The following is a 57671-nucleotide window of genomic DNA, read 5'->3' as shown; positions in this document are numbered from 1 at the left end:
CGGGCTGGTTAAAGAAGGTAAAGTAGGTTATATTGGTCTGTCGGAAGTATCGTCTGAAACGGTCAAGCGGGCGCATGCAGTACACCCGGTCACCGCGGTACAAAGCGAGTATTCCTTATTTGAACGAACAGTAGAAGAACGCGGCGTGTTAGCCACCTTAAATGAACTTGGTATTGGGTTTGTAGCTTACTCACCATTAGGCCGTGGGTTTTTATCGGGGCAGATCAAAAGCATTGATGACCTGCCGGAGAACGATTTCCGCAGGGCAATCCCGCGTTTCCAGGGTGAAATGTTTAATAAGAATATTGAATTGGTTAAGGCAATTGAGGCCATGGCGGAAGCAAAGAACGTCACTTCTTCGCAGCTGGCTTTGGCCTGGATCATGAACAAGGGCATTTTGCCGATCCCGGGAACGAAACGCAGAAAGTACCTGGAGCAAAACCTTGCGGCAACAACCATTGAGTTGACGGAGGCGGACCTTTCACAACTGGAAAGCATCGTGCCATTGGGTACAGACACGGGCGCCCCATATGATGAATTTAGTATGGGCTTAATTGATTAACTTTTGTTTATGAATGCCATTAACTCCATATCAGAATTTCACCGGTTGCTGTCATTGCCCGAACCCCGCCATCCGCTGGTGAGCGTGATCAATCTGGCTGAAAGTGTTTTTTTGGAACACGAGATCTGGAAAGGTTTCGTGAACCGCTTCTATTGCGTGGCGCTCAAACGCGAAGCCAAAGGCAAGGTCAGGTACGGACAGCAGCATTATGATTATGATAAAGGAGTATTGAGCTTTACGGCGCCTAACCAGGTGCAACAACTGGACCTGCAAAATATGGAATGCGGGTCCGGTTATCTCCTGATCTTTCATCCGGACTTCCTCTTGCAGCATACGCTGGCGAACAGCATTCATCACTATAGTTTTTTCGATTACGCGGTGAACGAAGCGCTGCACCTGTCTGCTGAGGAAGAAGATGACCTCATCACGATCCTCCATAAAATTGATAAAGAGTGCCAGCATATCGATAAGCATACCCAGGAGATCATCCTGACGCAGATCGAGACCCTGCTAAAATATTCCAACCGTTTTTATGAGCGGCAGTTTTTGACCCGCAAGAATAATGGTTCCGCGCTGCTGACCAGGTTTGAGCAGCTGATCGATGACTACTTTAACAGCGACATACAAGGTTTACTCACAGTACAATATATTGCTGCACAGATGAACCTGTCGCCGAACTATCTGAGCGACCTGCTTCGGGTTCATACCGGGCAGAACACACAGCAACATATTCATGAAAAACTGATCGCGAAAGCCAAAGAAAAGCTTTCCACGACCCGTCTCTCGGTCGGCGAGATCGCCTATGCCTTAGGCTTTGAGCACGCGCAATCCTTTAGCACACTTTTCAAAAAGAAAACGAATTTATCGCCGCTGGAATTTCGCCAGACTTTTAACTGATCACTACAGGCGAACCGGGTCCTGGAACATTCCTTTGATCCATGCAGTATTCCCGCATAGGCTCGTTGTAAAAGAACTGGCACCGCCGGCATCCAGCCATCTTCCAGGAGTGCACAGACAACGCTGCATCGAAGACCCTCAATCTCCCCGAAACCGCCTCAACAGATAAAATCTCCCACATCCATCGATCGTCCTGGTTACAAAAACCGGGAGGCATCACCGTGTTCCAAAACAACTGCCAAAGCAGCCGGGTGCTTCACCGGGGCCTGCTTTCCACCGCCGGAACATGCAAGGCATGCCTCGCATAACAGACATCAACATAAGCAGTGTCAGCGCAGGTTGTGACGCAGGTCATCGGCAGGTCCGCGCCAGCCTCCTACCTTCATTACTTCTTATTCTCATTATATGATAAAATATCCTGCCACAGTCGTCTACAAAGACATCATAGGCCTTGAGCCGGTTCCTCCTGCCGTTTCCATCCTGCTGCCGTGCCATCCCACGTTCTCCTCCCGCGCGGAGTTGAAACATCGCCTAAAGATCGCCCTGGAAAATACAAGGCGTTTATTGTTCAAGAACTACACGGCAGAAATGGCGCTTGCCGTGATGGGCAGGCTGGAGAAACTGCAGCTACGGGTGAATTATAATATCCGCCAGCAAAGCTTAGCCCTTTTTGCCTCGCCGCATAAAAGCAAACTATTCTACCTCGATCAGCTGGTAGAAGAAAGAATTGTCATTGGTGATTACTTCGCCATCCGGGACCTAGTGGCTGACAGTAAGCAACTCCGCCAATACCTGGTGCTCATCCTCAGCGAACAGCACTGCCAGTTTTACCTGGCCGGCGAAACGCAGTTCACCCCTTTAAAAACGGAGATCCCTACCGATGTATATGCCTATGTGAACGAAAAGCCCGAACAGGTGGCCAACTTCAGCGATGCCGGCACCCGCAGGGAAATAGTGATGGATAAGTTCTTGGAGCACATGGACCAGGAACTCTCCCATATCCTGGCCAGGTATCCCCTGCCTGTATTCATTCTGGGCCCGGAGAAAGTGGTAGGGCATTTCAAAGTGCATTCCCGGCATCTCACACAGATCGCGGGCTATATCCATGGTAATTATGAAGATGCCGGCGAACAAACGTTACGGACGCTGATACAACCTTGCCTCGAAACCTGGTACCAGCATAATAACAAGCTATTGCTCACCAACCTGGAGACAGCTGCCGACGAGAAAAAACTCAGCGTTGGCATCCTGGAAGCCTGGACCGCGGCCTGGGAAAACAATGCTCATCTCCTTGTAGTCGAAAGGAATTTCCATTTTCCCGCCCGCCGCGCAGATACTCCTTACCACATCTTCCGGGAAGACTCTCCTGAAGACAATCCTTTCTGCATCCAGGATGCTGTGGATGTGCTCATCGGCCAGGTCATCAGCCAGGGTGGCGAGGTGGAATTCCTGGATGATGGGGCGCTGGCACAATATGACCACGTCGCCCTGATCCGCCATTACTAAAAATCACCACCGCTTTTCCAAATTCCTTATAAGCTTACCGGCCCCCGGCGAGCTCTGCAAGCAACAGAGTAAATAAGCATTATAAAAAACCGTGAAGTTCACCATGATATAATTCATAAAGTAATCGAGTTTTGCCGTAACAATTATCCATCAAAAAATAATGTTATGGCAAGAAATGATATAAAAGGCAAAGTTGTCTTAATAGCAGGTGGCGGTAAAAACTTAGGCGGCTTACTTAGCAGAGATTTCGCTGCAAAAGGAGCGAAACTAGCCATTCACTACAATAGCGAGGGCTCAAAAGCTGAAAGTGAAAAAACATTAGCGGAGGTAAAGGCGTTGGGAGCAGATGCGTTTTTATTTCAGGGCGACCTTACCAAAGTAGAAAACGTAACTAAACTTTTCGACGAAACAGTGGCAAAATTTGGTGGTATCGATATAGCCATCAATACGGTAGGCATGGTATTGAAGAAGCCATTTACCGATACTACCGAAAAGGAATACGATACCATGATGGACGTAAATGCCAAATCTGCCTATTTCTTCCTGCAGGAAGCAGGAAAGAAATTAAATGACAATGGCAAGATCTGTACAATTGTCACTTCATTGTTAGCCGCCTTCACAGGATACTACTCAACCTATGCGGGAGCCAAAGCACCTGTTGAACATTTTACAAGAGCAGCTTCCAAAGAGTTTGGCCCAAGGGGTATCTCCGTAACAGCAGTAGCGCCTGGCCCAATGGACACTCCATTCTTTTATGGCCAGGAAACAGCCGAAGCTGTTGCCTATCATAAATCTGCATCTGCCCTGGGAGGGTTAACTAACATCAAAGACATTGCCTTCCTGGTTGAATTTTTAGTAACTGATGGTTGGTGGATAACCGGGCAAACCATCTTTGCAAATGGAGGCTACACCACCAGATAAAAAAGAAGTACTTAAAAGACCAGCAGCAAAAACTGCTGGTCTTTGCTTTTATTCATCTATAACTTATATGTATGAACGCCTATCAGCCAATCTTTCAAAAACAAAAAGATTTCTTTTATTCGGAATCAACCAAAACCTATGATTGGCGTATTGACCAGCTTAACCGGATGGAAAAAATGTTACGCGAAAACCAGGAAATATTCTGCGAAGCACTTCATAAAGATTTTGGCAAACCACCATTTGAACAACTATTTGAAATAACAGTGCCCCTCGGCGTAATAAAATACTATAAAGAGAATTTGAGGACATTAATGCAGCCGCAGCAAGTGCCCATCCCCAAAGGGCTGGAGGCAACTGGCAATAAAGGCGTCATTTACAAAGAGCCTTTTGGTGTTACGCTCGTAATTGGTCCTTTCAATGCCCCCATACTGCTATTGCTTGATCCGGCTATTGCAGCGTTAGCTGCTGGCAACACGGTCATATTAAAGCCAGCTAACACGACACCCAATACGGCTCATCTATTTCAGCAATTAATTCCAAAATACTTTGAGCCCGAGGCAGTAAATGTTGTATTGGGAGGAAGGGAAGAAATCACTGAATTATTACAATTGCCTTTTGATTTTATTTTCTTTACAGGAAGCGCTGCTGTTGGGAAGATCATCATGAAAGCCGCTGCCGAAAACCTCACTCCTATTGTCTTGGAACTGGGCGGACAGAACCCCACCATTGTAGATGAAACTGCTAATATTGACATTGCTGCAGACAGAATTTCATGGGGACACAATGCCATATCCGGGCAATGGTGCATTGCTCCTGGTTATGTGTACGTCCATGAAAATATTGCCAGCGAATTTATAGAAAAACTGAAAGCTGCAGTAACCAAAATGTATGGCAGCGACCCAAGCCAAAGCCCCGATTTTGCAAGAATGATCAGTGAGCATGATGCTGAAAGAGTGGCTTCCTATATTGTGCCTGAAAAGGTTGTTTTGGGTGGACGTTTCAATATAAAGGAACGATATGTTGAGCCAACGATCCTTTACCCGAGCACCTGGGACGACCCGGCATTGCAGCAGGAAATTTTTGGTCCGGTATTGCCGGTGATGCCATACAACGATTTAAAAGACATCATAAATATTATCAAACGCAAACCAAAATCCCTGTCGGCATATATATTCAGCAAGAACCAGGCAAACATTGACTACTTTTTAAATGCCGTCTCTTTTGGCGGTGGATGCGTTAATCAAACTAACCTGCATTGCTGGATAGATAGCCTGCCATTTGGCGGCGTTGGCATGAGTGGCATGGGAAAATATTACGGAAAAGCTGGCTTTGATGCCTTGAGTAATACCAAAGCAATGTTGATGGGAAATCCCGATTGGGAACTGGATGTATTCCCACCGTATGCCGGTAAGGATATTGCAAGTAATTTAAGCGTATTTTCGTAATTAAAAAACCATCATGGTGTTAAAGATCATCAACGCCGTACTGATCCTTTTTGCGGCCTATATGGCGATTAAACAAGGCTGGGCAATGCTTACGGGTAAAAATGAAATGCTCGAAATGTTCGGAAAATGGAGTATCGGCAAGCAAGGTGTATTGGTTTTGGGCTTCTTTACACTGTTAAGTGTTGTATTGATGCTGATACCAAAAACTTTTGTCTGGGGTAACTTTTTAATGGCCGCTGGCATCCTTTTAATTATCTGCTTTCACTTGTTAGATAAAGATTTTAAAGGAGTGCTGATTGAGTTGCCCTTCTTTTTACTGTCATTAGTAATTATCTACCTGCAGCATCCGCTCTCTCATACACACTAAGATGAAAATAAATATCGCCATCCTGCTTGCTGCCCTCTTGTGTGCAACACAGCAGGTTTGCGGACAAGCAACGAAGAAAGCAACACAAAAACAAATGGTGATGGATACAAGTAAACTAACAAATACAACCGTAAAAGCGGCTTTTGATGCCTGGCAAAATGGGGATGCAAAAACGTTTCTGGCTTACTTTACAGCTGATGCAAAACTTTTTGACGATGACAATCCCCGCAATTTTCAAAGCTTTGTAAAAGAGGCTTGCGGCCATGAAAAGTTTACAAGCATTGATAAGGTTGAGAACAATGGGTTAGCTATTTTCGGGAACTTTCATACTGAAAGATGGGGAGATTTTAAAACCTACTTTAAATTTCATATAAGTGCAGGAGGCAAAATAGAAAGATTGGACATCGGGCAAGCAAAATGATCTATGTCAGTAAGAGAATTTTTACATAAACGTAAGTATGAGTTATTGCTGTTAGCTTTAATTCAACATCTCTTTATTGGCATTTTTTTGAAAGACTTACTTTTTTACAGGAACGTCATCTGGCCAATAAACATGGTGATATTGGGCGTTGCCAGTGTCGGTGTATTTATTGGAAAAGGTAAATGGAAAAATATCATACGCAATATTCTATTTATTTGTGTGGTAGCTTTGCCAATAGGCTTGATCGTTTGGGCCAATTTACCACATTACTTTACAGTTCTGAATATTGTATATGTAATATTTTTCACATTTATCTTTGGAGAAATTCTAAGGTTTCTTATTAAGCCTGGTTACATCAATGCAGATATTATTTCGGCTGCCGCCTGTGGGTACTTTTTGCTGATAGAAATTGCCACATTTCTACTGCAGTTCCTATTTTACGACAATCCTGGTTCCTTTAAGGGCATCGGCACAGCAAGTAATGCCGAAACGTTTATGGACCTGGTCTATTTCAGTTCTATAACGCTTACAAGTATTGGTTTTGGCGATATTACCCCGAATTCACATCATACTAAACTGATAACATCCTTTTTTGGAATTGCGGGACAATTTTATTCGGTTGTTTTGGTTGGCATCCTCATTAGCAAATTCGTTTCAAAAACAGAAAAGTAATGCATTCAGGAAAATCATATAACCTTTCAGAATTTCTTATTTGGACAAGGAGGAATATTTACATAACGCTTATTATCGGGATCGTACCGGTGGTTTTGTATCAACTGGCAGGCTTAAAATGGCTGGCAATTCCATGGACAGTGGTGGCTCTTTTGGGAACTGCAACAGCCTTCATCGTTGGATTTAAAAACACCCAGACCTACAACAGGACCTGGGAAGCCCGGCAGATCTGGGGAGCGATTTTAAACAGCAGCAGGGCCTGGGGCACCATGAGCAGGGATTTTATACCCGATAAGGGAAAATCCAAAGAATTGATTTATCGTCATTTTGCCTGGCTTACGGCGTTGCGTTATGCCATGAGAGACAGCCGGGCCTGGGAAACCGCAGGAAAAGCTTATAATGAAGAATACAAAGCCTACTATTCTATCCCCGAAAAGGAAACCTCGTTGGAAGATGAATTGAAAAAATATCTTTCGGAAAATGAATTAAAATACATTCTTACCACCAGAAATAAAGCCGTACAACTTTTGAGTTTGCAAAGCAAAGCCACCAAGCAATTATTTGACGACAAACAAATCGAAGATTATCGTTTCGTGGAAATGCAGAAAGCCATCAAAGATTTTTTTGACCAACAGGGACGAAGTGAACGGATCAAGAACTTTCCTTACCCACGACAATTTGCCAGCATCAATTCATTCTTCATAAAACTATTTTGTATCCTTTTGCCATTCGGTATGCTCAAAGAATTTGACAAGCTCAATGAGAGCTTGGATGGCTTTATGAAAGGGAATATGGTTTGGCTGGTTATTCCTTTCAGCGTTTTAATATCCTGGGTCTATACATCTTTGGAACAAGTTGGCGAAAGCACCGAAAATCCATTTGAAGGCTCTGCAAACGATGTTCCTATTTCGCAGATGAGCCGAACTATTGAAATTGATATGAGGGAAATGCTCGGCGAAACCGATTTACCACCTGCATTACAACCAAAAAATAATATTATTTTATAATCAACAGCACAATGAGCGTTCAACATCTACAAACAGTAAAAAACTGGTATGCAAATGCCAATACAACGGCAGACACTGTAAATGGATTACTGGATGTAATTGAATATAAATTAGGTTTAAAACCTAATCAATTAATGCATGCCGATAGTATGTGTTGCGACGATGTAAATGCCATTCAGTATCCGCCAAGAGCCTATGAAATGCTGGGACCGTTTCACATGGGAGGCTTAAACGGCTTTCCATTTGCAGGCGTCACCGGCATGAATGCCTTTGCTCATCATGTACCTGAAGATGGCGCAGTGGTTGTGTTCTATGCTCCGCATATTGGCATTACCAAAGATGGAACTATCGGTGAAATCCACCGCATTGGGCAAAGCGAAAATTCGGCTTGTTGCGGCGCTGCAAAGGGCGCATTAAGCAAATTGCTGAACAACCAGATTGCAGCTGGCAATGTTACGGACCTGGACTACCAGATGAATACCATTGAGCAAATATTTTTAAAGCAGGCTGACAGAATAAAAACGGCCAGCAGCCAGATATTTGAAGCAACGGAGGTAATGTATGAGGCTATTAATGAAAGAATGGAAATACTGGTAAGCAAAACAAACTACCCTTGCAAGTATGTAATTTTAATTGGTGCGATTTTCATCAATGGAGATAAAGACATGGGATCATTCTGCTCCTACAAACGCTTTGACTGTATCAACCTCGCCACCAACGGGAGAATTAGTTTGATGAACGATTTTTATAATATAGTTGCAAAATCCTAACAAACTGGTCACGATGGAAGTGTAATCGGGCAGCGTATGAAAGTTGGATAAAAAAGGTCACTTGAAAAGGCAGACCAATTTATGACCGGCTGTATTGTTTCGGTTTCATCCCATGATGCTTAGCAAAGACCCTCGAAAAATGGCTCAGGTTCGTAAAGCCCACCTGGTAACCTGCTTCTGATACAGTAAGTTTTTTGTCCTTCAATAACCTGGCGGCCATTTCCATCCGTAAAAACTGATAGAATTCAAAAACTCCCCTCCCAAAAATTTGCTTAAATAACTTGCGCAATTTCGGCTCACTCATTTTTGCCTGTTTAGCCAAACCAGCAATATGGGGTGCTTCATTAAGGTGCGCTTGCAGGTGTGCTTTGATGGCATAGATGGCTTTGATGTCATCGATGTGGATGCCAACTGCTGGCATTTCCTCCCGTTTCAAAAGCAGGGCGAAGGTGTAGCAAAGCAGTTCCTCGCACTTCAGTTTGTAATAATGCCTTTCTAAACTTTCAGGCACGGGTTGCCCCAGCATTTCGCTGGCGGTTGCAATAATTTCCGGCGACACGTCCATCTCCACCACAAAATTTTCCTTTGCTTCTAGGACATTTGCTACGACCGGATGACTTATATGCCCAAAAAGCTGGTGAAGATACTTGCGTGAAATAACAATTGTGACACTTCCAAAACTGGTATTCGACGGCATTTCCATAATGGTAGACACCAGATGCCTGCAAATCATGATTCTAGCTCTTTCAGGTAATAGCTGCTCCTGGCCATGTACCAACGGCGGAAATATTCCACTCAACAGCACTACGATGTTTTCCTGCCCCTCAGCCAATTCGTTTGTGCGCTCTACAAAAACAGCCTCAAGCAAATAATAATTCCGTATCATCATCCGCAGATCACCTCCCCACGAAAAACCGGTGATATAACCGCTGCCTTTATTTATAGGAATATTTATAAATCGCCCGCTCGTCTTCGCACCGATTGCCTGAGCAAATTGGGCCGCAATACCTAATCCTTTGTCAATGACCGAAATTTTCATTTCAGACTATTTTAATACCAAAAGCAACTATTTTATCCATAAATGTAACACTAATTTTGTGTTTGGAAAACGAATAACATGATCGACAAAAAAAAGGTTGCCATTATTGGAGGTGGCCCTGGCGGGCTGACATTAGCGCGATTACTGCTACAAAAAGGAATTGACGTAAAGGTCTATGAAAGAGATTTTAACAGGGATGTACGAAGTCAGGGTGCAACACTTGACCTGCACGAAAATTCGGGCTTAAAAGCTATTAAAGCGGCGGATTTATTCCATGAATTTAAAAGGGCATACCGGCCAGGTGCAGAAAAAGGGCGTGTGGTGGATAAGATGGGCAACATCCTTTTTGACGAACACGAAAAAGAAACGACTGAAATTGATTTTGACAGTCCTAATGCCAGACCAGAAATCGACAGAAGCGATTTACGTAACCTTTTACTGAATTCCCTTTCGCCGGATATAGTGGTGTGGAACAGTCAATTCGTGCATATGACACCAGCCGGTGCGCAATGGGCAATTGAGTTCAGGAACGGCGCAACAGTTTTGGCAGACATTGTCATTGGAGCCGATGGAGGCAACTCTAAAGTTCGTCCGTTTGTCACACCAATCCAACCATACTATGCCGGCATTACCATTCTGCAAGGAAATGTTGGGAACGCAAAAATGAAGGCGCCCCGCATCAATGAGTTGTTGCAAGGCGGTAAAATATATGTACACAACGCAGGAAAATATCTGCACATCTCGGCGAAAGGAGACAGCAGCATAGACTTCTACATCAGTATTAAAATTGACGGAGCCCGGGCAAACAACAGTGGAATCAATTTTTCAGACAGCACACAAATGAGGCAATGGTTCAAAACAGCATTTGCGGACTGGGGCGGTATATGGTTTGAGCTTTTCGAAAATACTGATCTCCCGGTATTGATACGACCGCAATATTCCATTCCTTTAGACCAAACCTGGGAGGCAAAATCCAACCTGACTTTACTTGGAGATGCGGCTCACATCATGGCGCCTTCCGGTGAAGGGGTAAATCTGGCGATGCTTGATGCGCTTGAATTAAGTGAATGTCTCACTAATGAATATTTTAAAGACACACAAACAGCCATTGCAGCTTATGAAACAGTCATGCGTGAACGCGCCGCACAAGAGGCGGCGACATCATTTGAAATGGTGGAATGGATGCACGCCGACGATGCGCAGGACAGGATAGTTGAATTTTTCAAAAGGACAACGGCGTAAAAAATGAGTCGCCGGGAGTAAACGAACTAAAAGGAAACGACCACCACCTAAGACAGACCGAATCAACAGAAAAAAAGTATGCCAGACAAAGCCACTGAACTCACGAATCTACATCCGGATATCATTAAATTTCAACATGATATTTTAACCAGCTATGCTGTAGAAAATCAAACCGCAAAAAAAGGTCAGATCCTTTTTGTTGGTTCGTCATCGATGGAAATCTTCCCCATTGATCAGCTGCAACAAGATCTTAATTTGGATAAAGTAATTTATAACCGGGGCGTGCGGGCGACGACAACTGCAGACCTGCTTAATCATATAGACACGCTGATATTTGACCTGGCGCCAAGCAAAATTTTCATCAATATCGGTTCAAACGATATCGGTTTTAATATCCGGGAAGATATTTTCCTTGCAAACTACGACAAGATCTTACACCAGATCAAAGCGAAACTACCAGGCACCGCTGTCTACGTGATGAAGTATTTTCCGATCAATACGGTGGACGGTTTCGGCAGCGAAGAAAAGCAAGAAAATGACCAGTTTTATGCGCACCGCTCCAACGGGCTACTGAAAGCAGCAAATATCAAAGTTGAACAAGTAGCAAAACGGAACGGTTACCAATTCATAGACGTCAATGCCGGCCTAGCCGGTGCTGACGGGAATGTGAGAAAAGAACTCACATTTGATGGAGCTCATTTACTTCCCGCCGGATATGAAATTGTACTTGGGAATATGAAGAAATATTTGATATAAATTCACAGTTCATGAAAAGTTTTAGTAATGCTCATCGATCGAGGCTTTTTTCAACAGTGGGAGCGCTATCGTTGGGCAGGAATTATTGTGAACGGCTGTAGGCAAATCATTACCTGTTACAGTACAAAAAATTGTGAAGGTTGTCCGCTGGTTCATATGTGGGGGATTTTGGCAGCTACCTCTATTAAGTGTGCTTTGAAAAACTAAAGACTGTTTTGCAGCCCCATCTCCCATATTGGGCTGCGTAGCCTGATCTACGAAAATCTAAAACACCTGGATTTGGGTGTAAAAATGTATATTAATGCCAAAAGGAAAAATTTAAATGTCTGCTTCCGGTGTTCAAATATTTCGCATGCGAAAGCTGCTAAGTCATCCGTTTGATGCTCCATCCTGGCCGGCAGATATCCACCTTACCGGACTGGTGCCGGGTATAGCAAAGGAGGTACATGACCTCCTTATCCTGGGGTATCAAAATGGTGGTGGATCGGTACCAGCATTTGCAGACTGGTGGCCGGCTCTTCTATCTGATCCCGAATTCGATGCTTCGCTCTGCTTCCTGGCAAAGGATAAAGAAGGCATTGTCGCAGTTGCGCAATGCTGGACCAGTGCATTTGTGAAAGACCTGGTCGTTCACCCCCGCAGGCGCAACCAAGGAATCGGTGCATCGCTACTTTTACATGTCTATGCAATGTTTCATGACCGGGGAGCTAAAACGGTCGACCTGAAAGTGGAGGAAGGGAACATAGCTGCTATCAGGCTTTATCTGAAATCAGGAATGCAAATCGTTGAGTGATCAGGAGCGGTCCACCCTCCGTTTACCGGCATAGCATGCCCGGTTACAAAAGAGGCTCATCGGAACACAACCATACCACGGGTTCGGCAGGCCGGTTCGGTGAACCGGCCTGCCGAAGATCTTTTCCAGGTGCGTGGTTTATTCGATGAACAACACGTTATTACTGATCCGCTCATGCACCACGGGCGATTCGTCACCATAACCCAGTATAATGGCCAGCTGCACTTTTTCGGATGCGGGAACATGCAGTTTGGAAAATATTTTCGTCTTTTCCACATATCTCCCGAAGCCTACCGGGCAGCTGTCAATCCCTATGGCCTTTGCTGCGAGCATGATGTTCTGGGCGCACATGCCGGTATCTAAAGCAGCCCATTCATCATCCCGGTTAGTAGTCAGAAAGATCACTGCCGGGGCGCCATAGAAAACAGGGTCTTCTATAATATGGTAATTGAATTTTTTGGAAAACTGAAAAAGACCAGCAGCGGCCTTTATGGCTGGCTTTACACCGGATTCAAGTACGTCCTTCAGTGCTACCTTGGCTATTTCCCTTGAGAAAGATTTTATAATGTCGCTATCTGTGAGCACATAAAAGTGCCACGGTTGTTTATTCATGGCGGAAGGTGCCATACATCCCGCCTGCAACAGTTGTTCAATTAAGTTCTTGCTGAGGGCTTTGTGTTTGTATTTTCTGACAGCGCGCCTGTCGTAAATGACCTTTCCGGTTGCTGTAGCCTTCACGATTTCGGTATCAACTGTAAATTCCATGATCGGTTGATTTAAGTAAAAAAATCACTATTGAAGCTATTCATAAATCCTTTGACCCAAGATGATCATCATCAATCGTAGTATTGATAAAAATCAATGAGGATCTCGATCATTCCCCGCTTTGATAATGCTCACTGTAAAATGGAAATACATGTTTTAATTTGAACAAAGACATTCAGCACCGCCCGGTAAGAAAAAACAGCGGCCTCCTGGTCGGAAATGCTTCCTGCGGACGACGTCCCACTCCCAAAATCATCTGATTATGAGACACTATTTCAACAAACAGGTATCCTTCGATGAAACAGAAGCAATCACAGCCATCCGGCAATCGCATTATCCGCTGCACAGCAAGGCAGACCTGGGTCCCTTGATGGACAGGATAGGGGATGCGCGCGTCGTTATGCTGGGCGAAGCCAGCCATGGGACACATGAATACTATATGTGGCGGGCACATATTTCCAAACGCCTCATTGAAGAAAAGGGATTCAATTTTATTGCCGTGGAGGGGGACTGGCCGGAATGCTACCGCCTCAACCGGTTTATAAAAGGATACAACCAGGAGAGCAAGAGCGCTTTCAAGGAATTGCAGACGTTCCGGCGCTGGCCCACCTGGATGTGGGCTAACTGGGAAATAGTAGCGTTGGCCGACTGGATGCTGGAGCATAATACCGGTCTTGCTGCCAATAGCAAAGTTGGCTTCTATGGACTGGATGTGTACAGTCTTTGGGAGAGCATTGAGAATATCATGCAGTACCTTAAAAGGGTCGATCCTGCTGCGCTTAAAGTTGCCCAAAATGCCATTCGCTGCTTTGAACCGTATCGAAAAGAAGAAGGTAGCTCCTACGCAAGGGCCGCGCAATTTGTTCCCGACCTTTGTCAGAAGGAAGTGGTCGAATTATTGAGTGAAATTCAGCGGCGGCTTCCAACGTACAATACGGATCATGAAAATGTGTTCAGCACAGAACAGAATGCCCTGGTGGCTGTCAATGCGGAAAAATATTACCGGGCCATGGTCACCGGCGGCCCCCACAGCTGGAATGTCCGGGACCGCCACATGGCTGATACACTGGAACGGCTGCTGACCTTTCATGGAAAGGATGCCAAAGCCATTGTGTGGGCTCATAATACACACGTAGGGGATGCCAGGGCAACGGACATGACCAATGAAGGAATGTACAATATCGGGGAACTGGCCCGGTTGGAGCATCACGACAAAGGGGTGGTGCTGGTCGGGTTTGGCAGCTGGAGGGGCTCAGTAACCGCCGCCAGGGCCTGGGGTGCCCCAATGAAAGAGATGGAGCTGCCACAGGCACAAAAAGGAACCTGGGAATACCTGCTGCATGCAGCCGGAGAGAACAACAAGTTATTAATCATGAACGACCTGGTACGCAATGACATGCTGATGGAGCATCACCTTGGCCATCGTGCCGTAGGGGTGATATACAATCCCATCTATGAGCAATATAGCAACTATGTTCCCTCTGTCATCCCCATGCGTTACGACGCATTCATTTACCTCGATAACACTAAAGCATTACACCCGTTGCACCTGGAACCGCACGGCCACGAGACCCCGCAGACATATCCTTTTGGGGTATGAGTGGTGTTTCGAAAAATAAACCTGAATGCCATGATCATTATTGTTACAGGTTTGCCATCTTCCGGCAAAAGCTATTTTGCATCACACTTGTCAGCACTGATCAACGCTGTTTACATCAACAGCGACCAGGTCAGGAAGAGACTGTTTATCAGGCGGACTTACTCAGAAGCTGAGAAGCTATCTGTTTACGCACACATGCTCAGGGAAATGAAAGATGCGGTACGCCAGCATAAGGATGTAGTAATGGACGCTACATTTTACAAAAAAAGTATACGGGAGAACTTTCTCAGGCAGGCCGGTGGTACGGAAACAGTAGCATTTATAGAGATCAAAGCGGACGAAGCCCTGATAAAAGACCGCTTGAAACAGGCAAGGACAGACAGCGAAGCTGATTTTGAGGTCTACCAAAAAATAAAAGAACAATGGGAACCATTGGAGGAACCGCATTTGACCCTGCAATCAACGAACAAAAACATCGACAGCATGTTGGCCCAGGCAGGGGACTATTTAAACATAACGATAAATGACCAGGGAACAGATCGATAAATTAGTAACCAAAGGGCAGTTTCCCGGCCAGTACGGTATACCGGAACTGATCGAGACGCATATTTCATGGGTGATCCTATGTGGCGACTTCGCCTATAAAATCAAGAAACCCCTTCATTATTCCTTCCTCGATTTTTCTACCCCGGACAAGCGAAAATATTATTGTGAAAAGGAAATCCAGTTAAACAAAAGACTCACTGAGAATATCTATCTCGACGTGATCCCGGTCCGGGAAAACACTGGATATTATTCGATCACCCTTACAGAAGCACCCACGCACGAAACAATAATCGATTACGCGGTCAGAATGAAAAGACTGGATCGGCAACTGCAAATGGACGTCCTGTTACGACACAACAAAGTAACCGGCACACATATTACCAACCTGGCAAAAAAAATAGCAGCGTTTCACAAACGAGCAGCCATTATTTATAACAAAGACTGTTGGGACCTCCATGTCAAATTCAATGACCTGGCTGAAGAGCTGCCGTACCTGCCGGCATATGCAGGGGAAGCAGGAAGAAACTGGGCCACTATGATCAACCAGGCCATAGATTGTTCCAGCGCCTTTATGGAAGACAATCGAAAATTGCTGACAGGGCGGCTCAGATCGGGCTTTTTCAGGGACTGCCATGGCGACCTTCATTCCAGGAATATCTTCCTGCTCCCTTCACCGGAACCCTTTGACTGCATAGAATTCAATGATGACTACCGGCAGATCGATGTACTGAATGAGATCGCCTTCCTCTGTATGGACCTGGAAGAATTAGGAAGGCCAGACCTGTCCCGGTTGTTCCTCAGCGACTACAATCGTTTTTTCCCCACCATACGATCCGGTCAGGAACAATACCTCTTCCTGTATTACAAAGCATACCGGGCCAATATCAGGGCCAAGGTAAATCTGCTCGGTGCCCGTAACGCGGGCGATGACACAGGCAAAACCGCATTGCTCACCGAAGCTGGTAACTACCTGCACCTGATGAACAGCTATATAGACCATCTTAACGCCAGGTGATCCTCTTCCTGTGCCAGCAGCATGGCGGCACTACCCTTCGGGTCAAAGGAATGACACAGCCTCTGTCAGCTCTTCAAAATAAGTAACGCCCGCCTTTCGGAGAATGCAACGCGCCGCTTCCATTTTTACGCCCCCTAAAAGAACGGGAAATAGCTGCGTATGGAACGCATGGTCCACAAAAATGCGGCTAATATCTTCCGTATCGGTCATGAACTGGGGGGTTACAAGCACATAGATGGCATCGGCCCCAAACCTGTCTGCTATTTCAAGCACCTTCAGGTACCGCTCATGTGTGGCGTCCCCGATAATATCGATGGGATTATTCTTCGACCAGTGATGGGGCAATACCTTGCCCAGCTCATCGACCTGTTCCCCGCTCAGTGTAAGAAGCTTGTCGCTGATAAGGTCGCTCATCACGGTACCTGCGCCGCCCGCATTAGTGACGATAAGCACCTTTTTGAGATCATAAGGGTATAATAATCCATTGATGTCCCGGAGTATTTGCGCACCGGCGCTCTCCATGAGCCCTGTGAATAGCTCATAATTGCCCGCAAGGTTGCCCGTATGGGAAAATGCCGCCTTCTTGGCGGCTTCTGTCCGGCCGGCCTTAAACACCCTGACAGGAACTTTACGTTGCCTGATTGCGCGGAGAAGGTTTTTCCCATTGGACACCCCTTCAATATAAAGATTGATGGCATGCATTCCCTGGTAAGAATAGACGAGATTTCCAAAATCCACGTCGGCCATATTTCCGGTTGATACGATGTTTTCAAATCCGATATTCCTGTATAAGGCTTTATCCATTAGTTCGGCTACGATGGCCCCGGACTGCGAGAATAAATTGACTTCGCCATTCTTCATACTTTCCGGTCCGAACGTCAGGTTTTTTCCTTTCATGTAGATGCCGAGACAGTTAGGTCCGATGATATTCACACCATACCTATCGGCCAGTTCCTGCAGGAAACGTTCATCACGTCCTGCTTCGCGGAACCCGGCCGTGATGATTACAATATTCTTAACCTTTTTGGGGATCAGCCGTTCAATGCTGTCCTGTAATGCACCTGGTGGTATACAGAGGACAGCGGTATCAATTTCCGGAAGGTCTTCTATGCGGGCAAAAACCTTTTTATTGAACAGGGTATCCAGGTGGGGGTTTACATAGCAGCAGTCTGGATCGCCCGCATTGTTCTTCGCCAGCGCATAGCCCACCTTCTCTGTATGACCGCTGACACCTATTATAGCCGTATGAACAGGCTGAAACAATGCTGGTATGTGTTTCAGGGGCCTGCCTGGTAATGGAAGATCCCCTACTCTTGCCCTGGCATCCACTACCACAAGTCCATTTTCAGTTAACATCACCGGGTTGCAATCCAGTTCACTCACCTCCAACCGCTGTAATTTCTGCACCAGGTCCACCACCAGCCGGATATCATACTTTTTACCCCTGAACCCATCCGTGAAGATCCGCCCGATCCGGGTTCGGCTGATGGCATGTTTTATTTCTTCCTCCCCCGCCTCACTGTCTATGTAACAAATGTCCCTGTCTATCTCCACCCTCGTGCCGCCCGCCCCAAATAAGATCACCTTTTCAAACGCCGGGTCCCATGTAACGCCAAAGAAAAGCTCTATACCTTCGTACATTCTGGTAACGATCCATCCATCTCCCTCTCCCGGGATAATGCCGTGCGAATGCAGGTTTGCAAGTATCCTTTCGCGTGCTTTTTCCAACTCCTGCGGGCTATCCAAATTAAGGGCGACACCGCCTACCTCCGTCTTGTGAACGATTCCAGGCGACACGATCTTCAGCGCAACCGGATAGGGTTCCGAAATAAGTTCTCCGTGTAAAGGGAAGAACTTATAATCTGGCACAGGGATTCCATATCCTGCTAACCATTGATATAATTCATTTTCCTGCATTAGCTAAAATTGGTAGCTCAATATCACCATTTCTATTCCCAGATTTAAGCGCCCAGCTACTATACCGGGATGATGTATATCACCAAAAACGTTAATGACCATCAGGAAACGGGCAGCCTTCACCGGCGGATATGGAACATTGTACATTGTGTATAGTTACATGTAAAAAACTACGCCATCACTAAAAATTGTCACAGTACCGGCAGGATATCCTGCATTGAACACATATAATTCGTCATTATCAACGAAGATGTAAGGCATTTCGGCCGGAATGGAAGGCATGTGAATGTCTTCCCGCTTTCTCTTTGTTTAATGCCGGAATGAGCAAAGTAACCCGGCAGCCCTTTATTTTTCGGTGTTCAGCACCCGCTGTATATTTTTCCCCAGCACTTCATACCCCCTTTCGTTAGGATGTAATCCATCAGCAATAAATAAGCTATCGTTCAGTAGTTCCCCTTTCATAAATTCCCTGGAAAGATCAAAGAACCGGCAGCCATTAGCGGCAGCCATCTTTCTGATCTTTGAATTGAGCTGCAGCACACGCTTCAGCATATTCCTGCGGGGCAAAATAGCCCCTACAAAAACAGTGGCCCCGGGTTTCCTGGCTTTGATCTGCTGCAGCAGGAAGGCCAGCCCTTCCACGATCTCGTCATCGGTGTTGCCCATCAGGTTGTTGGTGCCAATGGTAAGGACAATCTTACTCCCATTGAAATGGTCCAGCTCTCCATGATACACCCTCCACAATACGTTTTCAATCCTGTCATTACCAAAACCTGCATTCTGTACATGTGCCGGGGCCATATATTGCTGCCAGGATGCTGCTCCGCGGACAGCTGCCTTTTCAGGAGCCGGCTCTCCGCCCCAATAGTTAATGATAGAATTGCCGAAAATGATGGAGGCCGGATTGCTTTGTATCGTGTTTTCAATGATCTGTTCATGTCTTTTCTGCCAGTCAAATCCATCCCGGTATTGATCCGTTGGCTGTTGTGTAGTGAATGTACCGGCAGGTTCATGCAATATCTCCCGGATTTTCTTTTCATACGCTGTTGCATATTGCATCATGCCGATATCATTCGGATGTGTGCCTTCTACGGTACTGTTAATGTCAAACGCAATCTCCTTTTCAGACAGCAGGAAGATGTTTTCTATTCCCGCTGCTTTTAATTTTTGAAAGACACCGGCGATCAGTACGCTGGCGGCATGATATTCGTTCACGACACCCGTATCCATTTCAAAAAAGGGATGGCCTCCTGCATGTTCAGCAAGCAGGATTGGCACCCCGGGATGTTGCGCCCGCAGCTTTGCAATACCATACCGTAAACGTTTCTCCACTGTATCTGGTGGGAAAGCCTGGCGATGGGAAAGGTTTGGCATGCAGTCTATAATGTAAAGCTTTGCATCCACTTTGGCCATCAGGTCAAAGACCGGCGCGTCCATACGCCCATTGCCGGAAAATCCAAGATTGATCACCATGCGGTCCAGGTTCCTCTCCAGGATATTTGTCCATGCCATCCCCGGCCGGGAGGCCACGGCGCCCTGCATGATGGATGTACCATAAGCAACAATAGGTTGCTCTTTTGCGGCTGGCCTGTATTCAAATGCCTCCCCTTCGGGTACTCCAACCGTGATGTACTCCAGGGTACTGTATAGAGGCAGATACAGGTAAAATTCTGCATTACCCCTGGCAGCCACTTTTAGTGGCCGGTATTCATACACACAGGTATCGCCAAAGCTGTATTTGACACACGGCGCCCAGTTCCAGGCGCCGTTGGCATCCTTGGCATAAAGGTCTATTCCACTCACACCGGTTGCCGGCATATGCGGCAGGGCGTAAGTTTTTCCGGATACGACGTATTTTATTTTAAAAGAACGGCCGGTGGTGCTGAAGTGCAGGAACTCCCCAGCGGCCTTCACCGACTGGTTCCATACCCCCTTGTACACAAGCGGCTCTACATAAGCAGGCATGCGGTTAAAAACATGTGCCGGATCTGTTTCGCAAATACCATTGGCACCTTTGGCATCATGCCATTCATAACGTTGCTGTGCAATGGCGGCAGGCAATACAACCTGTAATACCGCTGCGAGCAGCCACCAGCGTACACTTTTTCCTGTCATCAGCTTACCACTTTGGATTTTCAATACGATACGAACTCTCTTGTACAAAGGTGCGCCCGAATACATCGGTTGCCCTTACCTGGATCTTATGTTCTCCCAGTCCTGGCTTTTCAGACAGTGGTGCCGTCCACAAGTGAGTACTGTTCCCCGGCTCTGTGGGCCTGCGGCCGCGCATCAGGGTGTCAGCATTGTCCCATTTGTACAGTTCACTTACAAATGCAGGATCTGCACCACCTACAAATTTCATCGGTTTCCAGGGACTGTCATCTATGCGCCATTCCACTTTGCTTCCCGGATGCCCCATGAAAAAGTTAGCATAGATAAAGGTGCGTCCTTCCCACCAGATGGTGTTCATCACCTTGCGGTGGAACAGGTTTATCTGGTAACTGGCCGGCATGCCAGACACTTTGTAGTCTGCCGTATACTGGTTGCCATTCACATTCAGATAGGCATACCCCCTTGGCGTTCCATCACTCATCTTCGAATCCACCACGCCCTGCTCCGTTACCCGCCCGGAATACCAGTTCCCGCAGGTAGTACCCACGTTATATTCATACAAGGGTTGTGCGTTCCGCCATCCAAAATCACTGCCATAAAAGCTTTGCCGCTGGTTATGTGTATGGGCAGACAATACCAGGGTATGCGGATAGTGCTCCAGGATGCGAAACAAGCGGTCCCGGTCTTCCTTCCGGTAAGAACCCGGGTTTTCATTATATAAAGGCACATGAAAAGCGATCACGAGTAATTTACTGGTATCTACCAGCTTCAGATCGTTCTCAATAAATGAAAATTCTTTGTCGGTAATGCCTCCCCTGAATCCTTTAAAACCGGGATCAGGATGCCGGTTGTCGTTGATCACCAGGAAGTGCGCCTTGCCATAATTGTAGGAATAAGTGGCCGGGCCGAAATTGGACTCAAAGGTTTCATCCGTGAGCGTATCTGCTTTTGCATCGGAGTTCATATCGTGATTACCCATTACATTGTACCAGGGAATCCCTACTTTACTCACAGTCTTTATATAGGACTTATGCATTCCCAGGTCTTCCCCGGCAATATCTCCCATACTGAGGCCAAATGCCACACCTTTCACACCTTCCACCTCATCCACGATGCCCTTTTTGAAATAACCTACTTCCCGCTCGTCGTACACCTGCGGGTCGCCAAAGATCAGGGCCCTGAAGCTGTCCTTCTCCACAGAACGTTTCAGGGCAAAGTCAACAGACGCCGGCAGGGGGCCGGTTGGATCTACCCCCTTGTATTTAGCGGCCGGTGATCCTTTAGGTTTATGGATATAGTAAAACGCAGGTTGATTATATGCATTCACCGGCACCTGGTAATTAGAAGGTTTGATCACAAAAATGATATCATCTTCCCACACCGGTAGAATGTATTTTCCTTTACTGTCTGTCGTTGTTACCTCTATCCCGTTGCTCACCGGGATGTTGGCAATGCCCTTTTCGCGGCCATCCTTCTTGCCATTGCCATTATTGTCTTCAAAAACATACCCGGTTACCTGTTGTTGGGCAAACACCGCCCCGGCACTCATCACCGTAAGGCACAGGCCATAAAAAAACGACTTCATAAACTAGCTGTTATAATGATTTATAATCCGTGTAGAAAGTATCGATCGCATGTTGATCCGGCACATACAGGGAGCGGTAGGATACCGGCTTCGTAAGATCGCAACCGTCTATAAAAGTAGTATCGGCCTGCGGTGCAAAATAGTCATGCTCCCGTTGGTCTGTTCCCGTAAAATGCCACTCCGTTCCCAGGCACTTTGCATCCTTTCCCACCCAGATTACCCGGATGGAATTGTCGGCCGCATTTTTCGTTGCAGTACGGAAAGGTTTTCCAGCAAGGGTAGACTGGAAGATATCGCCATAGGCCTGGCCAATTGCATTGGTGCCTACAGAATGATGCCCCGCCGCATCGTAGGTATAAACCGTAAAACTGTAAGTACCTTCTGCGAGGTTGTTGACATACGCTTTCACCGTATCGGTGCCGGCTGTCTTCATCACCGGCACACGGAGAGAGTCCTGCCCAAAGTTCCAGAACACTTTACAGGAGCGGATAGTCTGGTCGGAAGAGATCCACCAGTTTACCAACACCCTGTTATGCCCTCCAAATACCTGTACGGAGTCTGCTTTACCGGTGTAAGTAACCGGGCCATCCTTAATAAACTTATCGTAAGTAGCATCCATTTTATTGCAGGCTCCCAGCAGCAGGCAGCCCCAGCTCATTAAAAAGACCAGCTTTTTCATCATTTGTGATTTAATATGCTCCCCAGAGCGTTATTTCAGAAAATGTGACCCCACCGGAATTACCCCAGGTGTTCAGGATCTTAAAACGCAAGTAGCGGTAGGCACCCGCATCGATGGGAAAATTATAATCTTCCCCGGCAGCAGCATACGAGATGTCATCGTTCGAGAGCGTACCCAGTGGCAATCCCGAAGGCTTCACAGAAGTACAGGTTTGCAGCAGCGTCCAGCTATCCCAGTTTCCATCCGCGGCAGGACTATTGGAGCCATAGATCTGGAACACCCTTGGTGAACCGGAGGCAAAATAGAAGGCCGTACTCTGGCGCTGATTGAACTTTATACGGCTAAACTTGGCCGTCACGCCGAGGTTGATCGTAAAACTCTCGGGCAGCACCAGTGTGGATGCCGTTACATAAATGGTACCGGTGTTACCATCCCATATTTTGGACATGGGATACGCAGTAGAATAAAGATTGTTGTTGATATCACCCGGGTAGGGGTTCACTTCTTTAAACAAGCTTTTATTCAACTGTAGTTCAAAGAGCGGTTTCTGTGTAGTAAAAAGCGTGTCTGAATGATTGTTCCAGCGGTCTTTTACAAACAGGCCGAAAACCCGCGCTGTGGAATCATAGCCGCGGGTGGAAAAGGAATCGCGTTGCAGCCTTGTGTACAGGGCATTGGCCACGCCAAGTTTACCAATAGAGTCATTGGTAAGCACCGAGATCACGATGTCCGCATGCGTATCGTTCTCAAAGCCCACGTTGATGCCCCCAAAATCCGGCCGTACGGTCAATGTTTTAAAGACTTCCCAAACCGGCGGTGTGAGAGGCTTGATGCTGATGGTCTGCGCGGCAGATTTCTGATCATTCTTGTTTACAGAATAAATGGTCACCGTGTGCATGGAAGTGTCACCAAAGCCCTCCAGGTGCAGGGTATCCGAATAGTAAGAAGCTTTGGTGTTGCGATTCACACCCTTATCAGTCCACTCTGCCTCCACATATAGCAGATTGGGGTCCTCAGGTACCACATAGGTGATGTTAGCCCCTCCATGTATATTTTCTACCTGCAGGTGATCCACCTGCAGGGGTATACCGGAGCCCGTATGTGGCAGTGGGCCTATTTTTTCTTCCTTACAGGCAGCCAGCAGCAGGCCAAGCGCCGCAAAGATCATATGCAGTTGTCTTTTATGTAAGAACATATCTGTAGCTTTTTCAGAGGTTACCACCCTGGATTTTGAACAAGATTTTTATTAACAAGCAGGTCCGACTCTGCAATAGGCCAAAAATAATCCCGCAGCTGGAAGGTGCGGTTGTACAGGGTTGTCATCTGGTAATAAGCAGCAATGTCCGATTGGCCAATGTTCCAGCCCTGTATAGGTTCCTGCCATGTTTTATCGGCTTCTTTCCATCTCCTCAGGTCCCAGAAACGTTGTCCCTCAAATGCAAACTCAATTTCCCTTTCCTGGTGGATGATCTGCCGGAGGCCCGCCTGGCTGGCAAAAGCACCGGGATTATTGGCATAGTTGGTCCAGGCATCCTGCACAGATGGAATACCAGCCCTTGCGCGCACGGAGTCTATCCATCTAAATGCATCGGGAACAGGGCCGCTCACTTCATTGATCGTTTCTGCGTACATCAGGTAAAGGTCTGCAAGCCGCATTACCGGCCAGGCATAGGAAGTGCTGGAATAGGTAGTCGTGGTGGGAAAAGTGTTCAGATAGTTCACCAGTTTCACCGGCCAGTAACCGGTAATGTTATAATGGGAAGGATCCCCGCTCCAGCCGGCATATTGTCCCTGCCGGGCTTCCAGGTGGTTCAGGGCCGTCAGCGTCTGGTTACCATTCCCAAAAAGAATGGAACCATCAAAGCCGAGGTCTGCATAGAAACGCGGCTCCCGGTCAAAGTTGATCGCGGCAGAAGTATAGTTTGGCTGGATATGATACATGTCAGCACTGGTGGCCACGCGGGTCTGTGCGCCCCGGGTAATGAAGTCCAGTGTTTTATCCTGGTTCACCGGCACACCATTCTTGCTGTAGAAGGTGTTCACAATGTTGAGCGGCACAGATGAGATACTCCAGGGGCTCACGTTGGCCGCGTTCGTGGCATTGATCCTGGGCTGGGCCATGCTTTGTATCAGGCTGGCCAAACTGTTTGTATTAGCCCAGATCACTTCGGGATTAAAGTTATCAGTAACCGCCGTTCTCACATCCATTTCCACCTGCAGGTCCACAGGAAGATTCACGGCAAGGGCAGGGTTAAAGTGATTCAGCCTGTAGCCCTGGCTGGTGGCCAGTTCTATGGCTTCACGGCAGGCATTCATTGCTTTTACCCACTTCTGGGGGTCTATGGCAGCATTGAAAAAAGGCACACCGGATTTGCTTTTAAAGCTGGTATAAGAAGTATTACCATTGAACAATGGGCTGGCTGCAGTCACCAGTACCTCTGCCTTCACGGCCTTTGCAATGGTCTTTGTGATACGGCCCGCCTGGGTAGCTGCGTCCTGGATCTGGTCCGGCAGGTTCATGATGGCGCCATCCAGGGTATGCACCACATAGTTAAAGCAGGAATCAACCGTTTGCCGCTCCACCTGCACCTGGTCCTGTGTAGCGTTGATAGGCAGGTTCTTGTCCACGATGGGAATGGGACCATACAACCGCAGCAACCAGTAATGATAATAAGCCTTCAGGAAAACAGCCTCTGCTGCCCATTGGTCTTTTTCATATTGCTCCATGCCCGGCACACTGTTAATGTTTTCCAGGAAGATGTTACAGTCACGGATGCCCGCAAAAAGCGACCTGGCGCCGTTCGTCCCATCCCAATAGCTCACCAGCGGAGCAGTAACACTCTGGTTACCACGGGCAATTTCATGGGAAGACATGTCGAGGGTAAAACCACGCACTGCATAAGGATAATAGAACCACATTTCATCACCCGCAAGGAATGCCGGGTTAGAAAGCACATCACCATGTTTAGGCATATAGGAATAACAGGTGAAAAGGTATTGTTCTGCAGTAGATCGCTGCCGGAAAGCATAATCGATCGTAGCCACATCATCTGGTATAACATTGAGGTATTTCCTGCAGGACACAAAAAAAAGACAGGGGATAGCCAGTAAAACAAGAAAACGTTGCATAAAGTGTATAAATGATGTTGAATAGTATTAGAACGATGTCTGCAGCCCGAGGTTCACCACTCGTTGCAGGGGATATCCCAGGCCATTCCCAGCCATTTCTATATCCCATAATTTGAAAGTGGAGAGATTGAAAAGGTTGCTGCCGTTCAGGTAAAAACGGAATGATTTCATATGGAACCGGTCCATCAGGCTTTTGGGCAGGGAATAACCGATCTCCAGCTGTTTCAGGCGAAGGAACTTGCCATTGCGTACCCACCATGTGCTGGGTTGTGCATCGTTTACATTTACATCCGGGCTAAGCCTTGGCCACAATGCATAGATATCACGGTTATCTTCGGACCAGTGATGATCCGCATACGCCTTCAACAAGGCATTATCGCCCGCAAAAGGTGCGGTGGTGGTGGAGTTCAGGATAAAGGAAGACCTGGATTGCCCCTGGAAAAAAGCAGAAACGTCAAAGGATCTGTACCCTACGGACACTCCAAAACCATACACCATTTCCGGGTCGGTTGGAAAGCCAATGGGCACTTTGTCCAGTGCGGTGATCTGCCCATCCCCGTTGATGTCACGGTATTTGATATCACCGGCGCCATAAGTACCAAAAGTTTGCATGGGTGAGTTTGCCACATCTTTATCATCTATGAACAGACGCTCCGCCACATAACCCCAGGTTTGCGACAAAGAATAGCCCTTCCTGGAAAGCCAGGGCTCATCCGTATAAGCCGGTTCTTCATATTTATCGTACCTGCTCTGCGCCAGGGTAAAATTAGCCCGGCCCTGTATCCACCAGTTCTTATTAACGGTAACATTATAATCCACCGATGCATCTATGCCTTTGGAAGTAGCGGCACCAATATTGGCACTGGGTATGTCAGACAGCCCCATTGTAGTAGGAATGGAAGCGCGTACCATCAGGATATTGGAGCGGTAGGTGCGGTAAGCGTCCAGTGTTACATTCAATTTATTCCAGAGGCTCATGTCAAAACCTACATTGGTCTCATGCGCCACTTCCCAGGTAATATCGGGATTGGCATAACGCAGCACCGTAATACCGTTCCGGGTGTACATGGAGCCCACATTGGAGCCAAAAGAAGCCGCTTTACTGCCATCCGTCATGTTTACCTGCGACATGTAAAAGAAGCGATCCTGGGCGCTGCCAATAGCGTCATTTCCTACCAGGCCATAAGTAGCCCTGAGTTTCAGGTTGGTAATGGTATTGCGCAGGCCATTATCCCAGAACTTTTCATTTGATACATTCCAGGCGATACCCGCGGAAGGGAAAAAACCAAAACGGTGTTTTATATCAAACCGTTCGGAGCCGTTATAACCAAAGTTAAATTCTGCGTAGTAGCGTTGATCATAGTTATATGTAGCCCTGCCGGAAAGCCCCAGGTTACGCGAAGGCAACGAGGTTTCCAGGCTGGTAAAATCACCCGATACACTGTTCTGCGCCTGGTACACCAGGCTTCCGCTTATCCCATGTTTCTTGAATGCGCGGTTATAATTCAGGATACCCTGGAAGTATACGGAAGTAGTGATCAGCCTTGTACCACCATTGGCCGGATAGCTTAGGTATTCCGTGCCGGCATCAGGATTCAGCGCATTCAACGTATAATCGCCGGTGGCCTTATCATAACTCCCAAGGCTGTAATAGAAGGGGGTATAAGAACGGGAAATATCGTAGTAGGCATAGCGGCTGGTATTAGCCATGGCATTGAATGACAGCCCCTGTGTAAGAAAATCGAGTTGCTGGCGCAACTCAGCCTGGGCATTCACTGTAGATGTATTGTACTGCTTATAGCCTTTTACCATGTCTGCATAGGGATTTGCATAAGTACCCGCACCCGCATTCCCAAAGAGAATATGATGGGTAAATGCATTGGCTGCATCCGGTTCGTAATAAGCAGGAAACATTACCGGGTTGGAATGCATGATCTCGTTGTACACCGCAGTGCCGCCGGCTATAGGCCCTGTATAGTCAGAAAAAGAACCGGATACCCGGGTGGTAAGTAAAGTGGTACGGGTAAGATTTACATCCACATTGGAACGGATGGAGTAAGTCTTAAGATCGATATTGTTATTGAAGTTATTCAGCCTGGGTACTTTCAGCACCCCATTGTCCTGCGAAAATGAAGCAGATACATAATATCTTGCTACAGAAGCGCCGCCACTCACGTTAGCGTCTGCGCGCTGGTTCATTGTATAATCTTTGAATAGCATCTTCATCCAGTCTGTAGCCGGGTAGGCATACTTGTTGGTACCGGCAATGGTGTTGTCTATTTTTTCCTGGCTGTAGGGCGTAATGCCAAGGGGATTGCGGGTGAGCGTAGCCTCATCCGCCAGTTTCATGTAAGTAACCGGGTCTGCCAGCTTAATATTCTGTGTGGGCTCCGACAGGGAATTTTCAAACCTCACGGAATAGGTAGGGCGGCCTTCCTTCCCTTGTTTCGTAGCGATCAGGATCACCCCATTGGCACCGCGCGCACCATATAGCGCGGTAGCAGTAGCATCTTTCAGAATGGAAAAATTGGCAATATCATCCACCTGCAAACGGGCCAGGTCTGTGGTGGTTACCTCTACCCCGTCTATAAGGATGAGCGGGTCTTTTTTATACCCGAAAGTGGTGACCCCCCTGATAAAAAAACTGGCATTGTCTGCGCCAGGTTCGCCGGAACGTTGATAAGCTATTAGTCCGCTTACACGGCCCGCCAGCGCCGTGGTTAAGTTACTGGAAGGCACCTTCAATTCAGAAGGATTGATAGTCGTTACGGATCCCACCACATCCGCCTTTTTCTGTTTGCCAAAAGCTACCACTACCGCTTCATCGAGGTGATAGGGTGATACCATCAACCGGATATCGATAGCGCTCTGGTCTGCCAATACCTGCTCACGCGGTGTATAGCCCACCATACTAAAAACCAGCACGGCATCCTTACCGGGCGTCTCCAGGAAGAAACCACCATTCATATCCGTAGTGGTACCGATGTTAGGCTTCCCTTTAACAGTAACGGATACACCAGGCAATGGCATACCACTGCTATCTCTTACAACGCCACTGAGCTTGCCAACTACCTTTTGTACGGCCACAGCCTGCTTTAGCACTACGGTACCATTATCCTTTTCTTCGAAAATGAGCCCGGTGTTTTTCAGTATGATGTCCATGAGTTGCTTTAGCGTGGCATTCTTCAGATGCACAGTGATCACACGCTTGTCATCCAGCAGATCATTGTTATAAATAAAACGGAAGTGCCCTTGTTGCTGCACCTGCTGCAATACAGTTACGATAGCCGTTTTATCCGCATCCAGCGTAATGTTGGCGCTTGTCTTGTTCTGGCCATAACTCCGCGACACGGAAAGCAAAAGGAAAAGTGATGACAATAAGATCCTGGCACCCGAACGCATACTTCGTCCGGGAAGCGGTAAGTACCCCTTCATACAATTGTTAATTTTTTAAATGGCTGTGTGTCAGCTTTCGCTAATGATGATTAAATCTCCTTCTACTTTGTAAGAAAAGGGATAGGACTGTTTTAAATACTGCAGAGCCCTGAAAACAGTTTCGTCGTTAAAACTGGCTGTGTACCTGTACTGCCTGGCCTTTTCGCTGGCAAAAATGATCCTGATCCCATACCAGGCTTCCAGCTTTTGCGCTATTGCTGCTAATGTTTCATCATGGACATCCATCCGGTTACGCGCCCAGGATGTTTCTGTGGCATGGTGGGTCAGCGTGTCTACATCCAGGTGGGCGATCGTTCCTTTCACCGGCGCAGTGGCTGCTGGCGCTAAAATAAATTTCTCGTTTGGTCGCAGTACTACTTTCTCCTTTGTAGCGGGTACGATCTCCACTTTACCCGTTATCAGATCTGTTTCCGTTCTCCTGGCGCCTGCGTAAGCCCTTACATTAAAGGAAGTACCCAGCACCCGGATATTATAATCTTTGGTGTGGACAAGGAATGGATGTACGGCATCGTGCCTGATATCAAAGAACGCCTCCCCGTTGAGCGTTACTGTTCTCAGGTCTTTACCGATGTAGAGATGGCTGTTTGTATTTAGCATGACAACGCTTCCATCCGGCAGCATGATGGTTTGCCTGCTACCTGCTGTAGTGTGATACTCGTACTTGGTAAGGGACCAGGATTGCTTTTTAGTATATTGGAAATAGGTAAGGGCCCCTGCAGTGATCAGCACCGCCACGGCGGCGGCATAGTGCAGGATCTTCTTCCCTTTGAACTTAACAACCCGTGCGGGTGCCGGCCTGTTTAACATCAATGCGGTAAACTGTTCCCTTCTTGCCACTGCATCCTTTAACGCGGCCAACTGCGCGGGCCGGCTGTGTTGTCCTGCCGTTAAAATATCGAACAAGCGCCTGGCCCGTTCGGCAACAGGTTGCCGTTCCGGACGCTCCTGGATCCAATATTCCCAGTATGTTATATCTGTTTGATTTTCTCCCCAACAGTAACGCAGGAATGACTCATCACATAACAAATCTTCGGGTGCGGGATTTTGCAGATCCATTTATTTTTTTCGCTTGTTCACATATTGAGGGGAAAACAGGTCGTTTTTCCCGGAGAAAACCGGCTTTTTTTTCAAAAAATTTTTGCGGGTGGAGTGAAAAAGCTTTCCTGTATTGGCTTTGCGGGGAAATATTTCTTTTTAGCGCCTATCGGGGAGTTGGAATGGAAAGGCCTTGCAGAACCGTATCGGAAAGAAGGTGATAAAGGCCGGAAAAAGGTGGATTACACCTTCAGCTTTAAGCGAAGTGTCTTAATGGCTTCATAGATAGTATTATACGAGGTCTTTACGTTCTGCGCGCTTACATGGGCAATTTCTTCATAAGACAGATCTTCAAAGAATTTGAGCCGGATCAGCTCCATCTGTCTGGGGGATAAGGCCTGCAGGGCTGATTGCAGGTTCTTTTTCAGTTCCTCATCTTTCTCGCGGGCAATAATAATTTGTTCATAGGAAGCTTCTTCGCCTTCTTCTGTTTTCATGTTACGGACCTTACTCTCAGCATCCAATGCATTGATAATCAATCTCCTCAGTGTGGTAAACAGGTAAGACTGTACATTCCCGACAGCATTCAGTGTTTGGTGGCGGTCCCACAATTTAAGGAATAACTGGCCTACGCAATCCTTCACCAGGTCACTGTCACTGTGTACGGATAAGCCATAACGCACCAGGTGAAAATAGAGATCATCGTAGAGTAAAAACAACGCCTCCTTCTCGCCTTCCCGTATTTTCTGCCATAATGCAGCCGGCTTGTCTGACAATTTCATACTGATGCATTTAGCTTCCGGGCGCAAAGAAAACAGATGTATATTATCGTAGTATTAAGCGTATGTTATGTTTGCGGGAAAGTTTGAGGACCTTGCTGCATAGCAGGGGGGAGCTCAAAACGGTGATATTGTGCGGCTTTGATCACAGGCTACCACCGAACCAGGCAGGACATGGCCTTTGAAGATGCAGGACATATGTAAGAAAAAAGATCATCCTGGGTCAACTCCGCCTGTTTTCGCACCAATAACTTCGTTTAACCCAAAAAGAACACGAAAACATATCAGCTATTGATAAAAAATCATCAGTACTAAATCGATATAGCTAATAAATTTGAATATTAATAAGCAGGATGACGACGAACCGGTTTCAGAAGAGGAATCAAGGCCAGGCACATCCATCAACCACCATCGAAAAATAAATTATCTAAACCAGAATCCGTCACGGAATTAAACCAATCCTCACCAACCGCAGGATCGCAGGCCCCTTCCGGACATCAGTATCTTTTATCATTGCTACCGGGGCACCGGTAAAGGGTATGGTATGTTCAAATGTTAATTCACCAGGAAGCACTGCTTATGAGGCATTCACCAGGCGATGAATGTCAGCCAGACAGCTTTCCATGAAAACAAGCCTCACCGGCTTTATTACTCAATCAAACTATAAAATTGTATGCAATCAGTTGCTAATGCCGGAGGCATGCCCCGTAGCGTCGGGGGGCTCTTCCTGCATCCATTCCGTGCAGGATCTTTAGCCATATTAACAATGGCCCTGTGGATGGCTTTCATCCATCCCGCCCGTGCCACTGGCAGGGCATCTTTTACTATTGCCGGCACGCCGGCACACCGGCTGGCGGCTTCCCTGAGCGGAACCGTCAGCGATACCACAGGCAGGCCGCTGGAGGGTGTTACCGTGGTAATAAAGGCCAGCGGCTTCACTAAAGGCGCGCTGACCAACAGCCAGGGTAAATACACGATTGCCGGCATTCCTGATGGCACCTACACGGTGAGCTTCACCTTCTTAGGATATGGCAGCACGGAGAAAACAATTGTCATCCGTAACGAACAACCTGCCGTGCTGGACCTGGTACTTACGGTCACTTCTTCGCAGCTGGGAGAAACGGTGGTAGTAGGATATGGCAGCCAGAAAAAAGTAAGCATGACCAGTGCCGTAGCCACCGTATCGTCTAAAGAAATAGAAAACCGTGCAGTGCCATCCGTACTGAATATCCTCCAGGGGGAAGCCGCAGGCCTGAACATACAACAGACAGATGCTAACCCGGGTTATGGAAGCACCAGCATTGATATCCGTGGCAACAGTACCTTATCTAACAATCCCGTACTGTACATCGTAGATGGCATGGCGGTCAGCGACCTGGCCTACCTGAACCCACAGGACATTGCCTCCGTGAGCGTACTGAAAGATGCTTCTGCCACGGCGATCTACGGCGCCCGCGCTTCCGGTGGCGTACTGCTGATCACTACTAAAAGAGGCCGGCTGAACGTACGTCCCAAACTGGAGTATGATGTGATGGTAGGCAGCCAGCGTCCCGCACGTGTACCCAAGTTTGTAGACGCTCCGCAATTCGTGGACCTGTACAACCAGGCCCAGTTAAATGATAACCCGAATGCCGTAGTGAAGTTCACGCCCGAAATGATCCAGCAATATAAATCCGGGGCATTACCCAGTACGAACTGGCAGGCCTATATCCTGAGCAACAAGGCCATCCAGCAGCAACACAACCTGAGCGTAAGCGGCGGCGGTAACAATGTAGATTATTACGTGAGTGGCGGCTACCTGGACCAGGGTGGCCTGATAAAAAACGTAGATTACAAACGATACAGTACCCGGTTCAATATCAATGCACAGGTGAGCAAACGCCTGAAACTGGGTATCAACTCCGTACTAGTAAAGGAAGAAAGGACACAGCCGGCCTATGGCGTCGGCAATGCACTGCAATGGTCCTACATTGTGCCGGTGACCGAATATCCCTATACAAAAGAAGGGCACGACCGCAGCTACCGGGGCGGCTCCCAGCCAAACGATATCATGACCAAGGCAGGCATCCAGCATGAGAACGATATCACGGTAAATACTAATTTCACCGCTGAATTTAAAATATTGGATAACCTGGTACTGAATGGTACGTATGGGTATAATTACAACAGCGGGTTTGTGTCTGCTTTCTATAATAAATACCCGCTTTATAACGACAATGAGCAGATCGTTGTTTACCAGAACAACCCCAATAGTGTATATAAGGCCAATTCCGCGACGGCCAATCCTACCGCCATCCTGACCTTGAATTATGATAAATCATTTGGCAAACATTCCCTGAAAGTCCTGGCGGGCTATTCCCAGGAAAGCTCCCGGTATGATTTTAACTCCATCAGCCGTTACGGATTCCTGACCAATTCACTGGACCAGGTGGATGCCGGCTCTTCCGACCCCACCCTGACCTCCGTATCTGGCAATGCGCTCGCCTTTTCCATTCAATCCCTCTTTGGCAGGATCAACTACGCATTCGACAACAAGTACCTGCTGGAAGCGAACATGCGTTATGATGGTTCTTCCGTATTCCTGAACGACCGCCACGGCCTGTTCCCCTCCGTATCCGCCGGCTGGATCATTTCACAGGAAAAATTCATGCGGTCCCTGGTGAACACCATTGGCTACCTGAAGCTGCGCGCTTCCATCGGGCAGGTGGGTAACCAGATCGCCACCGGCCCCATTAACCAGTTGAGCAATTCCCAACTTTATCCCTGGGCCAATACCATCGGGCAGGGCACCTATGTGCTGAATAAGGCTACCAGCCCAACTACCTACTACAGCAATTCACCCAACCCCAATCTCACCTGGGAAGTGAAGACCACCACGAACCTGGGCCTGGACCTGACGCTGTTTAAAAATTTCGATCTTTCCCTGGACCTGTTCCGCGATATCACTACGGGCATTATCCGCTCTCCCTCCGTGCCCTCCACCTACGGTATTGGGGCGCCACAACAGAATGCAGGTAAGATGCAAAACCAGGGCTTTGAGCTGCACCTGGGCTACAAGAACCAGGCAGGCGCCGTGAGCTACCACGCCTCTATTGAATTTTCTGATTCCAGGAACAAGATATTGAACCTGGGCGGCACAGGCCCCTCCTATGGCGACAACCCGCTGATCGTAGGCCAGTCCCGCTGGATGTGGTATGGTCTCAAAGCCGTAGGATTGTTCCAATCGCAGGACGAGATAGCCAAAAGCCCCGTCCAGAATCCACGTGACCAGCCAGGTGACATCCGGTTTGCTGACATCAACCATGACGGGAAAATCAATTCCGATGACCGTACGTTATTAGGCCAGGCAGTTCCACACTACCGTTTTGGGGTAAACCTGGGCGCTGCTTATAAATCTTTTGATGTATCTGTGTTACTGCAGGGGGTGCTAAGCAACCTGGCGCGCCTGACGGGCGGTGCGCAGGTGCCCTTCTTCTTTAATGGGGATGGTAACATCCTGCGCTCCCAGTTGGATTACTGGTCGCCGGAGAACCGGGACGCCCGCTGGCCTATCCTGAGAACGGATCAGTCTATCAATAATGCACAATTCAACAGCTGGTGGCTGGAGAAAGCAGCCTACATGCGCTTTAAGAACCTGCAAGTTGGCTATAACCTGCAGCCTTCGCTGCTTAAGCAGGCCCACATCGCGTCACTGCGTGTTTTCCTGGGTGTAGACAATCTCTTTGTGATCACCAGCAAAAATTTCCCGCGGGTGCTGGACCCGGAGATCCCGAACTATGGCGATGGTTCCAACTATCCACAAGTACGGAATATCAGCCTGGGCGCCAATGTAGTGTTCTAACTGTGACCACTAAACGCAGATCACCATCACCTCTTAACTGAAAAAAAATGAAACGTTCCTATAAATTATTGATTGCATGCAACCTGCTGGCAGTGTGCCTGCTTGGCGCCGGGTGCAAGAAAGACTTCCTGGACCAGCACCCGCTGAACCAGATCACAGACGCCACCTACTGGCAGACACCTGATGATGCCACGATGTTTGCCACCCGCATGTACACCTTCCTCCCGCAGGCCAGCTTTGTTTATTATGAGGGCATGAGCGATAACGGGTACACCGCCTCTGACGCTACTACCCAACGTTTTGGCAATAGCACCCAGGACGCTACCATCAGCGACCGGGAATGGAATTACAACTCCATCCGGCAGGCCTTCACCTTCTTTGCGAACGTAGACAAAGTGCCAGACCTGGACAGCACGCTCAAACACCGGCTCATTGCCGAAGTAAAATTTGTGCTGGCTTACCGCTATTTCATCATGACCACGCTTTACGGCGACGTACCGCTTGTCAATAAACTGCTCACTGATCCGAATGAAGCGGACCTGCCCGTAACGCCCAAAGCCCAGATCATTCCGCAGGTGATACAGTGGCTGCAGGAAGCAGCACCAGACCTGCCCACCCAATATAGTGGTGCAGACCTGGGCCGTGTTACCCGCGGGGCCGCCCTTGCCCTGGAATCCAGGATATACCTGTACAACGGGCAATATGCAAATGCCGCCACGGCAGCGCAGGCTGTTATGGCACTGCAGCTGTATCATCTTTATCCCAATTATTTTGACTTCTTCCAGAAAGACGGTGATTATTCCCCGGAAGACATTCTTTCTTTTGGATATACCCTGGGCAATGGTACACAGAACAGCCTTCGTGATATCCTGGGCTCACAGGACCTGATGAACGGCCGCAATATCCTGAACCCCACCGCGGAACTGGTCAACGATTACGAAAGTAAAAACGGGTATTATCCCTACACCCGTGATCCGGCCTATAAAGCCACCGATCCGTTCAATAACCGCGACCCACGCCTGCGGCAAACCATTCTTTGTCCTGGTGATATCTATGCTTACCCACAGTTTCCCACTACCACCCAATATGATCCATTCAACGATCCGGGCGACCGGATGGGTGGCGACCTTGGTACCCATACCGGCTTTTCCTGGTGCAAAGGAGTAGACCGTTACGATTATGTGCGGTCCGGCTCCAATAACTGGAAGAGCTTCCGCTATGCAGAAGTGTTGCTGAACTATGCAGAAGCGGTCAACGAACAAACCGGCCCCACCCCCACCGCCATTGCCGTGATTGACAGCATCCGCCTGCGCGCTCATATGCCCACAGTGACTGCCACTTTTGCCCTGAATGGCTGGACCATGGACCAATCCACTTTCCGCACCTTTCTCCGGCACGAAAGAAGGATAGAGCTGGCAGGAGAAGGCCTGCGCTATTTTGATATCCTGCGCTGGAAAACAGGCGAACAGGTGCTTCAGGGGCAAATCTTCACGGTAGATGCCTCCGCAGGCATTGCCGCCATCAGTACCGCTAACGGGCACCGCAACACCTTTCCCAAAACACCCGTTGAAACCAGGTTCTTTAACAATCCAAAGTTCTATGTATGGCCTATCCCCCAATCAGCCATTGATGCATCAAAAGGAATATTGGTACAAAATCCTTTATGGAAGTAATGACGAAAAATTGTGTGCAAAACAGGATCTGTAAAATGACCCGCCTTTAGTGGAGGCATATACCCATTGCCGGGGATAGATCAGCAGCAGGTTGAAAGCCGCTGCGAGCCCGCTAAAAGCCTTGCCGGATGCCCACTGCCATACAGCCTTTGTACGGCGGTGGGCATCTTTATCTCTATTTTTTCAACACCTATCATTTCGCTTAGGTCCAATTTCTCCCTTTTAATTATTTTTTGATCCTTAAAAAACTCGCATTAATGGCTACTACGACTGTGCTTACACTCATCAGCACAGCCCCCATTGCCGGGCTTAAAATAAACTTCGGATACAATACGCCTGCCGCCAGGGGAATTGCGATCACGTTGTAGCCAATTGCCCATACCAGGTTTTGCACCATTTTTTTATAGGTACTTTTAGCGAAAACGATCAGCTTTACTACATCTCTGGGGTCACTGTCCACTAATATGATGTCTGCTGTTTCTGCCGCCACGTCCGTGCCGGAACCAACGGCTATACCCACGTCAGCCTGTGCCAGGGCAGGCGCATCGTTAACACCATCGCCGGTCATCGCCACGGTTTCACCTTTAGCCTGGAGTTCCTTTACTTTCTCCTGCTTGTTGTGCGGCAGCACGTTCGCCAAAAAGCCATCCATTCCCAATTTGCCGGCCACGGCCGCGGCAATCTTTTCATTGTCTCCAGTGAGCAGGAAAGATTTGATGTTCATTTTTTTCAGCTCCTCAACTGCCTGGCCCGAACCCTCCCGGATGCTGTCTGCCAGCGTAATTATGCCCACTACCTTATCTTCGATCAAAAGAAAGGTGACTGTTTCGGATTCCTGGTTGATCTCCTTTGGGATATCCGGCAAAGAAAGCTGGTGCTGACTAAAATAGTTTTTACCGACAGCAATAACATCTTTCCCGTTAACGGTGGCTTTGACCCCGACGCCCTGCATATAGCTGAAGTTTTCCGACTTCCATAAAGCAAGGCCCCTTTCCTTTAAGGTGGCCATGATGCCTTTTGCGATATGGTGCTCTGAATTTTGCTGTACGGCGGCGGCATACTGTATCAGCTCATCAGCATTGTATCCGCTGGCCAGGGGGATTACCTTCTCTACCATATGGGAACCCTTGGTGAGCGTTCCGGTCTTGTCAAAAATGACAGTAGATACGTTCCTGGTGGCTTCAAAGGCACTCCGGTTGCGGATCAGCAGACCGTTGGTAGCTGAAAGCGTTGTGGAAATAGCGACCACCAGTGGGATAGCCACGCCCAAAGCATGCGGGCAGGCCGTCACCATTACTGTTACCATTCTCTCCAAAGCAAAGGCGGTATCCCCAGTGCTGGCAAACCAATAAATGAATGTAGCTACACCAATGCCAATAGCGATAAAGGTCAGCCATTTTGCTACCTTGTCTGCAAGGTTCTGTGTGTTGGATTTGGTAGCCTGTGCCTCCTGCACCAGGCCAATGACCCTGTTCAGGTAGCTGTCTTTGCCAACGGCGGTTACCTTTACTTTCAGCGCTCCGTCACCGTTGATAGATCCCGCGATCACTTTACTGTCTTTTTCCTTTTTTGCAGGAAGGCTTTCGCCTGTGAGCATACTTTCATTGATGTAAGAAATCCCCTCTGTGACTAAGCCATCGGCTGGAATTTTATCACCCGGCTTTATGATGACCGTTTCACCGCTTTGCAGGTCCTCGAGCTTTATCTTTATAGCCTGGCCGTTGCGCTCAACGGTAACATCATTGGGGAGCAACGCTACCAACGATTGTAATGCCCTTGATGCCGCCATTTGGGATCGCATTTCGAGCCAATGCCCCAAAAGCATGATATCAATGAGGGTTGCCAGCTCCCAAAAGAAATCCATACCCTGCAGGCCGAAAACAACAGCTACTGAATAAATAAAGGCCACGGATATGGCGATGGCAACAAGGGTCATCATGCCGATGGCCTTTGCTTTAATCTCGCCACCCATTCCTTTTAGGAAAGGCAGGCCACCATAGATATAAATAACCGTCCCCAATGCCAGCAATACGTACTTATCGCCCGGGAAAGCAATGCTGAAACCAAGCCATTGTTGTATCATGTGCGAGAGGAGCAGGATAGGAAGGGTAATTACGAGGCTTACCCAAAACCGCTGCAGGAAATCGCCTGTATGATGGCCTGCATGTTTATTGAATCCTCCTTGCGTATGGTCATGGCTGGCCCGGGCGGCCTGGTCGTGTGCTGCTCCATGCTCATGGGAAGCGGACGGAGCACCTACGGCCACCAATGCCATGCCGCAAAGCGGGCATTTGCCCGGTTGGTCCTTTAGCACCTGCGGGTGCATGGGACAGGTATATTTTACCATCGTTTTATTTGTTTTAAATCCGACAATAATTACTGCAGTATTTCAACGGTACAATCATTTGTGAACTGTAATATAGGTTCTTAATTGTATTTTCTTTAGTTAACCAATTTACGCCTTTGCCGCTATTATACATTGGGCAATGCTGGTAATAAACCGGGAGCTCCTTTTTAGCGGCTTTAGCCAGGGCGTAAACATCTGCTGAACGAGGGGAAGATCACCTTTTGTCCGGCGACATCCTTTGATTTGGAAATGCGCCCTGCATGGACAGCTGACACTGCCAACAGGCACTCCACATAAAAGAAGGGCAGGCACAAGATGTATAACGGCAATGGAGTTTATGAAATCATTAAAGACCGGGCAATGGAAATTCGATCAATTTATAGGGCAGCATAAGATAAAAACGATTACGAAAGAACGGAGAATTTATGTACCTGCAACAGAGATCGATCGCTAATTTACGGATCCGGATATTCGATAAATAATTTAAACGCGCGTTTAACCCGGGAAAAATCAATTAATTACTTATGTCAGGGCATCATAGCAGGATACAAACAGCGCAAATATTCAAGTATTCAATAGGTTATTGAACGGTTTGCCGGCATGTGTTTTTTTTGCTATTTTGGATCACATAAAACTTCAATCGATGCTACCAAAGGGAGAACATATAGCGGGTGTGCCGGCGGAGCTGGAAGCGCTGCTGGCGAAAGACGCTAAGGCCAAGGTTTTTTTCGAATCGTTGGCGAAGTCGTACAAACAGGGTTATTGTGACTGGGTGGGCTCGGCCAAACAGGAAGCCACCCGGCAGACCAGGGCGGAGAAGGCGCTGATGATGCTGCAAAAGGGCCAAAAAACATTAAAGACATGATGCGGAAAATCAGTCCATATCGTTTTGGGGAGGCCCGGCGACCCTACTGGATGGCAGTACGTGTCGGGCTGGTGACGGCCGGTGTGATTGTATTGTTTGGGATGATCAACACGTTGGTAATTTATCGCTACGTTAAACTGGATCTTTATCTCTGCCTGGTGGCGTTGTTCTTTCTGACGGTTGGGCTCTTGTGGAATAAGCGGGAGACGATGAATGAACACCAGGGGAAAGAGACGGAAGGGGCGGACCAGGCTGCAGAGCCGGAACTGGCCGCGCGGGATGCGATGCCTCCCACAGTACCGGATGGATCGGATGCGATCAGCCTCCTTTCGGCAAAGGAGTGGCAGATTTTGAAATTGCTTGCCGAAGGGAAATCGAACAAGGAAATTGCGGCGGCGCAGTTCGTGGAGGTGAGCACGGTAAAGACGCATTTGAATAACATATACTGCAAACTTTCTGTCAGTAACCGGAACGAGGCGAGGGCGAAATACGTTCTTTATACGTCAAATTGGCCGATTCTGGGATAAATCCATCCTTTTTCCACCCCCCTTTTTTTGATTTTTGGGTTTTGACCGCGGACATTCGTTGCATGAAATCTTTTGTCAAATACGGTTTAGGTACGGGCATCGTCAGCGGCTTATGGAGCCTGATAACCTTTAAGGTGATTGGCTGGCTGAATGATGTCGCCTTTCATGGAAGCCTGCCGGCTGCAAATGTGCGGTCGATCGGCGGGCTGTTTAGTATCGTTATTTTGGTACTGGGGATCGTTTGGGCGATCCGGGAGGTACGCAGGCTGAACGGGGGACAGTTATCGTATGGGCAGGCAGTGAGGACAGGTGTCCTGGTTACCTGCGTGGTCGCGGGGATCGTGGGGGCGTTTACCTTGTTGTACTGTACGGTCATTAATCCCGGCTTCACGGATTTTATGGTGGCGGATGCGGAAAGGACGCTTCGGGCGGCGGGCAAGACACCGGATCAGATTGCACCGGAGCTGGTTTCGGTCCGAAAGCAATTTAGCATCGGCGCCCAGGTAGGGCAGGCGTTGATCGGCCAGGTGGTGGTGGGTAGCATCGCTGCGTTGATCCTCGGCGCGTTTATGCGCACTAAACGATAATCATTCTTTTACAATAAAACGAAGTGTTCCATGAAAAGATTCATTTTGATGGGGGTGCTTGTTATTGCCTGCACTCAGGGATTTTCACAGCAACAAAGCGATGTTGCCAAAGAGTATATGCTAATCGTGCGTTACCGGACGAACGCCCCGGCGCCGAGTGCTGATGTAGTGAAAACGAATGGCCAACATTGGGGGGAGTTTATCGGCGATCTGGCGAAATCGGGCAAACTGGTGTCGGGCCTGCGTCCAAAGCCGACCGGCCGGACAATTACCGGACAAGACAAAACAGTACAGGAAAGTGCCTATATGGGTGACAAGCCAGTAGTAAGCGCTTTTTTTGTAGTGAAGGCGGCGAGCCTCGACGAGGCGACGGAGATCGCGAAGCAGGTGCCTATTTATGAGTTGGGCGGTAGTGTGGAGATCAGGGAGGTGATGAATGATGCGAAATAATTTGCCGTTGACCGGTGCCCCAGGACCTTGGGATAATTACTTGCAGGGAGTAGACGATGAAGGACGGTAAGTCTGGAAACACTCATTAACGCGGCAGCTACCATTGTAGAATTTAGCAAAAGAAAAGCTCATTAATCTAGTGCAGGAATTTTAATTTGAGGTAGCCTTCTGTTATTCTCTCAATATGTGTTACAATCTTCTTATGCATTAAATTTATCTGATATATATATTTGATTTAATTTTAACTCAATTCTTTTTACGTATGTGTTCACCAATAGTAATAGGTTCTTGAGGATATGATTGTGGCATTGGTTTTAATTAAAATCAGCGATTTCTTCTTCTTGTGTATCGGAATGATTTACCATGAAATTGCGTACAAAACATTTACTTTGTAATAATCGATAACGTAATTCAATGCCGTTAGAACAGCTCATTGCCTATTTTGCCCAATATATCCCGCTAAAGGATATTGAGAAGAATGAGTTGAAGAACCGCGTTATTGAAAAGCGGGTAAAACGCAGGCAGTTTATCCTTCAGGAAAACGATGTCTGCAAGTATTATTCTTTTGTTGTTTCAGGTTGCTTTAAAATGTATCGGGTTGATGATAACGGTGCTGAACATAACATTCAATTTGCAGCGGAAAATGACTGGATAGCCGATATCGGTAGCTTTCATTCGGGTAAACCAAGCCGGCTTTATATCGAAGCGATTGAGCCATCGGTGATTTTACAAATAGACGCAACTAACCTGATCTATCTATACCATAACCATCCCAAATTCGACAGGATTTTCAGGGTCATTGCTGAAAATAAGTTTATAGAATTGCAAAACCGGGTTTTGCAAAACATCAGCTCTACAGGCGATGAGCGTTATCAAGCTTTCCTGGAACAGTATCCTAAGCTGGCCAACAGGTTACCTAACACCCAAATTGCATCCTACATCGGCATCACACCTGAATTTTTAAGTAAAATACGCCGTAAGAACGTCAAAAAATAAATACACTTAACTTAATTTAAGCCTATTTCTTAACCTTGTTTATGGGCTGGTTCTTTCAGGGAGGTGTTTCTTTGCATTGCACTTAACAATAAGTGTTTAATAAAAATGGAAACACGGCAAGAACAGTCAGCAATAGAAAAATTAATCTTTTCTTTCAGCGATGCCTTTAATGCAACAGATATTTCAAAGACGGTCGCATCATTCACGTCCGATGGCGTCAACATGCCAAATAACGGTCCTGCCGCCAAAGGCACCGAACAATTAACCAAAGCTTTTGAAGTTCTATTCAATTTTGCCGATATCAATATCCAGTATGTTATTGACGAAATCAACATAAGCGGCGAATATGCCTTTGCCCGGACAAATTCAAAGGTCACAACCCTTGTCAAAACAAGCGGAGATCAGATTTTTTTAGAAAATAAAGAATTGTTTGTATTGCGCAATCAACGTGGGGAATGGAAAATCTCCCATTACATTTTCAATAATACCAAGACCACCAAATAATCATTAAAAAAAGACATCATGAAAGTTATCATCACAGGATCTACAGGAAACATCAGCAAACCGCTTACATCAATGTTAGTCGAAGTGTAAGTACCCCTTTTCAGACAGTCTTTGTTGCTATCTCTGTGCTCAATAGGCATCTTTTTTTAGTATCATCCCATGAATCTACTATTGGCAACTTGGATCTGAGCAAATTGACAGAATGTTCATCAAGCTTTATCTCGCAAACTGTTTTATGCCCGAGCGGAATTCCGTCATATGGCTTAAGGAATTGTTGTGTCACTTGGACAATTCAAGCGGCGTTGCATTCCCAAGCCCTTCATGCGGTCGGCCACTGTTATATTCTTGTATCCAGTCATGGGTCAACTGCCGTACTTCATAGAGCTCGAAGAAGATATAGGCCTCCAATATTTCTTTTCGATAACTACCCTTAAATCGCACAATATAGCCGTTTTGCATTGGTGGAGAGACCAGAAAATTAATATTCAGTATATCCAGCCAGGTAGCCCTGCATCGATGGTGTAATCCAGAATTTGAAAGTATGCCTTGTCACTTAAGGCGGAGGTAACCTCATCCTTGAAGACCAGATCAAAATTTCCTTTGCTAAAAAAAGCCTCTAAGGCTTGCTCGACCTGCTGCTGGGTCTCTTTTATGTTAAAGGGAGGTTGACAATAAATGATTAGGTTATCCTTATTTTTCCAACTGCAAAGATGTTGGCTTTTTTTACCGCTGGTAAGGTTTCCAGCAGATCAGCAAGGGAACGCAGACTGGCTTGATCGCGCACATAGGCCTTGATATAATGGCCTCCACCAGGATGAATTTTTACCGCTGTGGTAAAGAATGCGCGACCTGCCCCACGCATTGCCTGTAGGTTGGGGTCCGATCCTATACTAGCCACAGCGGCACTTTGCTTGCGTGACCGGTCGTACCCTCGCACTATTTTCGCACAAACCGGATCCCCAGGATATTTGCAGGCCACTTTATACCATGTCTCGTCAAAGGTTCCACTGGTGAAGAAACTAATGCAACTGAAACGTAAGGTGGCGTGGTGGTCCTGAAAACAAAACAAATTCGACCCGTATAACAAAGCCGGCCGAAAATAAGCGCGCTACTTTTGTATCAACAAAACAAACTACACATGATACAGAACAACAACCAGGGAGCACTGCAACACCCACTCGGCACGGGCTTTAACGCCCAATCAACAACTGAAGACATTATCAAAGGCATAGACCTTACCGGCAAGATCGCGATCATAACCGGCGGTAACGCGGGCATTGGTGTGGAGACGACCCGGACGCTCACTGCAGCCGGTGCAACCGTGATCGTTCCTGCAAGGGACGTAGAAAAAGCCAGGAAGAACCTCGCAGGCATCGCTAACGTAGAGATCGAAGCGATGGATTTTATGAACCCTGTTTCTATCGATGCCTTTGCCGAAAAATTCCTCGCATCTGGCAGGCCGTTACATTTGCTGATCAACAACGCCGGCATTATGTGGGTGCCATTGCGTAAAGATCAGCGTGGCATTGAATCACAACTGGCCACTAATTACATCGGCCAATTTCATCTCGTTGCAAGGCTCTGGACCGCGCTGAAAAAAGCAAACGGTGCAAGAGTGGTGAACGTTTCTTCTTTAGGTCATCACATGGCACCGTTCAATTTCGACGACCCGAATTTCGAACACCGCGACTACGAAACATTGCAGGCTTATGGCCAATCTAAAACCGCCAGCAACCTGTTCGCATTGGAGCTGGATAACCGCGCGAGCGAATACAATGTAAGAGCTTATTCCGTACATCCCGGGTCCATTGCCGGTACAGAACTTGGCCGCGAAGCATCCGTTGAATTATTCCAGAAGATGGGCCTCATGGATGAGCACGGCAATATACGCCCCGAAGTACTGGCATCCCTGAAAACCATTCCACAAGGCGCAGCCACCACTGTATGGGCTGCAACCAGCCCACTCCTCAACAACATTGGCGGTGTGTACTGTGAAGATGGCGACGTCGCCGAATTACAAACAGGTGCCACACTTCACCAAAGCGGTGTGATGCCATATTCGCTGGATGAGCACAATGCCAAACGCCTGTGGGCACTTACGGAACAGATGACAGGCATCACCTTCAATATCCGTTGATATGGAACATCAGTCGAAGTACCTGGCACCAGACATCAAGATCTCCTGTTACGAGGATAAACTATCTAAAACAGAGATCGTATTTGATCATCATATGCTGATCTGGTTCATTTCCGGAACAACAAAGATCATCCAGGTGGATACCTGTAACACATTCAGATCGGGAGACATTTTCCTGGTCCCGCGCAACCACCTCGCCACGATCGTCAACTATCCGAACAATAACCAGCAGCACAAAACCGTAGTAATGCATCTTTCCACCAAAAGGCTCCGCGATTTTTATGCAGGCATGGATATTAAAGTACCGGTTGACCGGTCTGGCAGGATCAGGAGCTTTGGGGATCACCCCTTGCTGACAAGCTGCCTTGCTTCGCTGATACCATATTTTGAATTAAAGGGAACACTGCCGGAAGATATTGCATCCATTAAGATCACAGAGGCAATCAGTGTGCTGCGCCTGATAGACCAGGATATAGACAGCGTGCTGGCCAACTTCGAAATGCCGGACAAGGCCGGCCTTGTGGATTTCATGCAGAAGAATTACATGTTCAATATGCCACTGGAAAAATTCAGTTATCTCACCGGCAGAAGCCTGTCCACATTCAAGCGCGACTTCAAAAAAGCATTCGGCACCACCCCGCAAAAATGGCTCACACAGAAAAGGCTGGAGCTGGCCTGGCACAACTTCAGGGAGAAAAAGCTGCGGCCTGTGGATGTGTATTACGAAGTAGGTTTCGAAAACCTGTCGCACTTCTCCTACGCCTTTAAAAAGCATTTCGGCTACGCTCCCTCCGATCTCTGATCTTTATCATACAAAACAATTACATCGTTCCTGCAAAGAGCGGTAACAGTTTTCTATTGCTCGGTTACCAGGTCCACTAAAACTTTCATCACATGAAAACAAACACAAAGAAGGGCCTGGTATTTATTCCGGACATCAGTGGATTCACAGAGCTGGTGCGCAACACCGACCTGGTAACCGGGCAGATCATCACGCAGGAACTGCTTTCTACCATCATCCGGCATAACAAGCTGCAGATGGAGATCGCAGAGATAGAAGGCGATGCCGTGTTCTTCTTCAACATGCGATCCATCCCTACTGCGGATGAGCTGTATGAACAATTCGAGATCATGAAGGCTGCATTCGATGAGCAGGTCATAGCGCTGGGTAAAAAATACAATCTTGCACTGGACCTTCACCTCAAAGCTATTGCACATTATGGTGAGATGACGGAATTCCCCATCGCCGGCTTTCACAAATTATACGGTGAAGTAGTGATAGAAGCACACCGCCTGTTGAAGAACAATGTGCCGGCACGCTCCTACCTGCTCATTACAGATGAACTGATGGCGATCGCAAAGCCGGAAAGCTTCTTCCCCGCCAGCTTCACCCACAAACTATGTGAGCTCTATGGCGGGCTGCGGAATCTTTGCTTCACTTACATTCTTTCAACTCCTCAATTTATTTAACATGCAAAACTTATACGGAAAAGTTGCCCTCATTACCGGTGGCAACAGCGGGATCGGTTATTCCACGGCAAAAGACCTGGCCGCAAACGGCGCACAGGTGATCATCACAGGCAGAAGAAAAGAAGCTGTTGAAAACGCAGCGAAGGAACTGGGCGCAACGGCCCTGTTAGCCGATCAAACTAAAATGGCGGATATTGAAGCACTTGCAGCCAGCGTTGCGCAACAGTTTGGGAAGATCGACATCCTGGTGATAAATGCCGGCGTTTCAAAGCTGACAACGATAGAAAACGCTACTGAACAGTTATTCGACGAAGTGATGAACGTAAACCTGAAAGGTGCTTACTTTACACTAAGCCGGTTCATACCTGTACTGAATGACGGCGCATCCGTTGTGTTCATCTCCTCCTCTTCCGCCTCTAAATGCACACCGCAAACATCCGTTTATATGGCCAGCAAAGCCGCCATCAATGCGCTGATACAGGTAGCGGCGATAGAACTGGCACCGCGCAGGATCCGGGTGAACGCAGTAAGCCCCGGCCCATTCGCAACCGAGATCATGGAAAAGGCCGGTCTATCCGATCCAAAGATCCAGGAATTCATTGTTTCCGGCGTACCGCTGGGCAGGCTGGGCATTCCCACCGAAGCGGGCAAGCTGATCAGCTTCCTGGCCAGTGATGACGCGGCTTTCATTACAGGCGCAGAATATATGATAGATGGTGGTCAGTCCTTAAATAAATAAGGACTGACCCCATAAACAAAGCAAATTTGGCCTTATAAACAAAGCTAAGAAGTATTATATCCGTTAAATTTGTTTTGATCTTAAACTTTGGCACATGGAGTATCAAGCTAAATATATCACCGAAAACATCAAGTTGTCCTGCTACGAGGACAAGTTCTTTAAATCGGACATCATGTTCGAGGACCACATGCTGATCTGGTTCATTTCCGGTGAAACCAAGATCGTGCAGGCGGAAGGAACGTATATGTTCAACAAGGGAGATATTTTCCTGATACCCAGGAACCAGCTGGCCACGATCATCAATTACCCGAAAGACGGGTTACCGCATAAAACCGTGGTGATGCATCTGACCACGGAATGGTTGCGGGATTTCTACGAAAGAATTAAAGTGAAGCCTAAAGCGGCGGGCGCGCAAAAAATCCGGCATTTCAATAATCACCCGTTGCTGGAAAGCTGCTTGTCTTCCCTGATACCGTATTTCGATATGAAAGACCTGCCGGAGAACATCGCTCATCTTAAGATCACGGAAGCGGTGAGCATCCTGCGTTCGATAGATCCGGAGATAGATGACATGCTCGCGAATTTCGAGGAGCCGGGCAAGATCAACCTCGCAGATTACATGGAAAAGAATTTCATGTTTCACATGCCGTTGGAAAAATTCGGTTACCTCACGGGCAGAAGCCTCACCACTTTCAAAAGGGATTTCAAGAAAACATTCGATACCACGCCGCAGAAATGGTTGACCCAAAAGCGGCTGGAGCTGGCGCATTACCAGTTTGTGGAGAAAAAGAAGAAGCCTATAGATGTATGTTATGAAGTAGGGTTTGAAAATCTTTCTCATTTCTCGTTCGCGTTCAAGAAGCATTTTGGGTATGCCCCTACGGAATTGTTGGCGGCGGAAAGATAAATCAGCAATTGACGGAAACCTGCGGAAGAAGATATGATTTTTCCGCTAACTTTATAGCGATCATGCAGCTCCTTGTCGAAGGCACCCAGGAATTACCTTTAGACGAAAACTTCCCAGCTACCTCAGTACGCTGGTAACCGTACTTGTAACGTTAACGTTGCCCATCTTCGTTGTCTAGAGATTTGCTTTCAGTTTCAATTGTACAATAACTGGATTATCTTTTGAAGTTCCCTTTTTGAAGTAGCTCTGAAGTATTTCCGGCATTGTCTTTTGGTTGATACCATTTGCATCTCTAGTCTGAAAAAGGCATAAAGATGATAAACTGGTATAGATGTAACTACCATCGCAATAGGCAAATCCTATATTCTCAAAATTGGCACTTACAAGGTCTATAATCGGCAAATTATACGATAATGAATCAGGTAAGATATGCTTGATTGCAATAACGTTACCAGATTCAAGATTATACAAAATGTTATCATCTTGCCTGGCTTTGTAGCTGCTGGCCTCAAATAGTAGATTATTTCCCAATAGATAACAATTATTAAGGGCAAAAATCATTTCAGGATTCTTTTGTATAAAGTCAATCCTCTTAAAGTCGTATTCGCTGTTTGTCAAGAAGTCTGCAGGCAACGAGGATGCTTGAGGGAACACTAACTTGTATACTTGTTTGATACAATGAGGTGAAACGAAATAAAGATCATAGCTATATGGTTTAGCGAATAAAAAAACTGTATCGTTACCAAACGTAGTAAGCGGTCCCACTGTCGTACTCAATATATCAATTTTGGCATACTGCTGGCTATACGGCATTCCAATTGCATGAATGGGATTTCCGAATCTTAAGAGTGATCTAGTGTAGCTTGTAAAATATTTAGATGTAGAGTCAATATTCCTATACTGATCGTAACTTAAAAGCTGATCTTCAGAAATAAAGTGCGAATTCAGATAAATGTTTGGAATACCGTTTGAGGACATATTCTTCTCTGTCTTTATTACTTTTCCATTGAGGTCACAATAGGTTACTGTCCGGTAATTGTCAGAGGTATAAATTATTTGATTTGTCCACTTATTGATGAGAAACTTATAAATCGGTGAATGAGGTTTTCCTTGAATTTTTGAATGGTATTTTCCATTCAGGGTAAAAATGAATATAGCATTTTTATCATAATCCAGGATAATGTAATAACCGTTCAATATTTCAAGTTGGCTGATATTTCCAAAGATGCTTTCTGAAGTTGTTTCCAAAGGAATATAATTCACCAATGAGAAAACATCTGAAACATTTCCGCCCATAGCATTAGATGGATCGATGCGGAGAATTGAAACTTTAGTTGTGTCTGTAGGCACAATATCTTGGGCGAACCCAGTTCCATTTATTAGAAAAAGCAGCAATAAAGTAGTATAACATTTAAGTTTCATGTCAAAAGATTTAATCAGCTTTTACTTTCAGCCCAAATTTTCTAGGGTAGTAAGCCAGGGTAAGCATAAAATACTGTTGCAGCACATTCACTGTACCAGTACTGATGCTATTATTGCTAATATAGCTAACAATGTTTTTATTTTGATGTAATAGATCAAGCCCTGACATCTTAATTTCTAAATTTCGAGCTTTCAAAAATCGACACCCCAAATTTGCATTCCATATATTAAAAAACAGATTGTCTACATTGGTAGACCAACTCTTGTTAAAATCGATCCTGGAATCAAAGAACAAACCATTTGACATAATAATTGTAAACGAAACATACGTCTTCACACTACTGTATTGGTAGTCATTTGTTCCTGGCCTATTGCTTGAATTATTAAAATACGACTCTCCCAGTTGTGCTGTCAGTTCTTTAAAACTATAAGTAAGGCCAGCATCCGCCGTCCATAGATGGGATTTTATTTGGTAAAAATCCCCATTGATACTGGATTGATGAGTTGAAATGCCGAATCTTGTCCTACCAGAAACTTGCAATTGATGTGCATTCCTTTTAAATGCCTTTTGCAATGATCCACCCAGTGATCCATGGTGTTCGCCTGATACGTTTATGGGAAAATAGATGATCCTACCAAGTAGATCATAGTAACTACTGTCAGTTATGAAATTGTCAGTAAGCCCAGCTTTAGCGCTTAGTTCACCCTGAAACGGATCATTAGAAGTTTTATTATCATAGTGATATTTGAATTCCAAATCATGTGAATAAGATGGTTTTAACCGACTATTACCAAAACTGAGAAAAGAAACATTAGCATCATCTACTAAAGGCGCCAGTTGCTGTAGATCTGGGTAAAGTACGCTCGTCAAATATTTTAACGAAAGTAATTTCCTGAAACTATTAAACTGATCGTTAGTATATTCCACACCTGCTGTTGGCACAAAATAAAAATAAGATTGATTCAGGTTTTGAAATCGCCGTGGAGATGTGCTATTGAAATTGTAAATCTCGCCTTGCGAAAAGAGATCAAACTGCCAGGATTTTCTATATCTATTAGATAATTTATTGACAATAAATTTAGTGAAATACAAACCTGGTTTGTAATCGATAACACGAACATTGATTTCATTGGTCAGGCTGTCGTTTCTCAGGTATTGGCCAAAGGTAGTGGAGTAATCTGCAACAACGTCTGTCTGCCGCCTTAAAGAATATGATAAAAAGTTCTTCATATCAACCTTAAACGCTGGCTTTTCATTTCCGGTCAATCTCAATACATCATTTAAACTGTTAGCTATGCTGTTATATAGCAAGTTGGTATTTGTAAAATAATGCCTATTAAAATGCTTATTCTGCACGGTATCAATAGCCACTAAATCAGATAGCCGAACACGATCATTTTCCGTATGATTATCGGAAAAAAAGTAGCTAAGCGTCATATCGACCGACTTACTTCTATGCGAGACATGGTCCGTGTATCTATTAGTCTTGAAATCGATACCTCCCTCGTGGCCAGTCGTCTTGTTACGACTTTGCTGCGCATCGTGTTGCTCACTTGAAATTTGTCCACTTTCTTCTACGGATTGGGTATTTAAGTCGCTGGAGATATCCTCAGTATTATGAAAAAATTTGTAGGAGGCCGATAACCTGCTATGGTCAAACGTTTTATTGTATTCCGTGCGAAAAAATTGACCGAGGGTCTTGGACGATGAATTATTTTTCGTTGTCTGATGCAATTGCTCGTTGAGGCCCAACGTAAAAACCGTGTTCAATCTTTCATTCCCAATATTATTATTGTTGTTTAAAAAATACTCGACCTTCAGGTTATTTGTATCTACAGTATTTCTCCTTCTTTTATTAAAATCATGCAATAACGTAACTCCGAATGCTTTGTAAACGAGTATTCCCGGTTTTGAAAAGTCTGAGACATAATCGTTATTGAGCTCCGAACCTTTATATGAGTTAATTGCTATCAAAGTATTGGCATTATTTGCAGATTTGTTCAGGTTATTAATAGCACCTACTATACTTACCTGATCCTTCGGTGAAAAATAACTGATCATCGCATCCCCATCATATCTACCGTTTGTTCCGACGCCCACTCCAACCTTACCAAAATAACCATCCTTTTTATTGTCCTTCAACACTACGTTCATGTTGGTCTTGACATCTAGCAGGTCCGACCCACTTTTATCCTCATATACTTGAACCTTCTTTATTGCATCTTTTGACAGATTTTGTAGCGCGATCTTACCACCGGAATCAAAAAAAACTTTGCCATCCACTAATAATTTGTTTACTTTCTTCCCATTTACCGTTATTACTCCGTCGCTCCAGATAGTTATACCCGGAAGTTTCTTCAATAAATCTTCCATTACCGCGTTGGAGTCCAGTTTAAATGCCTCCGCGTTGAACTCTAATGTATCGGCATGCATTTGAACGGGTGGAGGCTCCCCTGTTATGGTAATTTCCTTCAGTGAAACGGCTTTGCGCATCATATTTATTGTGCCAATATTTAATTCCGCTGAGGTTCCTGGTATGGTAAACACATTCTTCAATGGCGCATAGCCGATGTTGGTCGCAATGTAAAATAAGGCAGTATCAGTGGGTAATCCTCTAAACTCAACCCGTCCAAAATTATCGGACAACTGATAACTTACTAACTGTTTTGTTGCGACATTATAAATAGATACGGTGGCAGCCTGCATGGCAAAATTATGAGCGCTATCGCGTACCTGGGCTAATAATATGCCTTTAGACTTTTGCGCAAGGACACCTCCACTGGAAGTGATTATAATTATAACCACAGAAACCCACCTCAACAAACCGGTGTATTGAAAACTTCTATATATTGCTTTATTTCCGACTTCCATTTTAATTCCTACTAATATTGCTCTTTTGAAGGCTTCGACTACAATGAGGGAAGCTCAGGTGGATTTCCATGTAGAGCCTCTTTAAAATATCGTTTATAAATTGCAGAATAATACCCCTGGGCAACCTCTGGATCTGTTACCTCTGGGAGATAAAAATTTTGTGCGATCATGTCTGGAGTAAGTAAGAAGACAAATGGCTTATCATTATTTTTTTCATATGGAAGACCAACACTCTTACAAACATAAGTTTGCAAGGAAATATTATTAGTTTGCTTAAATACCACAGATTTTCGAACATTAGTAAAATTTGCAACTACTATTATATTTGAATCTCCAACAATTTTGGCAAATTTTGCAACCTTTTGAATTTCATTCTCAATGCATACTGAGCAACCAGATTCATTGCTTCTCACAATCAGCTTTGGTCCATTCCCCACTAAAGTCTTTAATTTTACATCTTTGTTATCAACTCCCGTCACGGTCAGATTGTCATCTAGCTTTATATCGTTATTTAATTGAGAATTCATTACATTATTGGTGTGGTAATATTTTTCCATTGCTAGTTGACCACTATCAGACGCTCTCATTTCCGCCAAAAGTGAAGCAGCCGTATCGTTCTTCTTTCCAGACATGCGGAAAAGCAAAAATCCGTTCGAGATTAACAGAAATGAAACTAACAGGTATATCCAGATGTTTTTCATGTACATGCTTTAGATTATGGACCTAGAAATATTTAAGTTTTGCAATTAAGATTACCGGGTTGTGACTGGGCTTAATGGTTTGTATTATATTTATTTCCGCCTGACTATATGCAAAATCGTTTGGAACAAACATATTTGATTCTCCATTTAAATTATAAAATCTATTAGCACCTGCAGCAACGAGTCGGTTTGCTCTTTAGTTCGCTTTGTAATTAGGGATTTTTGGTAACTTTCAATATTTGCAGGATCGTAGACCGCAATAATATTATCATCGTAGGCTCCCTTATTGGCACCCACTATGATGCCATACACATTGTTAAACCATGCATTACCATATCGTATTTGTTTAGTTCGTTTCGAATAGTAAACATCATAGATAAGACCCTTATAAGAGAATGAATAAACCAGATAGTTGGGAGTATCCCAATAGTCGGTTATATAGGCATAATTGGAGTGACCTAGTCCTTTATCAAAGGAAATAAACGTTGGATATTTAGTTGCAAAGTCATTGGGGAGTCGATATTTCCCCAAATCAATGCTATATTTCTTATGCAGGACATTTTTGTTAGTGTCGATTTCATAGAGATCATTTGAGTAGCCGGGAGAAACTAAAAACTGATTTCGATTTTGGCGGGAGTGTAAATTAAACTGTGTCAGTTGTTCAGAGAGCTTAATCTCATCTTGTTGGGAAGTGATATTTTTTCTGTTGATGCCGGGTGATGTTCCAGGGTTGCAAAAAATATCAGTTACCAACGAGGCTATCCCAACCGTAGTCGCAGGCGTTCCCCAAATCTGATTGACAACTGGGAAACGGTCAAACCCCAATTCTGCAAGGGTTGGGTCCACTTTTTCTGAATATGCTGGGTTGCCAGGTAGATCAGTTTCAGCAAGGCCATGTCGGATGTAAAAGCACCTTTCGTCTTAGTTACCTTCCGGACCTGCCGATGGAAGCCTTCAATGGTATTGGTCGTGTAGATCAGTTTACGAATAGCCCCGGAATACTGAAAGTAGGTAGTCAGCTTCTCCCAGTTGCGTTTCCAGGAATCCAGTACCACAGAATATTTCTTGCCCCATTTACCCTCCAGTTCCTCAAGCTGATGCGCCGCTTCATCTTTGCTCACGGCCTGGTATACGGGCTTTAGATCAGCCATAAAGGCCTTTTGATCTTTGCTGGATAGGTACTTAATTGAGTTGCGGATCTGATGTACGATGCAGGTTTGAACCTCGGTTTGAGGATAAATGCTGGCAATGGCCTCGGCAAAGCCCTTAAGGTTGTCAATGCAGGCGATCAGGATATCAGCTACCCCCCGCTGCTGCAGGTTGGTGAGCACGTCTAGCCAAAAATTGGCGCCCTCGCTCTCCGAACATACATGCCCAGCACGTCTTTCCGCCCCTCTGAATTGATACCCAAAATATTGTATACGCATGTAAGCCTCCGGTAAAGTACCTACTCCACAAAAATAATTTTAAAATCAGGATTGTTTTGAGCAAGCACCTGATCTATGATCTCTTTTCTTTCTGCGGGAGATATTTCCATGTCTTGATGTGGGCTTTCCCAGTTTTTAATTGACCTGATCGAAGCGTAGAATGCTGGGGTTAAGGTTAGTTCGCCTTCAATTTTAACGCTCTTTGAGCCAAACTCAACGAGGATGTATGAACGAGTGCCAGTGATTTTTATCGGTTGATTCATACTATTCTTTGTTTATCGGTTTATTTACGGTATCAAAAGCCATGGTGTGAATGGATATTTCGAACCAGGCCTGGAACAACGGGTACGTCATTTTGGGGAACATTTGAGGGTCTGTATACCAGGCTATAAGTTCATTGAGGAAGATGCCTTCAAAGTTATCTTTCAGGTATTTGTCGATAGCCTTTTCGATGTCCGGTGCCTCCTCAAAATCAGGGACCAGGTAGGCATGGCTGTCTTTGCATATATCTTCCAGGGTTGGATTATGTGAAGGATCGACGGACCGTAGCCAATCCAGCAAGGGTTGTTTAGGTTTGACGACTACTACACAGCGATATACGACCGGGAAGATATCCATTTGAACGACTTTTATTGCGCAGCGGCCCAACGGTGAGGTAAAAGATCAGCCACCTTATTGATCTGATGAGCCGGTATTTTCTCCAGTACGGACTTCATCCATTCGAAGGGGTTAATGTCATGCAGTTTTTTTAACCTTTGACACAGTTTATTATACAATCCCTATCCACCTGCAAAATTTATCAACCATACTGGTCCTAATATCATTTAGGGAGGCACCAAAGAGCATCCCGAACTCCGGCTGCAGCAAAGAAAAATAGGTAAAAATACGATAAAGAAAAGCACTTAAACATTTCTCATACCAACCGAATATCCTTATTTAAAGAATTCCCCATTTATGGAATCAAAAATACGACTCAAAATACTTCTTTCATTGGTAATAATATCGGCAGTTCCACTCATTTCAGGTCGAAACGCAAGAGTTTTCTTTCGGATTCTTACAAACGTGCTCGTAGTAGTCGTTGAAAATCTCAGGGTTAAAGTCTTTTTTCAATTCAGCCAAGACCAGTGGGAAGCTCAAGGATTTTTTAGCGTTGTAAAAGCGCTTATTTAGCTCGTTGAGCACGTTCATGGTATCGGTGATCCGGTTATTGATATCGAAGGCGAAGGGGTGGGTGGGTCTGACCCAGGCGGCGTATTTGCCGCTCCATTCATCGGGTGGACCTTAAGGGGAGTCGCTATTTCATAATAGCGGCTTTTGCAATTGATGGTGATGCGGATGTGGACTTTATAGCGGTTCTTTTTATTACGCCAATTGCGCCAGTTATGGACGACTTCATACGTGGGAAGTATCATAAAAACCTCCTGTGTTTAGTCTAAGGTAAGGAAAACTGGTCAAAAAGCGTAAAACAAGTGTAAAACAAAGTGTAAAACAATTGGTGGAAATGGGCGGATTTCAGCGGAAAATGGGGAAGGGCGTAGAAATGAAAAAAGCCGCTACAATCGAGGACTGTAGCGGCTTTCAGAGCTTTTTTTATTCCGTGGAAGTTCGTTGAAAACCACGTTCTGTTGCCCGACCTGGATTCGAACCAAGACAAACAGAACCAAAATCTGTCGTACTACCATTATACTATCGGGCAATTCCCTTAATCGGGATGGCAAAATTATAAAAATTCTGACACCCACAAAAAAAACTTTCCGTTTCCAGCCACTTTTTTCAAAATCACCCACCCCGCGCCAGCACCTTCCTCACATGATCCACGATCACCATGGGTTCCAGCCACTCCATACACGCATGGTCCCCCCGGAAACAAGGCTTATTCCCAAACACGGAGCAAGGCCTGCATTCCAGCACGATCTGCGCCGCATCCGCCGCTGATTGCCCATATCCCATAAACCCGGCGTACGGGTGCGTAGCGCCCCAAACAGACACTACCGGTGTGCCCTTTAGCGAAGCCAGGTGCATGTTCGCAGAATCCATACTCACCATCACATCCAGTTGCGCCACCATGGCCAGCTCTTCTTCCAGCGAAAACTTGCCGGCAGCACACACCACATTAGGATTATCCGCTGCCAGTGCAGCCAGCTGCTGTATCTCTCCCGGTCCACCGCCAAACAGGAACACCTTGCATCCCGGGTCGGTCCCCAGCACATTCATCACCGCTTCCATGCGCTCCAGCGGATACATTTTTTCGCGGTAAGTAGCAAAGGGCGCAATGCCGATCCAACGCTCCCCCGCACCTTTTATACCAGTAATAGCTTGTACTTTTCCAGAGAGTGCGTTATTGCGTATAGGCGTCACCGTTATACCCTGTATGCCCAGCTGGGCAAACACATCGCGGTAACGTTGTACCGTGGTTTTAAGCGGTTGCAGTATTTTATGCTCCTGGCGGGTCAGTGCCTTTTTTTCTGCCCTTCCCTTGTCTATCACCGCCACCTTTTTGCCGCTGAGCAAAAAGAAGGTCCGCAGGATGCGGGCCCGCAATACCCCGTGCAGGTCGGCCACTGCGCTGATGTGATAAGCTTTGCGGATCTCGCGGTACAAGCGGTACAGGCCCGGCACGCCCTGGTGGCGGCCCTTTACATCGGCCCCCACCAGGTGCAGGCGGTCTATCCCCTGCCCCAGCGCCAGCCAGCGCTGGTTGGTCACCAGTACTACCTGCAGTTGCGGATCGGCCGCCAGCATCTCCCGGATCACGGGAATGGTCATGGCGGCATCGCCCAGGGCACTCAGGCGGATGGCCAGTATGGTACGTGGTTTATTTGTTGCCGGCATACAGCACAGGGTTCAATGAAGGGTCGTTATACATCTTCATTTGTTTGTACACCTTCATGTACTTACGGCCTGCGGCAATGTCCTCCAGCAGGGCTTCAATAGCACCGGAAAGGTCTGTGCGCTGGGTAAGCAGCACATCCAGCTTGCGCTGGCAGGCCTCGCGGTGGGCTTCCGTTGCATCCTCACGGCGGGTTTCCTCTTCCATGTGATAGATCTTCAACGCCAGGATAGACAGGCGGTCTACCGCCCAGGCGGGGCTCTCCGTGTTGATGGAAGCATCCGCCGCAGGCGTAACTGCTTTATATTGCTCCAGGAAATAACTGTCGATGTATTCTACCATATCGGTGCGCTCCTGGTT

The 57671-nt window shown here is 46.5% G+C and carries 52 protein-coding genes, 1 tRNA gene and 1 pseudogene (2 of these 54 running past the window's edge); 29 read left to right on the top strand and 25 right to left on the bottom strand.

The annotated features are described in order from the left end of the window. The 10 genes from DCC81_RS11745 to DCC81_RS11700 all read left to right on the top strand — a co-directional run. Positions 1-562, top strand: the 3' portion of a protein-coding gene (locus tag DCC81_RS11745; RefSeq protein ID WP_108688224.1) for an aldo/keto reductase. 443 nt of this gene lie to the left of the window's left edge; 562 of the gene's 1005 nt are visible here — the last part of the coding sequence; its start codon lies off the left edge, out of view; the stop codon is at positions 560-562. A gap of 9 nt (positions 563-571) precedes the next feature. Next, the gene (locus DCC81_RS11740; protein WP_108686817.1) at positions 572-1459 is read left to right on the top strand and encodes a helix-turn-helix domain-containing protein; all 888 of its coding nucleotides are present in this window, start codon (positions 572-574) and stop codon (positions 1457-1459) included. 405 nt (positions 1460-1864) lie between these two features. After that, positions 1865-2965 carry a baeRF3 domain-containing protein gene (locus DCC81_RS11735; RefSeq protein ID WP_108686816.1) on the top strand — a complete coding sequence of 367 codons (1101 nt, stop codon included), beginning with the start codon at positions 1865-1867 and terminating at the stop codon, positions 2963-2965. 165 nt (positions 2966-3130) lie between these two features. Further along, positions 3131-3886 carry an SDR family oxidoreductase gene (locus DCC81_RS11730; RefSeq protein WP_108686815.1) on the top strand — a complete coding sequence of 252 codons (756 nt, stop codon included), beginning with the start codon at positions 3131-3133 and terminating at the stop codon, positions 3884-3886. Positions 3887-3957: 71 nt separating this feature from the next. Beyond that, positions 3958-5331 (top strand): aldehyde dehydrogenase family protein, encoded by a 1374-nt coding sequence (locus DCC81_RS11725; RefSeq protein ID WP_108686814.1) that lies wholly within the window; start codon positions 3958-3960, stop codon positions 5329-5331. Positions 5332-5344: 13 nt separating this feature from the next. Next, the gene (locus DCC81_RS11720; protein ID WP_108686813.1) at positions 5345-5698 is read left to right on the top strand and encodes a DoxX family protein; all 354 of its coding nucleotides are present in this window, start codon (positions 5345-5347) and stop codon (positions 5696-5698) included. Between the two features lies 1 nt (position 5699). Then, complete coding sequence (locus DCC81_RS11715) at positions 5700-6119, top strand: Cif family virulence factor (protein ID WP_205686319.1); 420 nt, start codon at positions 5700-5702, stop codon at positions 6117-6119. 3 nt (positions 6120-6122) lie between these two features. Further along, complete coding sequence (locus DCC81_RS11710) at positions 6123-6791, top strand: potassium channel family protein (protein WP_108686812.1); 669 nt, start codon at positions 6123-6125, stop codon at positions 6789-6791. Further along, positions 6791-7798 carry a bestrophin family protein gene (locus DCC81_RS11705; RefSeq protein ID WP_108686811.1) on the top strand — a complete coding sequence of 336 codons (1008 nt, stop codon included), beginning with the start codon at positions 6791-6793 and terminating at the stop codon, positions 7796-7798. The genes DCC81_RS11710 and DCC81_RS11705 overlap by 1 nt, the downstream gene beginning before the upstream one ends. 11 nt (positions 7799-7809) lie before the next feature. Then, a complete protein-coding gene (locus tag DCC81_RS11700; protein WP_108686810.1) occupies positions 7810-8568 on the top strand; it encodes a hypothetical protein in 759 nt (252 codons plus the stop codon). Between the two features lie 79 nt (positions 8569-8647). On the opposite strand, the gene DCC81_RS11695 is transcribed toward DCC81_RS11700, so the two are convergent. Further along, positions 8648-9607: a helix-turn-helix transcriptional regulator gene (locus tag DCC81_RS11695; protein ID WP_108686809.1), complete on the bottom strand. Its 960-nt coding sequence runs from the start codon at positions 9605-9607 to the stop codon at positions 8648-8650. A 78-nt stretch (positions 9608-9685) separates the two neighbouring features. Here DCC81_RS11695 and DCC81_RS11690 point away from each other — a divergent pair, with 78 nt between their 5' ends. The 3 genes from DCC81_RS11690 (at position 9686) to DCC81_RS11680 (ending at position 12398) form a co-directional block, all read left to right on the top strand. After that, on the top strand, positions 9686-10849 hold the full coding sequence (locus tag DCC81_RS11690; RefSeq protein WP_108686808.1) for an FAD-dependent oxidoreductase: 1164 nt from the start codon (positions 9686-9688) through the stop codon (positions 10847-10849). Positions 10850-10927: 78 nt separating this feature from the next. Continuing rightward, the gene (locus DCC81_RS11685; RefSeq protein WP_108686807.1) at positions 10928-11605 is read left to right on the top strand and encodes a GDSL-type esterase/lipase family protein; all 678 of its coding nucleotides are present in this window, start codon (positions 10928-10930) and stop codon (positions 11603-11605) included. Between the two features lie 352 nt (positions 11606-11957). Then, a complete protein-coding gene (locus DCC81_RS11680) occupies positions 11958-12398 on the top strand; it encodes a GNAT family N-acetyltransferase (RefSeq protein ID WP_108686806.1) in 441 nt (146 codons plus the stop codon). A 138-nt stretch (positions 12399-12536) separates the two neighbouring features. Here the strand turns inward: DCC81_RS11680 and DCC81_RS11675 are convergent, their stop codons facing one another. Further along, on the bottom strand, positions 12537-13163 hold the full coding sequence (locus tag DCC81_RS11675; RefSeq protein ID WP_108686805.1) for a nitroreductase: 627 nt from the start codon (positions 13161-13163) through the stop codon (positions 12537-12539). A gap of 262 nt (positions 13164-13425) precedes the next feature. Between DCC81_RS11675 and DCC81_RS11670 the strand changes: the two genes are divergently transcribed. From DCC81_RS11670 to DCC81_RS11660, 3 genes are read left to right on the top strand one after another with little or no spacing between them, the layout of a single operon-like run. After that, the gene (locus tag DCC81_RS11670; RefSeq protein WP_108686804.1) at positions 13426-14763 is read left to right on the top strand and encodes an erythromycin esterase family protein; all 1338 of its coding nucleotides are present in this window, start codon (positions 13426-13428) and stop codon (positions 14761-14763) included. Positions 14764-14793: 30 nt separating this feature from the next. Beyond that, a complete protein-coding gene (locus tag DCC81_RS11665; RefSeq protein WP_108688222.1) occupies positions 14794-15309 on the top strand; it encodes an AAA family ATPase in 516 nt (171 codons plus the stop codon). Next, positions 15287-16324 (top strand): hypothetical protein, encoded by a 1038-nt coding sequence (locus tag DCC81_RS11660; protein WP_108686803.1) that lies wholly within the window; start codon positions 15287-15289, stop codon positions 16322-16324. Before DCC81_RS11665 ends, DCC81_RS11660 begins: the two co-directional genes overlap by 23 nt. 42 nt (positions 16325-16366) lie before the next feature. Here DCC81_RS11660 and DCC81_RS11655 read toward each other — a convergent pair whose 3' ends face one another. The 9 genes from DCC81_RS11655 to DCC81_RS11615 form a co-directional block, all read right to left on the bottom strand. Beyond that, on the bottom strand, positions 16367-18241 hold the full coding sequence (locus DCC81_RS11655; RefSeq protein ID WP_108686802.1) for an acetate--CoA ligase family protein: 1875 nt from the start codon (positions 18239-18241) through the stop codon (positions 16367-16369). Between the two features lie 345 nt (positions 18242-18586). Beyond that, entirely contained in the window at positions 18587-20356 is a 1770-nt protein-coding gene (locus tag DCC81_RS11650; RefSeq protein ID WP_165806550.1) for an SGNH/GDSL hydrolase family protein, read from the bottom strand. Positions 20357-20360: 4 nt separating this feature from the next. Continuing rightward, positions 20361-21938: a calcineurin-like phosphoesterase C-terminal domain-containing protein gene (locus DCC81_RS11645; RefSeq protein ID WP_108686800.1), complete on the bottom strand. Its 1578-nt coding sequence runs from the start codon at positions 21936-21938 to the stop codon at positions 20361-20363. A 10-nt stretch (positions 21939-21948) separates the two neighbouring features. Next, positions 21949-22617 carry a DUF4998 domain-containing protein gene (locus DCC81_RS11640; protein WP_165806549.1) on the bottom strand — a complete coding sequence of 223 codons (669 nt, stop codon included), beginning with the start codon at positions 22615-22617 and terminating at the stop codon, positions 21949-21951. A 10-nt stretch (positions 22618-22627) separates the two neighbouring features. After that, positions 22628-23812 (bottom strand): DUF5000 domain-containing lipoprotein, encoded by a 1185-nt coding sequence (locus tag DCC81_RS11635; protein ID WP_133177634.1) that lies wholly within the window; start codon positions 23810-23812, stop codon positions 22628-22630. Between the two features lie 20 nt (positions 23813-23832). Next, positions 23833-25662, bottom strand: coding sequence for a RagB/SusD family nutrient uptake outer membrane protein (locus DCC81_RS11630; protein ID WP_240612970.1), 1830 nt, complete (start codon positions 25660-25662; stop codon positions 23833-23835). Positions 25663-25773: 111 nt separating this feature from the next. Then, positions 25774-29181, bottom strand: coding sequence for a TonB-dependent receptor (locus DCC81_RS11625; protein ID WP_240612969.1), 3408 nt, complete (start codon positions 29179-29181; stop codon positions 25774-25776). Between the two features lie 30 nt (positions 29182-29211). Then, the gene (locus tag DCC81_RS11620) at positions 29212-30009 is read right to left on the bottom strand and encodes a FecR family protein (RefSeq protein ID WP_165806548.1); all 798 of its coding nucleotides are present in this window, start codon (positions 30007-30009) and stop codon (positions 29212-29214) included. Between the two features lie 470 nt (positions 30010-30479). Continuing rightward, positions 30480-31019 carry an RNA polymerase sigma factor gene (locus DCC81_RS11615; protein WP_108686794.1) on the bottom strand — a complete coding sequence of 180 codons (540 nt, stop codon included), beginning with the start codon at positions 31017-31019 and terminating at the stop codon, positions 30480-30482. A 670-nt stretch (positions 31020-31689) separates the two neighbouring features. Between DCC81_RS11615 and DCC81_RS11610 the strand changes: the two genes are divergently transcribed. Both DCC81_RS11610 and DCC81_RS11605 read left to right on the top strand, forming a co-directional pair. Beyond that, positions 31690-34857: a SusC/RagA family TonB-linked outer membrane protein gene (locus DCC81_RS11610; RefSeq protein WP_108686793.1), complete on the top strand. Its 3168-nt coding sequence runs from the start codon at positions 31690-31692 to the stop codon at positions 34855-34857. A 47-nt stretch (positions 34858-34904) separates the two neighbouring features. Beyond that, positions 34905-36530, top strand: coding sequence for a RagB/SusD family nutrient uptake outer membrane protein (locus tag DCC81_RS11605; protein ID WP_108686792.1), 1626 nt, complete (start codon positions 34905-34907; stop codon positions 36528-36530). Between the two features lie 226 nt (positions 36531-36756). On the opposite strand, the gene DCC81_RS11600 is transcribed toward DCC81_RS11605, so the two are convergent. Beyond that, on the bottom strand, positions 36757-38877 hold the full coding sequence (locus tag DCC81_RS11600) for a heavy metal translocating P-type ATPase (RefSeq protein ID WP_108686791.1): 2121 nt from the start codon (positions 38875-38877) through the stop codon (positions 36757-36759). Between the two features lie 643 nt (positions 38878-39520). Here DCC81_RS11600 and DCC81_RS11590 point away from each other — a divergent pair. The 6 genes from DCC81_RS11590 to DCC81_RS11565 all read left to right on the top strand — a co-directional run bounded on the left by DCC81_RS11590 (position 39521) and on the right by DCC81_RS11565 (position 42806). Continuing rightward, positions 39521-39742, top strand: a complete 222-nt coding sequence (locus DCC81_RS11590; protein ID WP_108686789.1) for a YdeI/OmpD-associated family protein — start codon at positions 39521-39523, stop codon at positions 39740-39742. Then, the gene (locus DCC81_RS11585) at positions 39739-40269 is read left to right on the top strand and encodes a response regulator transcription factor (protein WP_108686788.1); all 531 of its coding nucleotides are present in this window, start codon (positions 39739-39741) and stop codon (positions 40267-40269) included. The genes DCC81_RS11590 and DCC81_RS11585 overlap by 4 nt, the downstream gene beginning before the upstream one ends. Positions 40270-40331: 62 nt before the next feature. Then, entirely contained in the window at positions 40332-40856 is a 525-nt protein-coding gene (locus DCC81_RS11580) for a DUF4199 domain-containing protein (RefSeq protein ID WP_108686787.1), read from the top strand. Positions 40857-40886: 30 nt separating this feature from the next. Next, positions 40887-41306 (top strand): YciI family protein, encoded by a 420-nt coding sequence (locus tag DCC81_RS11575; RefSeq protein WP_108686786.1) that lies wholly within the window; start codon positions 40887-40889, stop codon positions 41304-41306. Positions 41307-41720: 414 nt separating this feature from the next. Next, a complete protein-coding gene (locus DCC81_RS11570) occupies positions 41721-42302 on the top strand; it encodes a Crp/Fnr family transcriptional regulator (protein ID WP_108686785.1) in 582 nt (193 codons plus the stop codon). A gap of 105 nt (positions 42303-42407) precedes the next feature. Continuing rightward, complete coding sequence (locus tag DCC81_RS11565) at positions 42408-42806, top strand: YybH family protein (RefSeq protein ID WP_108686784.1); 399 nt, start codon at positions 42408-42410, stop codon at positions 42804-42806. A gap of 279 nt (positions 42807-43085) precedes the next feature. On the opposite strand, the gene DCC81_RS11560 is transcribed toward DCC81_RS11565, so the two are convergent. Both DCC81_RS11560 and DCC81_RS25375 read right to left on the bottom strand, forming a co-directional pair. After that, positions 43086-43265 carry an integrase core domain-containing protein gene (locus DCC81_RS11560; RefSeq protein ID WP_108686783.1) on the bottom strand — a complete coding sequence of 60 codons (180 nt, stop codon included), beginning with the start codon at positions 43263-43265 and terminating at the stop codon, positions 43086-43088. A gap of 220 nt (positions 43266-43485) precedes the next feature. Next, a complete protein-coding gene (locus tag DCC81_RS25375; RefSeq protein ID WP_133177633.1) occupies positions 43486-43668 on the bottom strand; it encodes a hypothetical protein in 183 nt (60 codons plus the stop codon). 276 nt (positions 43669-43944) lie between these two features. On the opposite strand from DCC81_RS25375, the gene DCC81_RS11550 reads away from it, so the two are divergent. From DCC81_RS11550 to DCC81_RS11530, 5 genes are all read left to right on the top strand, one after another. Further along, positions 43945-44943, top strand: coding sequence for an SDR family NAD(P)-dependent oxidoreductase (locus DCC81_RS11550; protein WP_108686781.1), 999 nt, complete (start codon positions 43945-43947; stop codon positions 44941-44943). A 1-nt stretch (position 44944) separates the two neighbouring features. Continuing rightward, positions 44945-45745 (top strand): helix-turn-helix domain-containing protein, encoded by an 801-nt coding sequence (locus DCC81_RS11545; RefSeq protein WP_108686780.1) that lies wholly within the window; start codon positions 44945-44947, stop codon positions 45743-45745. 92 nt (positions 45746-45837) lie between these two features. Further along, positions 45838-46413 (top strand): DUF2652 domain-containing protein, encoded by a 576-nt coding sequence (locus DCC81_RS11540; protein ID WP_108686779.1) that lies wholly within the window; start codon positions 45838-45840, stop codon positions 46411-46413. A gap of 1 nt (position 46414) precedes the next feature. Then, the gene (locus tag DCC81_RS11535; protein WP_108686778.1) at positions 46415-47152 is read left to right on the top strand and encodes a glucose 1-dehydrogenase; all 738 of its coding nucleotides are present in this window, start codon (positions 46415-46417) and stop codon (positions 47150-47152) included. 94 nt (positions 47153-47246) lie between these two features. Then, positions 47247-48059: a helix-turn-helix domain-containing protein gene (locus DCC81_RS11530; RefSeq protein ID WP_108686777.1), complete on the top strand. Its 813-nt coding sequence runs from the start codon at positions 47247-47249 to the stop codon at positions 48057-48059. Positions 48060-48233: 174 nt separating this feature from the next. Here DCC81_RS11530 and DCC81_RS11525 read toward each other — a convergent pair whose 3' ends face one another. The 11 genes and pseudogenes from DCC81_RS11525 to DCC81_RS11470 form a co-directional block, all read right to left on the bottom strand. After that, positions 48234-49481, bottom strand: a complete 1248-nt coding sequence (locus DCC81_RS11525) for a 6-bladed beta-propeller (protein WP_108686776.1) — start codon at positions 49479-49481, stop codon at positions 48234-48236. A gap of 10 nt (positions 49482-49491) precedes the next feature. After that, a complete protein-coding gene (locus DCC81_RS11520; RefSeq protein WP_108686775.1) occupies positions 49492-52353 on the bottom strand; it encodes an outer membrane beta-barrel protein in 2862 nt (953 codons plus the stop codon). A gap of 38 nt (positions 52354-52391) precedes the next feature. Then, entirely contained in the window at positions 52392-53054 is a 663-nt protein-coding gene (locus DCC81_RS11515) for a hypothetical protein (protein WP_133177632.1), read from the bottom strand. A 147-nt stretch (positions 53055-53201) separates the two neighbouring features. Continuing rightward, positions 53202-53900, bottom strand: a complete 699-nt coding sequence (locus tag DCC81_RS11510; RefSeq protein ID WP_133177631.1) for a hypothetical protein — start codon at positions 53898-53900, stop codon at positions 53202-53204. Further along, positions 53813-54480: pseudogene (locus DCC81_RS11505) on the bottom strand (IS256 family transposase); the annotation flags it as partial. The gene DCC81_RS11510 and the pseudogene DCC81_RS11505, both read right to left, overlap by 88 nt. Positions 54481-54501: 21 nt before the next feature. Then, on the bottom strand, positions 54502-54744 hold the full coding sequence (locus tag DCC81_RS11500; protein WP_108686772.1) for an Imm74 family immunity protein: 243 nt from the start codon (positions 54742-54744) through the stop codon (positions 54502-54504). Position 54745: 1 nt separating this feature from the next. Continuing rightward, positions 54746-55099, bottom strand: coding sequence for a hypothetical protein (locus DCC81_RS11495; RefSeq protein WP_108686771.1), 354 nt, complete (start codon positions 55097-55099; stop codon positions 54746-54748). Positions 55100-55110: 11 nt separating this feature from the next. Next, entirely contained in the window at positions 55111-55257 is a 147-nt protein-coding gene (locus DCC81_RS26060; RefSeq protein ID WP_108686770.1) for a transposase domain-containing protein, read from the bottom strand. 849 nt (positions 55258-56106) lie between these two features. After that, positions 56107-56177 (bottom strand) — tRNA-Gln (locus tag DCC81_RS11480). A gap of 83 nt (positions 56178-56260) precedes the next feature. Further along, the gene (locus DCC81_RS11475; protein ID WP_108686768.1) at positions 56261-57313 is read right to left on the bottom strand and encodes a glycosyltransferase family 9 protein; all 1053 of its coding nucleotides are present in this window, start codon (positions 57311-57313) and stop codon (positions 56261-56263) included. After that, positions 57297-57671: the 3' portion of a DUF4254 domain-containing protein gene (locus DCC81_RS11470; protein ID WP_108686767.1), read on the bottom strand. Its footprint extends 231 nt past the window's final position; the window shows 375 of its 606 coding nt (coding positions 232-606); its start codon lies off the right edge, out of view — the gene reads right to left on this strand; its stop codon occupies positions 57297-57299. Before DCC81_RS11470 ends, DCC81_RS11475 begins: the two co-directional genes overlap by 17 nt.

It is taken from the genome of Chitinophaga parva (genome assembly GCF_003071345.1).
Lineage (GTDB): Bacteria > Bacteroidota > Bacteroidia > Chitinophagales > Chitinophagaceae > Chitinophaga > Chitinophaga parva.
Note: the sequence above shows the minus strand (reverse complement) of the source record. Positions and strands in the feature narration are given on the sequence as shown.

Bases quoted from the DNA above. Each gene is read 5' to 3' on its own strand.
- DCC81_RS11740 (WP_108686817.1), top strand. From the start codon at position 572: ATGAATGCCATTAACTCCATATCAGAATTTCACCGGTTGCTGTCATTG.
- DCC81_RS11735 (WP_108686816.1), top strand. From the start codon at position 1,865: ATGATAAAATATCCTGCCACAGTCGTCTACAAAGACATCATAGGCCTT.
- DCC81_RS11730 (WP_108686815.1), top strand. From the start codon at position 3,131: ATGGCAAGAAATGATATAAAAGGCAAAGTTGTCTTAATAGCAGGTGGC.
- DCC81_RS11725 (WP_108686814.1), top strand. From the start codon at position 3,958: ATGAACGCCTATCAGCCAATCTTTCAAAAACAAAAAGATTTCTTTTAT.
- DCC81_RS11720 (WP_108686813.1), top strand. From the start codon at position 5,345: ATGGTGTTAAAGATCATCAACGCCGTACTGATCCTTTTTGCGGCCTAT.
- DCC81_RS11715 (WP_205686319.1), top strand. From the start codon at position 5,700: ATGAAAATAAATATCGCCATCCTGCTTGCTGCCCTCTTGTGTGCAACA.
- DCC81_RS11710 (WP_108686812.1), top strand. From the start codon at position 6,123: ATGTCAGTAAGAGAATTTTTACATAAACGTAAGTATGAGTTATTGCTG.
- DCC81_RS11705 (WP_108686811.1), top strand. From the start codon at position 6,791: ATGCATTCAGGAAAATCATATAACCTTTCAGAATTTCTTATTTGGACA.
- DCC81_RS11700 (WP_108686810.1), top strand. From the start codon at position 7,810: ATGAGCGTTCAACATCTACAAACAGTAAAAAACTGGTATGCAAATGCC.
- DCC81_RS11695 (WP_108686809.1), bottom strand. From the start codon at position 9,607: ATGAAAATTTCGGTCATTGACAAAGGATTAGGTATTGCGGCCCAATTT.
- DCC81_RS11690 (WP_108686808.1), top strand. From the start codon at position 9,686: ATGATCGACAAAAAAAAGGTTGCCATTATTGGAGGTGGCCCTGGCGGG.
- DCC81_RS11685 (WP_108686807.1), top strand. From the start codon at position 10,928: ATGCCAGACAAAGCCACTGAACTCACGAATCTACATCCGGATATCATT.
- DCC81_RS11680 (WP_108686806.1), top strand. From the start codon at position 11,958: ATGCGAAAGCTGCTAAGTCATCCGTTTGATGCTCCATCCTGGCCGGCA.
- DCC81_RS11675 (WP_108686805.1), bottom strand. From the start codon at position 13,163: ATGGAATTTACAGTTGATACCGAAATCGTGAAGGCTACAGCAACCGGA.
- DCC81_RS11670 (WP_108686804.1), top strand. From the start codon at position 13,426: ATGAGACACTATTTCAACAAACAGGTATCCTTCGATGAAACAGAAGCA.
- DCC81_RS11665 (WP_108688222.1), top strand. From the start codon at position 14,794: ATGATCATTATTGTTACAGGTTTGCCATCTTCCGGCAAAAGCTATTTT.
- DCC81_RS11660 (WP_108686803.1), top strand. From the start codon at position 15,287: ATGACCAGGGAACAGATCGATAAATTAGTAACCAAAGGGCAGTTTCCC.
- DCC81_RS11655 (WP_108686802.1), bottom strand. From the start codon at position 18,241: ATGCAGGAAAATGAATTATATCAATGGTTAGCAGGATATGGAATCCCT.
- DCC81_RS11650 (WP_165806550.1), bottom strand. From the start codon at position 20,356: ATGACAGGAAAAAGTGTACGCTGGTGGCTGCTCGCAGCGGTATTACAG.
- DCC81_RS11645 (WP_108686800.1), bottom strand. From the start codon at position 21,938: ATGAAGTCGTTTTTTTATGGCCTGTGCCTTACGGTGATGAGTGCCGGG.
- DCC81_RS11640 (WP_165806549.1), bottom strand. From the start codon at position 22,617: ATGAAAAAGCTGGTCTTTTTAATGAGCTGGGGCTGCCTGCTGCTGGGA.
- DCC81_RS11635 (WP_133177634.1), bottom strand. From the start codon at position 23,812: ATGTTCTTACATAAAAGACAACTGCATATGATCTTTGCGGCGCTTGGC.
- DCC81_RS11625 (WP_240612969.1), bottom strand. From the start codon at position 29,181: ATGAAGGGGTACTTACCGCTTCCCGGACGAAGTATGCGTTCGGGTGCC.
- DCC81_RS11620 (WP_165806548.1), bottom strand. From the start codon at position 30,009: ATGTTAAACAGGCCGGCACCCGCACGGGTTGTTAAGTTCAAAGGGAAG.
- DCC81_RS11615 (WP_108686794.1), bottom strand. From the start codon at position 31,019: ATGAAATTGTCAGACAAGCCGGCTGCATTATGGCAGAAAATACGGGAA.
- DCC81_RS11610 (WP_108686793.1), top strand. From the start codon at position 31,690: ATGCAATCAGTTGCTAATGCCGGAGGCATGCCCCGTAGCGTCGGGGGG.
- DCC81_RS11605 (WP_108686792.1), top strand. From the start codon at position 34,905: ATGAAACGTTCCTATAAATTATTGATTGCATGCAACCTGCTGGCAGTG.
- DCC81_RS11600 (WP_108686791.1), bottom strand. From the start codon at position 38,877: ATGGTAAAATATACCTGTCCCATGCACCCGCAGGTGCTAAAGGACCAA.
- DCC81_RS11590 (WP_108686789.1), top strand. From the start codon at position 39,521: ATGCTACCAAAGGGAGAACATATAGCGGGTGTGCCGGCGGAGCTGGAA.
- DCC81_RS11585 (WP_108686788.1), top strand. From the start codon at position 39,739: ATGATGCGGAAAATCAGTCCATATCGTTTTGGGGAGGCCCGGCGACCC.
- DCC81_RS11580 (WP_108686787.1), top strand. From the start codon at position 40,332: ATGAAATCTTTTGTCAAATACGGTTTAGGTACGGGCATCGTCAGCGGC.
- DCC81_RS11575 (WP_108686786.1), top strand. From the start codon at position 40,887: ATGAAAAGATTCATTTTGATGGGGGTGCTTGTTATTGCCTGCACTCAG.
- DCC81_RS11570 (WP_108686785.1), top strand. From the start codon at position 41,721: ATGCCGTTAGAACAGCTCATTGCCTATTTTGCCCAATATATCCCGCTA.
- DCC81_RS11565 (WP_108686784.1), top strand. From the start codon at position 42,408: ATGGAAACACGGCAAGAACAGTCAGCAATAGAAAAATTAATCTTTTCT.
- DCC81_RS11560 (WP_108686783.1), bottom strand. From the start codon at position 43,265: ATGCAAAACGGCTATATTGTGCGATTTAAGGGTAGTTATCGAAAAGAA.
- DCC81_RS25375 (WP_133177633.1), bottom strand. From the start codon at position 43,668: ATGCGTGGGGCAGGTCGCGCATTCTTTACCACAGCGGTAAAAATTCAT.
- DCC81_RS11550 (WP_108686781.1), top strand. From the start codon at position 43,945: ATGATACAGAACAACAACCAGGGAGCACTGCAACACCCACTCGGCACG.
- DCC81_RS11545 (WP_108686780.1), top strand. From the start codon at position 44,945: ATGGAACATCAGTCGAAGTACCTGGCACCAGACATCAAGATCTCCTGT.
- DCC81_RS11540 (WP_108686779.1), top strand. From the start codon at position 45,838: ATGAAAACAAACACAAAGAAGGGCCTGGTATTTATTCCGGACATCAGT.
- DCC81_RS11535 (WP_108686778.1), top strand. From the start codon at position 46,415: ATGCAAAACTTATACGGAAAAGTTGCCCTCATTACCGGTGGCAACAGC.
- DCC81_RS11530 (WP_108686777.1), top strand. From the start codon at position 47,247: ATGGAGTATCAAGCTAAATATATCACCGAAAACATCAAGTTGTCCTGC.
- DCC81_RS11525 (WP_108686776.1), bottom strand. From the start codon at position 49,481: ATGAAACTTAAATGTTATACTACTTTATTGCTGCTTTTTCTAATAAAT.
- DCC81_RS11520 (WP_108686775.1), bottom strand. From the start codon at position 52,353: ATGGAAGTCGGAAATAAAGCAATATATAGAAGTTTTCAATACACCGGT.
- DCC81_RS11515 (WP_133177632.1), bottom strand. From the start codon at position 53,054: ATGAAAAACATCTGGATATACCTGTTAGTTTCATTTCTGTTAATCTCG.
- DCC81_RS11500 (WP_108686772.1), bottom strand. From the start codon at position 54,744: ATGAATCAACCGATAAAAATCACTGGCACTCGTTCATACATCCTCGTT.
- DCC81_RS11495 (WP_108686771.1), bottom strand. From the start codon at position 55,099: ATGGATATCTTCCCGGTCGTATATCGCTGTGTAGTAGTCGTCAAACCT.
- DCC81_RS11475 (WP_108686768.1), bottom strand. From the start codon at position 57,313: ATGCCGGCAACAAATAAACCACGTACCATACTGGCCATCCGCCTGAGT.